Annotated in this window: 52 protein-coding genes, 1 tRNA gene and 2 pseudogenes (2 of these 55 cut by a window edge); 16 read left to right on the top strand and 39 right to left on the bottom strand. The window is 58.6% G+C overall.

The window, feature by feature from the left end:
• The 4 genes from Q1A32_RS12225 to Q1A32_RS12210 all read right to left on the bottom strand — a co-directional run.
• On the bottom strand, window positions 1–251 hold the beginning of the coding sequence (locus Q1A32_RS12225; RefSeq protein WP_299653504.1) for an ABC transporter permease. It extends 874 nt beyond the left edge of the window; 251 of the gene's 1,125 nt are visible here — the first part of the coding sequence; it begins with the start codon at window positions 249–251; its stop codon lies beyond the left edge, outside the window.
• Window positions 252–2,945, bottom strand: a complete 2,694-nt coding sequence (gene rbbA / locus Q1A32_RS12220) for a ribosome-associated ATPase/putative transporter RbbA (protein ID WP_299653501.1) — start codon at window positions 2,943–2,945, stop codon at window positions 252–254. It abuts the gene before it with no gap.
• A complete protein-coding gene (locus Q1A32_RS12215; RefSeq protein WP_299653498.1) occupies window positions 2,942–3,931 on the bottom strand; it encodes an HlyD family secretion protein in 990 nt (329 codons plus the stop codon). The genes rbbA and Q1A32_RS12215 overlap by 4 nt, the downstream gene beginning before the upstream one ends.
• 202 nt (window positions 3,932–4,133) lie before the next feature.
• Window positions 4,134–5,186 carry a Tat pathway signal protein gene (locus tag Q1A32_RS12210; protein WP_299653495.1) on the bottom strand — a complete coding sequence of 351 codons (1,053 nt, stop codon included), beginning with the start codon at window positions 5,184–5,186 and terminating at the stop codon, window positions 4,134–4,136.
• 1,374 nt (window positions 5,187–6,560) lie between these two features.
• On the opposite strand from Q1A32_RS12210, the gene Q1A32_RS12205 reads away from it, so the two are divergent.
• The gene (locus tag Q1A32_RS12205) at window positions 6,561–7,520 is read left to right on the top strand and encodes an alpha/beta fold hydrolase (protein WP_299653493.1); all 960 of its coding nucleotides are present in this window, start codon (window positions 6,561–6,563) and stop codon (window positions 7,518–7,520) included.
• Window positions 7,521–7,544: 24 nt separating this feature from the next.
• On the opposite strand, the gene Q1A32_RS12200 is transcribed toward Q1A32_RS12205, so the two are convergent.
• From Q1A32_RS12200 to Q1A32_RS12155, 10 genes and pseudogenes are all read right to left on the bottom strand, one after another.
• The gene (locus Q1A32_RS12200; protein WP_299653491.1) at window positions 7,545–8,102 is read right to left on the bottom strand and encodes a hypothetical protein; all 558 of its coding nucleotides are present in this window, start codon (window positions 8,100–8,102) and stop codon (window positions 7,545–7,547) included.
• A gap of 69 nt (window positions 8,103–8,171) precedes the next feature.
• Window positions 8,172–8,819, bottom strand: a complete 648-nt coding sequence (locus tag Q1A32_RS12195) for a HupE/UreJ family protein (RefSeq protein WP_299653489.1) — start codon at window positions 8,817–8,819, stop codon at window positions 8,172–8,174.
• A gap of 12 nt (window positions 8,820–8,831) precedes the next feature.
• Window positions 8,832–9,329 carry a DUF6644 family protein gene (locus tag Q1A32_RS12190; RefSeq protein ID WP_299653487.1) on the bottom strand — a complete coding sequence of 166 codons (498 nt, stop codon included), beginning with the start codon at window positions 9,327–9,329 and terminating at the stop codon, window positions 8,832–8,834.
• 11 nt (window positions 9,330–9,340) lie between these two features.
• Complete coding sequence (locus tag Q1A32_RS12185; RefSeq protein WP_299653485.1) at window positions 9,341–9,799, bottom strand: hypothetical protein; 459 nt, start codon at window positions 9,797–9,799, stop codon at window positions 9,341–9,343.
• A gap of 72 nt (window positions 9,800–9,871) precedes the next feature.
• Window positions 9,872–10,876: pseudogene (locus tag Q1A32_RS12180) on the bottom strand (DUF6152 family protein); the annotation flags it as partial.
• Window positions 10,877–10,903: 27 nt separating this feature from the next.
• A complete protein-coding gene (locus Q1A32_RS12175; protein ID WP_299653483.1) occupies window positions 10,904–11,362 on the bottom strand; it encodes a hypothetical protein in 459 nt (152 codons plus the stop codon).
• A gap of 82 nt (window positions 11,363–11,444) precedes the next feature.
• Window positions 11,445–11,654, bottom strand: coding sequence for a hypothetical protein (locus Q1A32_RS12170; protein WP_299653481.1), 210 nt, complete (start codon window positions 11,652–11,654; stop codon window positions 11,445–11,447).
• Between the two features lie 235 nt (window positions 11,655–11,889).
• Window positions 11,890–12,315 (bottom strand): hypothetical protein, encoded by a 426-nt coding sequence (locus Q1A32_RS12165; protein ID WP_299653479.1) that lies wholly within the window; start codon window positions 12,313–12,315, stop codon window positions 11,890–11,892.
• Between the two features lie 595 nt (window positions 12,316–12,910).
• Window positions 12,911–13,258: a hypothetical protein gene (locus Q1A32_RS12160; protein ID WP_299653477.1), complete on the bottom strand. Its 348-nt coding sequence runs from the start codon at window positions 13,256–13,258 to the stop codon at window positions 12,911–12,913.
• Window positions 13,259–13,303: 45 nt separating this feature from the next.
• Window positions 13,304–13,432, bottom strand: a complete 129-nt coding sequence (locus Q1A32_RS12155) for a hypothetical protein (RefSeq protein ID WP_299653475.1) — start codon at window positions 13,430–13,432, stop codon at window positions 13,304–13,306.
• A gap of 426 nt (window positions 13,433–13,858) precedes the next feature.
• Between Q1A32_RS12155 and Q1A32_RS12150 the strand changes: the two genes are divergently transcribed.
• The gene (locus Q1A32_RS12150) at window positions 13,859–14,620 is read left to right on the top strand and encodes a YHYH protein (protein WP_299653473.1); all 762 of its coding nucleotides are present in this window, start codon (window positions 13,859–13,861) and stop codon (window positions 14,618–14,620) included.
• Window positions 14,621–14,838: 218 nt separating this feature from the next.
• Here the strand turns inward: Q1A32_RS12150 and Q1A32_RS12145 are convergent.
• The 5 genes and pseudogenes from Q1A32_RS12145 to Q1A32_RS12125 form a co-directional block, all read right to left on the bottom strand.
• Window positions 14,839–15,105: pseudogene (locus Q1A32_RS12145) on the bottom strand (DDE-type integrase/transposase/recombinase); the annotation flags it as partial.
• Window positions 15,106–15,203: 98 nt separating this feature from the next.
• Entirely contained in the window at window positions 15,204–16,379 is a 1,176-nt protein-coding gene (locus Q1A32_RS12140) for a saccharopine dehydrogenase family protein (protein WP_299653471.1), read from the bottom strand.
• A complete protein-coding gene (locus Q1A32_RS12135) occupies window positions 16,379–16,780 on the bottom strand; it encodes a thiol-disulfide oxidoreductase DCC family protein (RefSeq protein WP_299653469.1) in 402 nt (133 codons plus the stop codon). The genes Q1A32_RS12140 and Q1A32_RS12135 overlap by 1 nt, the downstream gene beginning before the upstream one ends.
• Window positions 16,781–16,785: 5 nt before the next feature.
• Window positions 16,786–17,433, bottom strand: coding sequence for a DUF4166 domain-containing protein (locus Q1A32_RS12130; RefSeq protein WP_299653467.1), 648 nt, complete (start codon window positions 17,431–17,433; stop codon window positions 16,786–16,788).
• A 48-nt stretch (window positions 17,434–17,481) separates the two neighbouring features.
• Window positions 17,482–18,042 (bottom strand): GbsR/MarR family transcriptional regulator, encoded by a 561-nt coding sequence (locus tag Q1A32_RS12125; protein WP_299653465.1) that lies wholly within the window; start codon window positions 18,040–18,042, stop codon window positions 17,482–17,484.
• Between the two features lie 411 nt (window positions 18,043–18,453).
• Between Q1A32_RS12125 and Q1A32_RS12120 the strand changes: the two genes are divergently transcribed.
• Window positions 18,454–21,126 carry a hypothetical protein gene (locus Q1A32_RS12120; RefSeq protein WP_299653463.1) on the top strand — a complete coding sequence of 891 codons (2,673 nt, stop codon included), beginning with the start codon at window positions 18,454–18,456 and terminating at the stop codon, window positions 21,124–21,126.
• The gene (locus tag Q1A32_RS12115; RefSeq protein ID WP_299653461.1) at window positions 21,123–21,704 is read left to right on the top strand and encodes a hypothetical protein; all 582 of its coding nucleotides are present in this window, start codon (window positions 21,123–21,125) and stop codon (window positions 21,702–21,704) included. Before Q1A32_RS12120 ends, Q1A32_RS12115 begins: the two co-directional genes overlap by 4 nt.
• Window positions 21,705–21,859: 155 nt before the next feature.
• On the opposite strand, the gene Q1A32_RS12110 is transcribed toward Q1A32_RS12115, so the two are convergent.
• Together Q1A32_RS12110 and Q1A32_RS12105 are read right to left on the bottom strand one after the other, a co-directional pair.
• Window positions 21,860–22,501: a hypothetical protein gene (locus Q1A32_RS12110; RefSeq protein WP_299653446.1), complete on the bottom strand. Its 642-nt coding sequence runs from the start codon at window positions 22,499–22,501 to the stop codon at window positions 21,860–21,862.
• A gap of 286 nt (window positions 22,502–22,787) precedes the next feature.
• Window positions 22,788–23,495, bottom strand: a complete 708-nt coding sequence (locus Q1A32_RS12105) for a hypothetical protein (protein ID WP_299653443.1) — start codon at window positions 23,493–23,495, stop codon at window positions 22,788–22,790.
• A gap of 411 nt (window positions 23,496–23,906) precedes the next feature.
• Between Q1A32_RS12105 and Q1A32_RS12100 the strand changes: the two genes are divergently transcribed.
• Window positions 23,907–25,136 (top strand): DUF1963 domain-containing protein, encoded by a 1,230-nt coding sequence (locus tag Q1A32_RS12100; RefSeq protein ID WP_299653440.1) that lies wholly within the window; start codon window positions 23,907–23,909, stop codon window positions 25,134–25,136.
• A gap of 520 nt (window positions 25,137–25,656) precedes the next feature.
• Here the strand turns inward: Q1A32_RS12100 and Q1A32_RS12095 are convergent.
• The 4 genes from Q1A32_RS12095 to Q1A32_RS12080 form a co-directional block, all read right to left on the bottom strand.
• Window positions 25,657–26,481, bottom strand: coding sequence for an arginyltransferase (locus Q1A32_RS12095; protein WP_299653436.1), 825 nt, complete (start codon window positions 26,479–26,481; stop codon window positions 25,657–25,659).
• A 68-nt stretch (window positions 26,482–26,549) separates the two neighbouring features.
• Window positions 26,550–26,984 (bottom strand): RDD family protein, encoded by a 435-nt coding sequence (locus Q1A32_RS12090; RefSeq protein WP_299614367.1) that lies wholly within the window; start codon window positions 26,982–26,984, stop codon window positions 26,550–26,552.
• Between the two features lie 54 nt (window positions 26,985–27,038).
• Window positions 27,039–27,446 (bottom strand): DUF2852 domain-containing protein, encoded by a 408-nt coding sequence (locus Q1A32_RS12085; RefSeq protein ID WP_299614368.1) that lies wholly within the window; start codon window positions 27,444–27,446, stop codon window positions 27,039–27,041.
• 141 nt (window positions 27,447–27,587) lie between these two features.
• A complete protein-coding gene (locus Q1A32_RS12080; RefSeq protein WP_299614369.1) occupies window positions 27,588–28,055 on the bottom strand; it encodes a YbaK/EbsC family protein in 468 nt (155 codons plus the stop codon).
• A 77-nt stretch (window positions 28,056–28,132) separates the two neighbouring features.
• On the opposite strand from Q1A32_RS12080, the gene Q1A32_RS12075 reads away from it, so the two are divergent.
• From Q1A32_RS12075 to Q1A32_RS12055, 5 genes are all read left to right on the top strand, one after another.
• Window positions 28,133–30,886, top strand: a complete 2,754-nt coding sequence (locus Q1A32_RS12075; protein WP_299653433.1) for a glutamine-synthetase adenylyltransferase — start codon at window positions 28,133–28,135, stop codon at window positions 30,884–30,886.
• Window positions 30,886–31,161 (top strand): hypothetical protein, encoded by a 276-nt coding sequence (locus Q1A32_RS12070; protein ID WP_299614371.1) that lies wholly within the window; start codon window positions 30,886–30,888, stop codon window positions 31,159–31,161. The genes Q1A32_RS12075 and Q1A32_RS12070 overlap by 1 nt, the downstream gene beginning before the upstream one ends.
• Before the next feature lie 128 nt (window positions 31,162–31,289).
• Window positions 31,290–31,961: a DUF6778 family protein gene (locus tag Q1A32_RS12065; RefSeq protein WP_299614372.1), complete on the top strand. Its 672-nt coding sequence runs from the start codon at window positions 31,290–31,292 to the stop codon at window positions 31,959–31,961.
• Between the two features lie 39 nt (window positions 31,962–32,000).
• Entirely contained in the window at window positions 32,001–33,209 is a 1,209-nt protein-coding gene (locus Q1A32_RS12060; RefSeq protein ID WP_299653430.1) for an RSP_2647 family RNA methyltransferase, read from the top strand.
• Window positions 33,206–33,757: an RSP_2648 family PIN domain-containing protein gene (locus tag Q1A32_RS12055; RefSeq protein ID WP_299653427.1), complete on the top strand. Its 552-nt coding sequence runs from the start codon at window positions 33,206–33,208 to the stop codon at window positions 33,755–33,757. Before Q1A32_RS12060 ends, Q1A32_RS12055 begins: the two co-directional genes overlap by 4 nt.
• An 11-nt stretch (window positions 33,758–33,768) precedes the next feature.
• Here Q1A32_RS12055 and Q1A32_RS12050 read toward each other — a convergent pair whose 3' ends face one another.
• The 7 genes from Q1A32_RS12050 to Q1A32_RS12020 all read right to left on the bottom strand — a co-directional run bounded on the left by Q1A32_RS12050 (window position 33,769) and on the right by Q1A32_RS12020 (window position 39,952).
• A complete protein-coding gene (locus tag Q1A32_RS12050; RefSeq protein ID WP_299614375.1) occupies window positions 33,769–34,464 on the bottom strand; it encodes a M48 family metalloprotease in 696 nt (231 codons plus the stop codon).
• Window positions 34,465–34,505: 41 nt separating this feature from the next.
• The gene (locus tag Q1A32_RS12045) at window positions 34,506–35,669 is read right to left on the bottom strand and encodes a cytochrome P450 (RefSeq protein WP_299653424.1); all 1,164 of its coding nucleotides are present in this window, start codon (window positions 35,667–35,669) and stop codon (window positions 34,506–34,508) included.
• Window positions 35,670–35,707: 38 nt separating this feature from the next.
• Window positions 35,708–36,895, bottom strand: coding sequence for a VWA domain-containing protein (locus Q1A32_RS12040; RefSeq protein ID WP_299653422.1), 1,188 nt, complete (start codon window positions 36,893–36,895; stop codon window positions 35,708–35,710).
• A 1-nt stretch (window position 36,896) separates the two neighbouring features.
• Window positions 36,897–37,067: an apolipoprotein acyltransferase gene (locus tag Q1A32_RS12035; protein WP_299614379.1), complete on the bottom strand. Its 171-nt coding sequence runs from the start codon at window positions 37,065–37,067 to the stop codon at window positions 36,897–36,899.
• 34 nt (window positions 37,068–37,101) lie between these two features.
• Window positions 37,102–38,460 carry a DUF2927 domain-containing protein gene (locus Q1A32_RS12030; RefSeq protein WP_299655575.1) on the bottom strand — a complete coding sequence of 453 codons (1,359 nt, stop codon included), beginning with the start codon at window positions 38,458–38,460 and terminating at the stop codon, window positions 37,102–37,104.
• Between the two features lie 5 nt (window positions 38,461–38,465).
• The gene (locus Q1A32_RS12025) at window positions 38,466–38,921 is read right to left on the bottom strand and encodes a GNAT family N-acetyltransferase (protein WP_299653420.1); all 456 of its coding nucleotides are present in this window, start codon (window positions 38,919–38,921) and stop codon (window positions 38,466–38,468) included.
• 191 nt (window positions 38,922–39,112) lie between these two features.
• Entirely contained in the window at window positions 39,113–39,952 is an 840-nt protein-coding gene (locus tag Q1A32_RS12020; protein ID WP_299653418.1) for a MoxR family ATPase, read from the bottom strand.
• 182 nt (window positions 39,953–40,134) lie between these two features.
• Here Q1A32_RS12020 and dksA point away from each other — a divergent pair, with 182 nt between their 5' ends.
• Window positions 40,135–40,557, top strand: coding sequence for an RNA polymerase-binding protein DksA (gene dksA / locus Q1A32_RS12015; protein WP_299614383.1), 423 nt, complete (start codon window positions 40,135–40,137; stop codon window positions 40,555–40,557).
• Window positions 40,558–40,900: 343 nt separating this feature from the next.
• On the opposite strand, the gene Q1A32_RS12010 is transcribed toward dksA, so the two are convergent.
• Window positions 40,901–41,317 carry a VOC family protein gene (locus tag Q1A32_RS12010; RefSeq protein WP_299653416.1) on the bottom strand — a complete coding sequence of 139 codons (417 nt, stop codon included), beginning with the start codon at window positions 41,315–41,317 and terminating at the stop codon, window positions 40,901–40,903.
• 323 nt (window positions 41,318–41,640) lie between these two features.
• Between Q1A32_RS12010 and Q1A32_RS12005 the strand changes: the two genes are divergently transcribed.
• Window positions 41,641–42,516 (top strand): sulfotransferase domain-containing protein, encoded by an 876-nt coding sequence (locus Q1A32_RS12005; RefSeq protein WP_299653414.1) that lies wholly within the window; start codon window positions 41,641–41,643, stop codon window positions 42,514–42,516.
• 12 nt (window positions 42,517–42,528) lie between these two features.
• Here Q1A32_RS12005 and Q1A32_RS12000 read toward each other — a convergent pair whose 3' ends face one another.
• Both Q1A32_RS12000 and rocF read right to left on the bottom strand, forming a co-directional pair.
• Window positions 42,529–43,572, bottom strand: a complete 1,044-nt coding sequence (locus tag Q1A32_RS12000; protein ID WP_299653412.1) for an ornithine cyclodeaminase — start codon at window positions 43,570–43,572, stop codon at window positions 42,529–42,531.
• An 11-nt stretch (window positions 43,573–43,583) separates the two neighbouring features.
• Entirely contained in the window at window positions 43,584–44,504 is a 921-nt protein-coding gene (rocF, locus tag Q1A32_RS11995) for an arginase (RefSeq protein WP_299653409.1), read from the bottom strand.
• Between the two features lie 106 nt (window positions 44,505–44,610).
• Between rocF and Q1A32_RS11990 the strand changes: the two genes are divergently transcribed.
• Entirely contained in the window at window positions 44,611–45,036 is a 426-nt protein-coding gene (locus Q1A32_RS11990) for an Lrp/AsnC family transcriptional regulator (RefSeq protein WP_299653407.1), read from the top strand.
• On the opposite strand, the gene Q1A32_RS11985 is transcribed toward Q1A32_RS11990, so the two are convergent.
• On the bottom strand, window positions 45,017–45,490 hold the full coding sequence (locus Q1A32_RS11985; RefSeq protein ID WP_299653405.1) for a disulfide bond formation protein B: 474 nt from the start codon (window positions 45,488–45,490) through the stop codon (window positions 45,017–45,019). The two genes, Q1A32_RS11990 and Q1A32_RS11985, sit on opposite strands and share 20 nt — an antisense overlap.
• Window positions 45,487–46,098, bottom strand: coding sequence for an exopolysaccharide biosynthesis protein (locus Q1A32_RS11980; protein ID WP_299653403.1), 612 nt, complete (start codon window positions 46,096–46,098; stop codon window positions 45,487–45,489). The genes Q1A32_RS11985 and Q1A32_RS11980 overlap by 4 nt, the downstream gene beginning before the upstream one ends.
• Before the next feature lie 148 nt (window positions 46,099–46,246).
• Here Q1A32_RS11980 and Q1A32_RS11975 point away from each other — a divergent pair.
• From Q1A32_RS11975 to Q1A32_RS11965, 3 genes are all read left to right on the top strand, one after another.
• Window positions 46,247–46,332 (top strand) — tRNA-Leu (locus Q1A32_RS11975).
• 871 nt (window positions 46,333–47,203) lie between these two features.
• Entirely contained in the window at window positions 47,204–53,074 is a 5,871-nt protein-coding gene (locus Q1A32_RS11970) for a cadherin-like domain-containing protein (RefSeq protein WP_299653401.1), read from the top strand.
• A gap of 310 nt (window positions 53,075–53,384) precedes the next feature.
• Window positions 53,385–55,256, top strand: coding sequence for a Hint domain-containing protein (locus Q1A32_RS11965; protein WP_299653357.1), 1,872 nt, complete (start codon window positions 53,385–53,387; stop codon window positions 55,254–55,256).
• Here Q1A32_RS11965 and Q1A32_RS11960 read toward each other — a convergent pair.
• Both Q1A32_RS11960 and Q1A32_RS11955 read right to left on the bottom strand, forming a co-directional pair.
• The gene (locus Q1A32_RS11960; protein ID WP_299653354.1) at window positions 55,249–55,845 is read right to left on the bottom strand and encodes a nucleotidyltransferase family protein; all 597 of its coding nucleotides are present in this window, start codon (window positions 55,843–55,845) and stop codon (window positions 55,249–55,251) included. The genes Q1A32_RS11965 and Q1A32_RS11960 overlap by 8 nt on opposite strands.
• Window positions 55,846–55,949: 104 nt before the next feature.
• On the bottom strand, window positions 55,950–57,098 hold the end of the coding sequence (locus Q1A32_RS11955; RefSeq protein WP_299653351.1) for an FAD-dependent oxidoreductase. The gene runs 1,254 nt beyond the window's last position; only the last 1,149 of its 2,403 coding nucleotides appear in the window; the start codon falls outside the window, past its right edge — the gene reads right to left on this strand; its stop codon occupies window positions 55,950–55,952.

Genomic DNA, 57,098 nt, shown 5'->3' with positions numbered 1-57,098 from the left:
CCCGGTTCAATGTGAACAACGTCCTGAAATTCGGGTGGAAAGAAGGCTGCCGCCAATGATCGGGACAGGTGCGAATGGTCTTCGTCTGCAAAGGCGATGGATGCGTTGTTCACAGAGTTTGCGACGCCTGTCGCCTCCATCACGGGGGCGAGGGTGAAAGACCAGACCAACAGTGCCATCATGACCCAGTCGCGGCGCAGGCTCATCACCTCTTTCAGACCGAGCCAGAAGATCGAATAGAGCCGTTGCATCTATGTCTCCTGTCCACGCAACAGAAGAGTGGCAGCCGCGGTCAGCACGGGCCCGAAACAAGCCAATGCCAGAATGTCCGGACCAAGCGCCTCCCAGCTCAAACCCTTGGTGAACGTGCCCACATTCAAATGCAGAAAGTAGGATGACGGCCAGAGCGACCCAATGGTCTGCGCCCCACCTTCGAGGGTTGAAACGGGCTGTAGCAAGCCCGAGAATTGAATGGTCGGCACAACCGACGCTATGGCTGTGGCAAAGGTTGCCGAAACCTGGCTCGACGTCATGGTTGCAATCAGCAAGCCGTAGGACGTGGTCGCCCAGACATAAAGCAACGCGCCGATAGCCAACGGTACGGGATTGCCTTTGAGTGGGACGCCAAAGATCACAACCGTCATAACCGCAAGCAGCAGAAAGTTCGCAAATGCAATGGCGATGTATGGGATCTGTTTGCCGATCAGGAACTCCAGTCGCGTCGTCGGTGTCACATAGAAATTGGTGACTGAGCCCAGCTCTTTCTCGCGCGCGACGCTGACGGCCATAAGAACGGCGGGCAACATGATCAGAAGGATGGCGGGCATGGCCGGGGCCATGGCTGCGATGCTTTCAAAGCTTTGGTTGTATCGAAAGCGTGGCTCAATGCGTGCGATCTCGGGTTGCTCAATGCCATTTTCGCGCGCCAGTGAATTCAGAAAGGTCTGGTGCAATCCAGCGACATATCCTTCGACCGTCTCGCCCTTGAACGGGATGGCGCCGTCCACGATGGCGAGAACCTCGGTCCGCTCGCCGGTCCGCAGCTTGCGCCCGAAATCGGGGGGCAATTCGACAACAAGTGATGCGTCACCATGGGTCAGCCGGGCTGCCCCTTCGCTGGCGCTGTTCAACCGTGTGGTGGGCTGGAAATACCTGGACCCTTCGATTTCCGAGACATAGGCGCGGCTCTCCGGCCCCTGTGAAAGATCCAGAACGGCAAATTCCAGTTCTTCGATGTCCAGCGTGATCCCATAACAGAAAACGAGCATCAGCAGCGCTGACCCCAGGAAAGCGAAGGCCAGGCGCACGCGGTCGCGCAAAACCTCGACCGTCTCGCGCCTTGCGTATGCCAGCGCGCGGCCGACGCCGCCCATCCCTGTACGCTTTGCGCTGACTGGCACATCAGGGGCGGTCACAGGTGTAGGCGGGTCGGCGCGCTCCAGAATGGCGATGAACGCCTCTTCGAGCGATCCGGCGTCTTCCTGGGCCATCAACGCATCTGGCGTGTTCTCGGCCAGAACGCGGCCTGCGTGCATGAAAGATACGCGGTCGCAGCGTTCCGCCTCGCCCATGAAGTGGGTGGAAACTAAAATCGTAACGCCATCACCACGAGACAGCTCAACGAGCAAATCCCAGAAGGCATCTCGAGCCTCGGGGTCCACGCCTGATGTGGGTTCATCCAGGATCAGAACCCGTGGTTGATGAATGACAGCGACGGCCAGAGACAGCCGCTGCTTGATACCCAATGGCAGTGTCGCGGCAAGGGTGTGGCGGTGCGCGTCGAGTCCAAAACGCTCGATAAAGGCTTCGATCCGCGTATCCTTGTCCGGGATGGCAAAGATTCTTGCGTGGAGTTGAAGGTTTTGCAGCACCGTCAACTCGCCATAGAGCGAAAAAGCCTGACTCATATACCCGATTTCGCGCCGCAATTTCCGGTTGCGCGACTCGACAGGGCGGCCCAGCAAGCTTGCCTCCCCTTCGCTGATGGGCAGCAGCCCGGTCAGCATTTTCATAGTGGTCGATTTCCCGCAGCCGTTCGAGCCGAGAAAGCCAAAAATCTCCCCGCGATGGATCGAGAAGTCGACGCTGTCGACGGCTACGAAATCACCAAAGCGTCGCGTTAACCCTCGCGCCGTGATGATGGGTTCCGTGTCGAAGCTATGAGCAGGCGCCGGGTTTGGGCTGACCTGCGGTGCTTCCTTTTCCCGCAAGCGGCGATACGCAGTTTCGAGGTCGTCAGACTTCCCTTTCAGCTCCGCTGGGGTCCCGTGGTACAGGATCTGTCCAGCGTCCATCGCGACAATTCGGTCGAATTGTTCAGCCTCATCCATATAGGCGGTCGACACAAGCACAGTAAGACCCGGTGTCCCACTGCGAATGGCGTCAATCAGCGCCCAGAATTGACGGCGGGACACGGGGTCAACTCCAGTTGTCGGTTCGTCCAGCACCAAGAGCACCGGATCGTGGATCAGGGCGCAGCAGAGGCCGAGTTTCTGTTTCATTCCGCCCGACAGCTTTCCCATCAACCGATCGGTAAAGGGGGCCAGACCGGTAGCAGACAACAAAGATGCGATGCGCGCATCGCGTTCTTCCTTGCCTTGACCGAACAGGCGCGAAAAGAACTCGAGGTTTTCGCGCACGGATAATTCGGCGTACAGGTTCCGGCCCAAGCCCTGGGGCATAAACGCGATTTGGGTACAGATCCGGCGCCGGTGCGCTGCATTGTCTATTGGCCCGCCCAGTACCTCGATGCTGCCCGACTGCAGTTTTTTGGCGCCGGTTATCAGGCTCAGAAGTGTCGATTTGCCGACTCCATCTGGTCCGATAAAGCCGACAAGCTGTCCGTTTGGAATATCCAGCGAACGCGCGTCCAACGCAGTGTGTTTGCGGTATTGATGGCTGACATCTTTCAGCCGGATCGCTGGCGCATCGGGCGCGATGCTCATTCGAACAACTCGGCGGGAATGCGCCGTTCCAGGGCTTCGGGCCAGGCGCTGTCAGGATCGACACGAATAACGGCCTCGCCACGTATGCCCGTTTTCACATGTTCAATCCGCCCCACCACAAGCTCTTTGGGAATGCGGACACGGACGCGAAACACAAGTTGCTCGCGTTCGCTCAGTGTCTCGACCTGCTTGGGCGTGAACTGGGCTTCGGGCGACACGAAACTGACAAGGGCAGGTATGGCGAAATCCGGCAACGCGTCCAGAACGATCCGCGCCTCGGCCCCAATGGGCAAAAGGCCCGCTTCTCGCGCTGGAAGAAACACCTCCATGTAGACATTCTCCAAGCTTAGCAGTGTCAGGATCGGACCGCCCGCGCCGACGACCTCGCCCGGCTCGGCCAAGCGGTAAAGCACGCGGCCTTGCATTGGCGCGAAAAGCGTACTGTCCTCAATCTGTGCCACGATCCTGCGCATTTCTGCCTCGGCTGCGGCGATTTGGCTGTCGGTTGTGGCAACCCGCGCCTTGGCTGCGCCCAAAACCGCTTCTGCGACATGGCTGGTGGTTTCCCGCTCTTCAAAAGCAGCTTCGGAGATGTTCTGGCCTGCCAACAAAGCGGTGGCCCGCTCCAACTCGTGGGCAGCACGGCGCTGTTCGGCCAGGCGCTGCAGAACCAGCGCCTGGGCCTCGGCTTTGGTCTGGCGAGCAAGTGCAACCTCTGCCTTGGCGCGGTCCAACGCAGCCGACAGTTCGTCCGTATCCATTTCCACCAGTAGAGCACCGGCTTCAACGAGGCTGCCTTCGGTCGCCACGACGCTCTTAACGCGCCCGGCGATCATCGGTGCGATCTCGACCTGTTCCGCCTCCATCCTGCCATTGCCCTTTACAAAACCAGCGGGCAGCGTTTCGCGCGGGTTGTTGATTGACAAAAAGACAGCAGCGCTTGCGACACCGATGGCCACAAGAATTGCGATGATCGTGTTCTTCATGCTTAGCGCCAAGTTGCGGTTATTTCCGGGAAACCGTGTCGCAATTTTCAACTGCCTGCATTGAGCTTGATCAAGTTGGCGACGTAGTTTCGCCCTGGTCAGACTACAGGAAAAGGGGCAGGCAATAGCGCATCACGCCAATGGCACGTCGGCCCGCTTGATGAAACCACCGCAATTGCGGTTTAATCATGCGGGCTTGTCTTCAGACGATAACCGTTTCGACCGGGCGGCGAAGTGACATCGGCAGAGACGGGGCCCGGCCAAATCGCACAACCAGATCGGGCCGCGCATCCGGCATCCCCAACCAACGTGCAAATTCTGTGCGTATCGCAGAAACCTCGATCGGTTGATTGATGTGCGCAGTTCTAATTCCAAGCGCAGTTCCCTGTAGCGCAAAACGCTCAAAGCTCCTGCCGACATTAATCCAATGCTGTGGATCGGCACGATCCCCGATGAACACCGCGATACCCGCGGAAGACCGGATATGATCGCGATACTTCCGATTCTCGGCGTCTTGAGTGAAAAATGCCTTGAACAAAAGCGGGCCGATCCACTCGGGCACAACCGGGTTGCCCGAGCAGGGTGCAAACAGACCGTCCCCGGTCGAAACAGCCCGGGCTGGGCTGTAGCGCAGCCATTCCCGCAGTTCCGAAACAAACGCGGGATCCTGCATTTGTGCTGTGTTGCCTGCAACAACGAACTCTGAAATGGCATCGCATTGCGCGGGTTCGGTGAAGATCAGAACCGAGACACCGTCTTGTTGCGCGGCTGACTCCAGAAGCCTGATATCGTCTGGAACGACGGGCAGGCCGTCATAGGCAGACCGTGTCGACTGTCGATGCGGTATGGTTTCGTAGAGCGGATCATCACGACGTGGTCCATTGCCAATAGCGATCGCGATTCCGGGTTCCGCACCGCTTTCGACTGAAACGTCGCCAGGCCGACCGTGCACGCCTGTCGCGATGACGAGGTTCTCGGTGGCGCAGCCTAGGCTGACGAAAAGGTGGTGATCGTCGGGGTCGACGACGGCGGTGCGGCGTGACAAATCGGGCAGGATCGTGATTACAGCCTCATCTACATGAAACTTCCATGGTTGGGTGTTGTGGCCGTTCGCAGCAAGCGTCGACATTCTGATCAGATCCAGAAGCGTCGGGTCAGCCGATAGAACCCGGCGTTGACGTTCCAATGTGTCGCGATAGCCATCCAACCGGGGCCAGAAGCCATAGGCGAGCGCACCCGCTGCGGCCATGGTCATTCCAGATGCTATAAAAGTTCGACGCGACAACATGTTTGACCAATCTCCTGTCCAGCATCGTCTCCATACTAGGCAGGACGCCGCGCCCCAAGATTGACCATCGTCAATTCAGAGACGCGGATTGTGATCTTGCTACCACCGTTCGCACGGCCCCGGAATGGTGCCGGCCCAAGCGATGGTGCTAATTTTCTGCCAGTCCAATTCCATGGCGCGAAATGTACGAGGTGTTGTCGAGACTCTGTCAAACAACCGGTGAAGTCAGTTGGATTGAGCATCCATTGCGAAAGGTCGATCCTCTAGCTGGCTTCGCGCTGAGCTATCTGTGCTGTGACAGTGATATCGGACCAGATCGGGAGATGGTCTGCGCGATCCGGGCAAGGTCACATTGCGCAACGCCTGCGTCGCGCAACTCGCTCCGCTGGGACAGTGCAAAACCATCCAACGCCGCGACGGGGCGACGGGCGTGTCAAGAGCGACCGGGACTGACCGTTTTGAAACGGTCGGCAATCTGCTCGAAACCCTTGGTGTCAGACCGTAAATTGAATTCGCCCGCAATTGCGCAGGCATCGTCGGTCGATGTCGCTTGGCGGATTGCGTGCAATTGGGCGCGCCGGTTTTTGCGTGGCGATTACCGCTGGGGCCATTTCGGAGATAACCACCAAACACTGAAGGTTTGATCATCGGTTTGGCACTCGCCCTCACGGATCATCCCGAGCCAGTGGATGTCAAGGGCGCCGGCAGCGCGTGCATTACCTCCACAGCAAAAGCCGAAGCTGGTTCCGAGACACGGAAGTCGCTTCTGACACTAGCCGCGCAAGAGAAATGTCTCGCGATAGGGCACCTTCGATTTCGGTGGCCAAACGACTTCATTGTCCCGAAACTTGTTAGCCGGCTGGGAATGTTCCGCTGTATGGGGTAAGAATGGCCGGTCTGTCCGCTGCATGACAGCGTCATGTACTATGCAACTGCGGGAAATTTTGTGCTGCGAGCGCACGCAGCACAATAATCGAATTCACGGTCTGGGCTCTCTACCGCCGTTGGACCAGACGCAGCATCTTAATAGCGGGTGCTGATGCTCGTAATGAGCACTGCCATACCTGCCATTCATTGGCTCACGGTCTGCTGCATCGCGGCTTCACCGAACCGGTCCTTCGCCGCGCGCGTAAAACCTGGAAATGACCGAACTCATAGTCTGCGGGGCGCAGCTGCCCCTCGCACTCTTTGCGTCGATGTCCGGTTTTCAAGCTGGTTGATGTCATCCCGTGATGTCCAGGTCTGAGAAACATCAAGTCGGGCGAGTGGGTAAACTGTATTTTCAGAAAAATTTGGTCTCTCCTTGGAGCTGATATGCTGTCCATATCAAGACGAGATTTGATGGCTGGACTTGCCGCCACGTCCGCCGCGGCGCTGTTTGGCAGCGGTTATGCAGTTGCATCCTATCGGGAGACGACTGCAGCTGCGCATGCGCGCGTTGCTCAGAGAAGCAGGATGTTGGAAACACGTTTTGGTGCTCTCGAATACGCCATCCAAGGTCGTGGAGAGCCGTTTTTGATGGTCCATGGAACTGGAGGCGGTTTCGATCAAGGTCTGCGCTTTGCCGGTGGATTAATATCAAACGGCTTTGAGGTCATCGCACCGTCACGCTTTGGATATCTCCGCAGCAGCTTCCCACCTGACCCATCGCCCCAAAACCAAGCGGATGCCTTTGTGGATCTGTTAGATGCATTGAGCATTGACCGAATTCCGATTGCCGGTGGCTCAGCTGGTGCGTTGTCGGCTGCTTACTTCGCTCTTCGTCACCCCGAGCGTTGTTCGCACTTGGTACTTATCGTTCCCGCTATGAATCTGACCAATCGTGACCCTGTCGAATTCACCCGAATGGAACACTTCCTTGTCCAGAAACTCCTTACGTCAGACAGCTGGTTTTGGGCAGCTTTGAAGCTGGCGCCAAACCAACTGTTCGGCACACTGTTGGCGACTGATCCAAACCTGTTGGAGACCGTGTCTGCTTCCGAGCGTGAAAGGGCGAACCTCGTATTGAATGAACTGATGCCAATCAGTCTGCGCGCACAGGGGTTGGCCAATGATGGAAAGTATGCGGGACAGCCAACGGACATCGACTTTTCAAAAGTGGAAACGTTATCACTGATCATTTCTGCCGACGATGATCGTTTTGGAACAGCACATACGGCACGCGTCATTTCCCAAAGGATGCCTGCAGGGCAACTGCTGATGTTTCCTAATGGTGGCCATCTCTGGCTTGGACACGACAAAGAATTGTTGGATCAGATAACGGACTTTGTCGGACGCAATAGAGGTGATCGTGCTAACTAGTGTTTACGCACCGGGAGCATTCATTCAAGACATTCGCTGCGTCGCAAAAATGACGTCACGTTGGGCCAATTTTGGCCCAATGCATCGGCAAAAATCATGCCGAAAGATCCGTCGGATAGGGCCCTCTTCAATGTTTATAATGTAGGACCCATGGTATCCAGAGAACGGCGCGGTGAATGATCCGTGCTGCCCGGTGGCTTCGCCAGGTGCATAGGCCAATCCAAAATCGTTTGGGTAGTCAGCGGCATCTTCTGTCGATGGGTGACCGTGAAAGTCGTAATAGACCCTATCATCGAAGGCATTCAAAACCTCCCAAGAATAAACGAACGTTGTATCTGCGGGCACGATGAATTTGTGTTCGGTCTCGATGACTTCACTGTAGAACGGCGCGTCTTCTTGGTGGATCAAGTTCCGAACGGATTGATTGATGAGGTCCGCGTTTGGGTGATGCGCGCCGACGTTGAATTCAAGGACACCTTCAAACGGGGCCGCTTCGTTAATGTCTTGCGCCAGGGCTGTAAGTCCGAGTTTTCCGCCCAAACCTGTCGGGTCGATTCCGTATTCCGCAGATAGAATGGCCATCACCAACACTGCGCCACCGGCTAGTGTGGATGCTATTATTATTGTCATAAGCGTCGTTGAATATCTCCGTTATGTAGCGAAGTTTCCGACCGACTGCATGCCAAACAGCACCAGTCCAGCTGCGAGGAGGGCGACATTTGCACCCGTCGCGATGCGTATGAAATCAAGCCGCTGTCGTAGCCACATGAGGCCAACAACCAACACGATCAGCGCAATCACCTGTTCGATCTCAACACCGACATTGAACACCAGCATGTTGATGATCAAACCGTCGGGCAACAGCGTCAGGTCTTGCAACTTGCTCGACAGGCCCAGCTCATGGACAAGGCCGAACCTGAAAAAGGCTGACTTGGGATTGATCAGGCGGAAGGTCTCAGGGTTTTCCAGCGCCTTGTAGCGAACTGACAGGCCGGTGACTGCGTCGATCAGGGAGGTGTTGATGTATAACCCTGACAACACCCCGAACAGCAAAGTGATGGAATGACCGATCGGAAACAGGCTGACAAAGGTGACACTGTCGCGCAGCCGCCTCTGGAAAAAGATCACCCCCGCCAGGACAAGGAGGTGGTCGTATCCAGTGACCATATGCTTTGCGCCCAGATACAGGAACGGGCCGATGTTGATGCCTGAAGCGCTCGCCAGAAACCCTTGGTCTTGGGTCGCAACACCGTGTGCAGATGTCGCCGTGGCCAGGGACGCGGCTAGCCCGAAACTCAAAAAAGCACGGATTTACAGGTCTTTGACATAGGGAATGAACCGCCCCAGAATGATGACGCAAGACCAAAACATCAGGGACAACCACGCCACGATGTGCGCGCCGCTGGTAAGATCAGCAGAGGCAACCCCCGCATCCATTTGCGGTTTGATGCGCCGCACAAAATAGGCAGTGTTCAGGCCAGCCAAAACGATCAGGCCCATCTTGGCCCAGAACGCATAGTTCACGAGGTATCGGTCTGAATCTCCGACAATGAACAAAAGCCCCGTGATCAGATTGACCGCAAATCCCATAAGCGCAAAGCGCACGAACAGGTCGACCTCATTGATAGGCACGGACCGCGCCAAGCCAACGATGCGCAGATCCACAACGAGAAGCGAACCGAACAGGAGGCACAGCCCCATGAAATGCGACATTTCCAACAGAGGAAAAACAAACCGGGTATCCATCATAAATCCGCTGAACGCCGTCGCGTTCAGGGTGTCGGTGACCCAAGTGAGCAACGTATCCATCACGTGCCTCCTTACGCCAAATAGCCGATCAGGCGGCCTGAAATGATAGCTGCGATCCAAGTGGCCATCGCCATCCCAGCCAGTCTGCGGAGAGCCAGCGAAACCTCGTCCGAACGTGCAATGCATATCCGCACGAGCCGCCACGTAAGCATCAAGCCGACCACAACCAGCACAAGTTTGGTTCGAAAGGCCCAGTTAAAAAATAACTCGGATGCCCCATCCAAAAACAAGGCTGTCCCCGACAGCAGGTTCGGAACAAATCCACCGACTGCCACGCGCCAATAGGGGGACAGTGCAGTCACCGGTATGTTGGGCGCAAACCCCAACACGCGGATCGTCAGCATAAAGGCAATACCAACCATCGTGGCCATACCGACGGCATGCAGGGACAGCACGATGGGATAGCCCCACATTGTGCTGGAAACCGTCGTCCCAATCAAAGAGTCTTCGAGCCAGAAGAGCGTTTCCATCCAGAGAGCTTTCTGCTGTTTCAGTCCCGCATCGCGTCTGCGGAACGCGTGTTTTGAGTAAGGAAACCTTCGCTATTCCGTCCGCTCGTTCGTGAGGTCATCACAGACGTAGGGATCATAGGGGGCTGCAGTGAGCGTTACTTCGTCTGCGCCCTCGAATGGTGCTGCGAGGTATACAGGGTCGATGAACGCGTATTCACGCGTCAGCACAGTGCCATCGTCGCTCAGGATGAACTGTTCGGTTACGGTCAGCTCCTCACTGTTTTTGACAGCTTGCGGTCCACCGCGACCTTTAGGCCGCTGTAGGTGATCAGCCACTTCTTCGTCGTCAATAGCAAGGTGCGCCCGACCGCCAACAGGGGCCATGATCCAGCCTTCATCAAAGCCAGTCGTCGTCACATCCAAGGTGTCGCCGTCCCATTCGCCCACAGAATATCCTGCGCGGTTGGGCACGAGATCTTCGGGCATATGGCTGCGATCAAGATGGATGGTGCGAACCAAATCCATAAAGCCGTATGTCATGATGATTTCGGTGTCTGACTGCGCGATAGCATTCACCATCCCGTTAAACACCCAATCCAAGGCGATGTTGGTTATCTGGCAATTGAACCGCGGGTTATCGGCCGGGCTTGCAACGGCAACCGCAGCCAAACCTGCGTCGGTCAGCGTTACAGTTGACCGCCCGCCGCGCCGTTCCCGCGGATTGGCCACCGCCCAGTTGCCATCAATGTTTGGGGTTCCATCTTCGCGCTCGATCTGACGCTCCGCCGCAATGATGGAACCATCATCGCCAAACGTGCTGTGGCGGTCTGCCGTCACACCGTTTTCAAAAATGATCTGGTTCATTTGGCAGGTTGTTGGGTCGTCGCGATCGGGGAATCCGTTTATGGTGATTTCGCTTCCGATCTCAAACATCTCTTCGGTCCAGCCGCTGCGCTTCATATTCGATCCGGACTCCATCGCGCAGCGCATATTTGTCACTTCACCTGCGTCGTCGATGACATCGAAATAGACATAGGCATGCGGGTTCACGAGCCGTATGCGCGTGATCTTTCCCGTCACATCGTATGAGTATCTCCTGTCTTGTGCGTTGAAACAACTGCGTTAATCGAAGAGCGCGCGGTTCCGGTACAGATACCAGATGCCCCAGGCCGCAATTATCCAGGCCGCTCCCGGTATCAGGATGCCGCTCATGGTCATCGGTGCATGGGTTATCCCCGTGCGTGCATAGAAGAACTGCGAAGCCCACCAAATGGAGGGCCAGTAGAGGGTGATGCCAAACACGACCCAGCTGGCCACGGCTCCGTAAAAACGCATGCCGATCAATCCGATGGCCGCAACGACCAATAGCGGCAACATGAGGATGGTATCCACCAGCCCGATCGCCCGATTGACCTCCACAATCACGGGGTCAACAAGCGCGCGGGGTTCCTGCAACCCCCATTCCGCAACCATGTCGAAATAGAAGACGGCCAGCGTCTGGCCAAAGAACCAGATGACGGTGCTGAAGATATGAAAGGCGATGAGTGCGACCACGCCAATCGGACGTCCTGATTTGGTCATATTGTCCTCTCTTTCCGTTTGTGGTTCAGAAGGTGATCCTGCTGACGCGGAGCGTTGTATATGCCAGCGCGAGCACGCCCCATCAGACAAAGAACCCCCAGAAATAGGTGTAGTAGCGCAGCGCGCCGAGCGCGGGGTCGACGTGCTCCTTCTCCGCAAACCGCAGGAAAATGTTGATGCAGAGCGTGCAGGCACCTGCCGCCCCGAAAAGCACGAAACCCCACGGCTGACCAAAAAACGTGCCGATGCCGCCGAGCACAAAGAGCGGGAGAAAAAACAGGAAATTGTCCACACGGCTCCCACACTAAAGCGGCGATGAGTCTCGTCCCGCCAGTCTTTCCCTTCACCGATCATCAGGTCCTTTGGCGACTGGCTGCCCGGGGCCCGCACAAAAACGACGAAGATGTAGGTCAGAATGCCATGGGTGAGCAGGCCGAAAGCGATAAGCGCCCATGTGATGATCGTCGGGTCCATTGGGTCCTGCCTTTCCGTTCGTGATAAAAAAAGGCCAGCTCAGCCGGAACGTCCTACTTGGTCGCAACCCAGCTAAAATCCATTATTCCGGCGCAATTGCTAAGGGGATGCGGATGAGGCATTTCCAGCTTGTGAGACCGATAAAGGATCGCATTGGCAGCCGATTGATTTTCGTCAACGCCAGAGACGACCAGCAATGATCTGCCGTTTTTCGTGTCGCAGCAGTTGTTCAATTCAGGCTGCGAACAGCCCTCGCCAAGATGTCCGGTTTGCCACGAGCACGCATGGTATGAGCAGGGAGATGAACAGGAACGATCCTCGCGGGTCCACGCCTCGTCCATCACAACGACATCGCCCGCGCTAAAACTCCGTCCCGCCATGGCACCATCAGTGGCCGCGACGTATTGTTTGAGCGTAACATTCTCTTGAAGCTGTACGTTTGCAAAGGGGGTCGCCTTGCAAAGCACTCCATCAATCATGACGTCCTGAGGCGGGAAAATGCCTTGAGCTGGCCACTGGGATAGAAAACCGTCCGGGTGCCTTTCGCGCCGCCTGTGCCTGAGCAGATGTATCCTTGGCAGGCCGCGTCAGTGGCGAATGACACGATCAGTCTTTCAGGCCGTGGCCTGACCCATGAACTTGCCGCAACTATTTCAGTTCCCATCGCGTATGGCTCGGCAAGCAAGCATGTCTCCAATGACCAGTCGGACCCGAAATGCGCCCAAGCGTCTCCCTTGCAAACGAACCCTCCAACGCTGCTGTCGAACTTCAGAATACCGACATGCTGGCCTGATTGCTCATTCAGGTGGTACGTGGTGAATGTATAACCTCCCCGCTCGACGTCGCCGTCCGCTGCGAGGCAACTGGCAAGCAGGCTTGCCACAACGACTAGCTTTGCCAGAGCGATCATGCGCTTATGTCGATCTCCAATTTGGGTCCACATTGCGGTCAGATGTCGGAGTGTTGCGGCTTGACTAAAAGCCAAAACTGGCAACCTGACTGCGTCTACACTTCAACTTGATTTGGCTGCATGTGCGGCCACTTAGGTCTCGCGGCCCAGGTAGATATGCCTGATCAGCCTGCCTGCGGCTTGAGCGTGCCGTGGGTCGGAAAAAACTCAAGTTCATCAACGAAATCTGGCGTTTCCTCAGGCACCATCTCGATCACAGCGTTCCCTATCTCACTGAGCGCTGTGAGCGTAATCGTCCATGTTACATGGGTCCTGTCGTTCCCCTGATCCACGACGTCGATCCGAGTATGGTCAAGAAGGTCGCCTCCATCGTGAACCATGGTGGCCTCAAGCAGCGTGTTCGGCTCAACCCTTGACAAGATCCAAAGCCCCGCAGCCAGAGCATTCGATGAAGGGGTGCGAGAGACGGCCAACGGTTCGCCGTACCCTGTGTCAGTATAGATGAGATCCACTGTCCAACCGTTGATCCAGTCCGCCTCTCGGGTCGGACAGAGCTGCTAGAACAATATGTCGGGCGGCGCGCTGTATTCCTTTTGAAACACCAGCACCTTGCGCTGGAATGGCTTTCCCTTGGCCAGAAAACCGGCGGCGATTTTCTCTGATCTGATTGTGTCGCAGGATGGCATTTAACACCTCCTTCGGGTCAGAAAAGAAAACTATAAAGTGATGGGTGGGGCCTAACGCTGCGATAGCCGGCCTGCGTTGATTTTCACCAATTGCTTGGTCGAGCAAATTCACTGCCTGCGGTCGTAATGATGGCGGCAAACAGCTGCAATGCAGACCTCGGGAATAGCCGCCTGAAGGGCAGCGCAGTCCTGCAGAGGGGCCGATGGTTGATGGTGCAGCTAGGGTCCAGAGAGAGCCCAAAGTGCCAGAAATCTACGGGGCCGCGATTGTCGGTTTCTGCAGGATTGTACGATGACATCCCAACTCATTTTTAGGTAGCCCATGATCAGCAGGCCGTGACACCGGCCGAGGACGTTCAAAACATTGGAACGACGGAAATGACGTCTCCATCCGTTTAGCAATCATCCGTAGACTTGGAGGTTATCATGAAGACCCTAAGCACGACCTTGGCTTTGATCCTTTTTGCCGCCCCGGCGGTTCAAGCAAATGTAACGATGATCGTTGACGGCGATCAGCGCTGTATCACATCCGATGGCTTGCCCGAACACGACACTGGCCCTTGGAGGGAAGGTGCCGTCGTGGTGCCGCAGGAACATCAGTTTTGCATGGATGCGACACCCGAACTGACCGACACCATCACCGATAGGGTCCGTATCTCGGGTATTGCTGTCACTGGTATCCCACTGCGTCCGGGCACTGCGGAATACTATGATCCGACCTCTGAACGCGGATATTCGCGCGATCCATCCTCGGGATGGAATGTGGAAGGCATCGGCGGGCTGATCATGGATGCTCAGAACGCGCATGTGGACGGTGACGGGATGTATCATTATCACGGCATTCCGTCGGCAGTGACGGACGCGCTAGACGGTACGCTGTTTGGCTATGCTGCGGACGGGTTCGAAATCCACTATGTGGGGGATGCGGCACAGTCTTCTTGGCAATTGAGACTTGGGGAACGCGAATCCGGTCCCGGCGGCGCATATGATGGTACCTATGTTCAGGACTACGAATTTGTTGCAGGGTCCGGTACTCTGGACGAATGCAACGGGGCAATGCTGGATGGGCAGTATGTCTATTTCGCAACCGAAACTTATCCATTTTTCCCGCGCTGTTTCAAAGGAACGGTATCGAGTGACTTCCTAGGCGGGCGCGGCGACCGGCCTCCACGCGGCAACGACGGCTGACGTCTCGCGGCAGCCCTTCAACTTTGTGAACTGAAGGACAGCACAGTTCGTGGTTCGGCCCTTGCGGAAGCGACAATGCTGCACCCTGCATCAAAGCTGTCCACCGTCAGGGGTTTTAAAGACCAATGGCAGCCTAACCTAAGCGAGACTTTGGCTCATCTGGTTGGTTTGATTATGCGGCGGGCTTAAGGACGATAACGCGTGCCACGAGAGGGCTTCATGCCCTTGTCGCTCAACCATTCCGCCAGATCGCCCGAAACAGAGCTGGACCCATTGTCGCTGAGCAGGCGTGGTTTGTGAACGGCCTGCAGCTGATCACAGCCGGATACTTGCAGTGCGAGACCCAAGGCGTCGGTCACGTCTTCCGTCCGCAGGTTGGTGCGGAGCGTTCAGGCGACGATGTAACGGCTGTCATAGTCGAGGACTGTACTGAGATAGAACCAGCCCCATCCGAGAACCGTGATAATGGTGAAGTCTGTTTGCCAATCCACCCGATCAACCGGGACAGAGGGCCTGTGCCGCATCTGACATTGGCGTAAACGGACCAAAGGATCGGCCCCGATGTCCCATGGAATTGCTGCAATTATTGTGGCAGCTCCTTCATTCCATGCGGGCGAAGGGCGTTGTCAAAGACGCTTTGTTTTGTTTGGACGGCGGATGTTGCGGTCTTGATATCATAGCCCTGCATTTCGTCCTGAATGTCTGGCAACGACAGCACCGCGTGCGCAAAGTCAGCGCCCGGTTTTGCAGGCCCTGACAGGAGTTTGCGGATCGCAGCCGCAGCCGGAAGGATCGGGATGTTTGGCCCATGATCCTGACGGGCGACCAGAGCCCACTTCGTCAGTGTCATTACCCCGCCTGCGTCCAGACCGCAGATGTCCACCAACATGCCGCCAGAGGATGATGTTGGGATGCGGGTGATGCGGCGCGCTTTCAAAAGCAGCGGGATCAATGCGTCGAGTGCGCCGATGATCCCGCGTTTGCGCAGCGCCGCGAGCGCTTCGATCCCGCGTTGTTCAATGCCGGACTCCAGCCCAGCGGAGAACGACACGCGCGACTGCACGTTCAGACGCGGGCCAAGGTATTCCGCATCGAAGGTTTCGACCACCGCCACCCGGCGGCGCCCGAGGCCCGGCACATCAATCCTTTTGGTATTTTGCCAGCCCGTGGTTTTCGACAATTTGCCATTGGTCCATAGCGGCACATCCTTGCCGGCGTAGCTCAGAATGGCCTCGATGACGGACCGGCCAACCTCGCTTTTGCCGCCGGGTGTGATGGCGATATCGATGGTATCGACCCGCTGCCACCCGTCGGTGAGATGCTTGGCCACGCATGTCGACAGGGCCGGGGTGGAGCTTGCGCCGGTGAGAGCGCTGACCCCGTTTCGCCGTGCCGTTGCATCCAGCGCTTTGGCAAATCCTGCAAGGTAGTCGCGCGCATCGGCAAGGTCGATGAAATGCGCGCCAGCCTCCAGCACGGCCTGCGCGGTCGCGTAGCCCGCCCCTTGAAACGGGCCGGAGCAATCCACAACGATGCGCGGTTGGATGTGATCAAGCTGCTCTTGCAGATTGACCCGAGTGTCCAGCTTGACCGGGCGCAATTCGGCCTGTGGGTGGGGCAATGACCTGATGAACGCCGCAGCCTTTGCAACGCTTCTTGACGACACATAAAGGACAAGGTCGGGCTGTCTGGACAGGTGGCGCACCAACCGTTTCCCAAACACGCCGGTGCCGCCGATGATCAGGATGCTCTGTGCCATCACAAGACGAACCTGTGGCGCTGTTCGGCAGAGGGGATGATGCACGCATCCGTCTTGCCAAAGAGGGCGTAGCGATTGCGTGCAATCATCCGGTACGCCGCATCGCGCAGGGGGCGTGGGATAAAGCGGCAGAGCCGTGCGATCCACCCGAGCCGCTTCAAATGCTGTGCCAATGCAATCACGGCATCCGAGGCTTCGAGCGCGGTACCCTCTTCGATGAACAGGAAGGTGGTTGGGTCGTCAGGGTCGATGTCGTGCTGGCGGGCCAACGCACGGCCTTCGCCCGATTGGATGGCGACAAACCGTATGGTCGCGTCCTTTTCGTGACGCAGCGTGTATTGAACGCCACGGCTGCACAGCAGGCATTGGCTGTCAAAAAGCCAGATCGCGGTGTTTTGCATGGCCGTCATTCCTTTGCGTCCTGGAACTCGGCGTCCTGGCTCAGGACGTTGCCAAACACGGCATGGCGCAGCCGCATCGAGAACCGAAACCGGCCAGCGCCCAAGTCGTGATGGCCAATGACAAGGTCTCCGGGCGCAATTGGCTTCGGGATTTTGATGCGTTTGCCAAAGACCGACAGGAAATAGTGATCGCTCTTGAACAGGAGTGCGCCGTTCTCTTCTACAACACGCAAGGCCATGCCGATCCCGTAACCGATGTATTCTTCGATCCCGGTGACACCTGCGAACCGTTTGGAACTGTGGATCATCTGAGGAAAACCGGAGGCGCGACCATATTGGCGGATCCAGAACTGGCCGCGGCCTGCAATGTCTTCGGTGACGATCACGACGGCGGGTTTTCCGACACAGCTGCGGTCATAGGGCAGCGGGGCACCAATCAATCGGGTCGCTTGGGCCAAAACCCAACCGGACCAGTTCATGTGCATGTGGGTCACGACGCCCTGATACGCGACGCTGGCACCACCCCGCACACGCTTGCCAAAACGGCGCCGGACGGCCGCGGGCAACTTCATCCAGCTTGCGTGCCCGAGAAGATCACTGAAACGGTGATCCTCCAGCGGCAGTTCGGGATGGGGCACAGGGCAGACTTGCATGATCGTAACTTTCGGGAAGAACTGGGAACAAAGGGCGAGGTGCGCCCGCTACTCAGATTTCTTCCCGGTGATGGAGAGCAGGGAAATCACCTTGTTGCCCATCTTCATCAGCATCTTCAGCTTGGATTTCGGAACACCCAGCATCTGGTCGTACCAAGTGTCCACGACATTCAGGAAATCCTGCATGTCTTTCATACGGGCGAGGGCGACCGGATCCGGGTTGTCTTCGGTTTCGGCTGCGGCAACGCAATCGGACAGCACCCGCATTGCGGGGTCAATTTCACGTTCCTTGCGGCCCTGTGCGACGCGCGTCGCTATCTCCCAGACATCGCATTCTGCCTCGAAATGCTCGCGCCGGTCGCCGGGAATTGGCACGCGACGGATAAGTTTCCAACTGACGAGCTCCTTGAGTGAGTTCGACACGTTTGACCTGGCAATGCCCAGCCGTTCGGAGATTTGTTCGGCGTTCAAAGGCGTTGCGCTGAGGTACAGGAGGGCCTGTATCTGCGCCACTGATCGGTTCACGCCCCATTGGCTGCCCATATCACCCCAGTACAGGATGAATTGGGTCTGAGCGGGAGATTCGGTGTATGCTTTAATTTCTGTCATGACAGAAATATCTGACATTGCGGTCAGAAAGTCAACAGACACGCATCCAGCCTGTGATTGATTGCATTGACGATGGCTGGTGCGTCTTCAAGTTCATGACCAAGATGCTATGACGTATTGTCGCTCTTGGTGTGGCTACGTAGAAGCTGGACGGCTCGCAGGTGGCTGCGGCACATCCTATCCCTCGCGCTTCACACCAAATGACAACACGTAGACCACGCTATCTGATCAATTGAGCGATCTGGCCCGGTTTGGGTTGCGCAGTAATGTTTTGTCGGGCGAGGGGGGAACGTCAATGCGTGTCACGAGAGAGGGCAGGCGGGCATCATTGGTGCGATGATGGCTTTCATGCTATCCTTTACCCATTGCTGAAGTTTTTCTTTTGCCCGTGGCTTGCCAAGGCGATTTGAGATGCGCGTATTTTGGAGCTTTTTCCTGGCCATTTGCCTGCTGGTCTACCCGGCGGGGCATGCGACGGCGCAGTCCACACGCGATGGACCCCGTGGTGCCGAACCAATTCCAGGGTATTCAGGCCTTTATGTCGCCGATGCCTCCAGGTTCATGGCAGGTGCTTTTGTGGTGGTCATGCTGACACGGCCCACGGATGTTCAGGATTTTCTAGGAAAAGTCAAAACCTGCTCGTCGACCCGAGAGGTTGTTGCGCGGCTAAGACGCGAAGACCTTAATACGGCGCTTATTCGGTTTCCCGAAGCCTCCACCGCGTTAAGAACTGGCGTGTGTGATGTGTTTATTGGCGGCGACTTCGATTTCGCTCAACTCAGCAGGCGGTTGGACGCGGGCAGCACGACGTCTGACACCGACAGGCCAAATCCGGATGACGATGTCGGGCGCAACGACAACGACGATGATGTCCAACGCGTCGATAGAACGCCCCCGACGATCGCGCCTCAGGCGCAGGTGGTGGAAGGCCAGGGCCGCACCGCTGCGGTCAGAGCACGGATTTTCGATGCCGAAAGCGGTATCCAATCGGTCTTTCTCGTCTACCCGGATAACAGCCGCGTGCGCATGACCGCGTCTCAGGGGGCGGCCACTTATTCTGCAACAGTCAATCTGCCGCGCGATTTCAACGACCAGACCGCCACGATTTTGGCGACGAATTCTGCGGGGCTGACGGCGCGCGCGACTGTCACGGTGAGGTTATTGCCTTGGTGCGGCCCGCGTGTGGCCGTGAGCAATACGCTGGTCAGGGAGGTGCAGGAAAACCTTGCCTGTGTCGGCCAATCGCCGGGAGGAAGCGACGGTGCACTGGGACCCAATACGTGTACGGCCATTGGCGGATATCTTGGTGGTCGAATGGACATCTTCAACGCGGGTCGTATCCGATGGGCCGACCTGCGAGACGAATTGAGCCGCGCATGCCTGGCCGTTCAGCCTGTGAGACTGGATGTTCCGGCCGTGATCGAAATTGATGCGCCCCGCACAAACGTTCGCATTGGTTTGCTGCAGGCCGGGCCCACGAGATCGATCCGCATCACAGGGCCGAGTATCAATGACCAGATACGGCAATGGCGTGGGCAGCCGCTTTCGTTCGATTTGCAGATGCCGCAGCCGGGCGAAACGGCGAGCTACCGGGTGCAGGCCCTTGGGCCAGAAGGAAATGCGCGCGACACTGCGGCTTTCCGCCTGATCCGTCCGCCTGTGCAGATCAATGTGAGCCCTTCGGGCGTGGTGCGCGTTGATACGGACCGCGCCGAATTCAGAGTAACCATCCCGAGCGGAGCTTCCGCCGTTTCGCAAATCGAAGCCCGCATGCGCGGTGCGGAGGCGGTTGGTCAGTTTTTTGACGGCGGTTCGGAAATTCTGACACTCCCATCGCCTGAGCAGGGCGAGGCAGAGAGGGTGATGTTCGTAGCGCTCGATCGAAGCGGTCGCACGCTCGCAGAGCAAACTGTGACTCTGACCCGCTCGGAGCCGCCCGTTCCGCCGCGCCTGACAGTAGAAAGTGCGGCGGGGCAAATGGTCGACGCGTCGAGTGTGCAACTGAAAATCGTGCTGGAACGCGCCGGGGCGGTTTCGGAGCTGATCCTTCGGCGAGCGCCGGACATGGTCGAGTTGGCGCGCCGTCCTGTTGGAAACGGGCTTTGGGACAGCTCCCAAGAAATGCCACCGCCCGGCGAGGCGTATGTATTCCACGTGCAGGCTGTCGACCGCAGCGGCAAGATACTTGCAGAAGACGCTGTGCGCGTTGAACGCCCTGCTGTCCGTCTGGAAGTGCGGCCAACCGGACTGTTTGAGGCGGACACAGACGTCATGACCGCAGAGGCGAATGTTACGACCGGGGCGGACTGGATAGAGACCATAATAGCGCGCGCCGCCGGTGGCGGATCGGATCAGCCTATGCGGGCCCAGAGCGCCGTGCGACAGGGCAGGGCGGAGCTTCGGATCAATATGCCGGAGCCGGGCGCAACACAGCCTTTGGAAATCATGGCGATGGGCCGCGATGGCAGGGCCTATGCGTCCGCCCGGATCGTGCTGGCCCGCCCGGCCGTCACGAGACCTGTCCGACTGCTCGTCACTTCGCCGGACGGGTTCGAGGTTGAGGCAAGTGCCACGCGGCTCTCGGTCGAGGTTCTCAACCCGGCGGACACCGCGCTGATCGTTGTGACAGACACAGGCACCAACCAAGTGCTGGCGCGTGGTCGCTTTAATGGAGCCGCCTGGCTTGGTGAGATCAACATGCCTGAACCCGGCCAGCGCCGTGAGCTCATGATCGAGGCGCAGGACGCTTCTGGCCGAACGCTTTCAAATTCGCAGGTGATGCTGTTTCGACCGGCCACGGCGGGGCTTGGCGTTCCGCCTTGGGTTTGGATGGGTGGGCTTGTTCTGGGGGTGATCGGCCTCGGGCTCATGGTTGCACGTCAGCGCGGCTCCCGGCGCATCGGCACAACGGGCCCGGAGATATACGCGCCACAACCACGTCTGCGTGTCGTCGCTGAACCCGACCGGGACCCGTGCATCACGCTGGAACCGGCGGCGCCCCCAAGCCTCGCGGTGCGCATTGAAGCGGATGACATGCCAGCGGTCGAGATAGAGTATGAAGAGGACAAGGAGCTAGATCCATGACCGTCACAGCCGTCGAAGAGGGTAAAGTTTTGTCCGATGAGTTGCCCGAAATTCGTATGAAGGAACTGGCTGACGCCGTGGGCGACACGTTGTTGAAGGGTGAAGGGGGGCTGAAGCTCAAAGCCATTGACCCCGACGGGTCAACGTTGAAAACCGCCGTCAAAAAGGCGGTCGACGACGCGCTCTCGATCTCTCCGGTGAAAGCATTGCTCAAGGCGTGGAAAGGGTTGGAGCAAGTTGGCACACTTATCGGAGACAAAGGTCCCGAGGACGACAAACCCCGACAGGTATCGATTGCCAGCCACAGTCTTAAGGCCAAATTCACCCCTCATATCGTCATCGAACTGGAAAAAGCCATGGAGCTTCGCAAATTGCCGATCCCCGTGAATTTCACCTTGAAAGTCGAAGGTTTGATCTTGACCGTCACCAACCGCCAGATCACCGCGATTGCCGCAGGTCGGGCCAAGCCCACGGTGGACGTGAAAGTCGAAGGCACCACGATTTTCAAAGAGTCTTTGCCGACCATCAACCTGCCGTTGGAGGTCAAACCGGAGATGGAAGAACCGCAGGCCGCGTAGCCTCAGCCTGTTTTTCCAGTGTGGACGTGTCACCGCACAAGGTCGCAGGTCAATTACAGCATTTCACACATTGTTTGCCGCCGGGTTTCAAATCGACATGCGCGCGCTGAAAAGCTCTGGCCGATGGTCGCCGCGATAACGGGCACATGTCGGGATTAACCGAACAAATCATCACCAATACTCGCGCAAAGCGAGCTTACGTTCAGCGCGCCATCCATTTCCAACCCGTGCAACTCCAAGTCGACAACTTCGTCCCGCAACCGGTCGGTAAAAAGCTTGTCGCGCGCCAAAAGGTTGGCGAGCGCCCGCACTGGATTGCTTGTCTGACGTGGGATGTCCCAAGTTGTCTGACGGGCGTCGAAAGCAAAGCGACGAAAGGCAGGTGTTGGCAAGAGCCATGTCGCGTGCCGCTTGTCCAAAAGCAATGGAGCAACCAATCGAGGCAAAAGGCGAAACCCCTCAGCAATGACCAAACGGTCCTTCGGCAGCGCCAACAGATCTTCAATGATGAGGTGGAAACCCTCACCCTCAAACCAGTGAAACGTTTCAAACATCTCTTGGGGTGTCCGGAGGACCCACCGTTCGTCCATTTCCAATCGTACAAAACGGGCGAGTTGTGGGCACTGGTGATCAGGGCAGCGATCAGCATGGTCGCGCATGACGGCGTCGGTGTCATAGATCACGGCGTCATGCGCGTCAGCCAACCTGCGCGCAATGGTCGACTTGGCCGCTCCGCTTCCACCGCCGATCCAACGAACATGCGACAAAGCCGTGGGAAGATCGTTTGATGGTGACATCTCTGACCGGGTAGCACAGACGCAGGTCGTTTCGGAATGTCCCTCTCGAATGTCTTCGCTGAAAGCGGACACTCGCGCGAGCGCAGCTTCGTCCCGCAGTCTTCCCGATCGCGCTCAGCGCTGCGAACGGCGCCAATCCCTGAATCGGGCTGTCGCTGCGGCGAATGCTACAGAAGAGCCCATAGTTGCAGAGGTTCCGCAGTGCAGCCAATGGCTGCTTAACCATTCTTCCTCAAGTTGGTCGTCCCTTGTTATTCAAGCGGTCAGACGGGCAAGAGCAACCTGGTTAGCCCTTCTGGACTGGGCGACCCTCGTTTTGAAGCAATTTCTTGAGAAATTCAGCCGCCCAGTTTTCTAGGTGGGTGTAGGTATTGCTTCTCGGATTAAGCGACCTGGCTTTTTTAATATCGTCTAGTGCGGCGTAAACCATAGCTTCATCTGCGTTGCGCTTCGCGAGGCTAAGAAGAATAGTTGCTCGCCTTTCAAAGTAATAAGAGCGCGGTCGTTCAGTTGTCAGCTCTATGGCTTTATCGACATCGGCCAGTGCACGTTCTGGAGCGTTGCGATCTCTCAGGTTCAAAACTGCGCGGTTTCCAAAGGCCGATGGTATGTCAGCCCCAGCGTCAATTACGAAGGTGAAGTCATAGTAAGCTTGTGTGCGGTGCGCGTTGATTGTGCCGTTTTCGTACAAATGGAGACCGCGAAAATATCTGGCTTGGGTTTTGTTTTCTGCAATCCGGACATGCTCGTTGCACGCAGCAATCTGTTGCTGATTGGAGAGTTTTATTCCCGATGGGTGCTCAACACCCTCAATACAGCCACGCACCGCGACGATTTCGGGTGTCACTTCATCCGGCGGCAGCAAAGCGGATCGATTGTCAGCTCCAGATGAGGATGGCGTTTGCGATAAAAGTATGATCCCGATGGCTGTCACCAGCACCACAGCCGCTGAGACGCGCAGAGTAGTCTTCGTCATTTCACTGCTCTCGTCCATAAAGTAGCCCCGTGCAGCTACAGAGACAAAATACCGCTGATTATGGCTAAAATGAGGAACCTCGGTCCAGTTTCACATGCAGAATTTCATAGGTTGGCAATGTCGCGATTTGAACACGCAGGCTGGCAAACAATTATGACATAGCGGACACTGGCGCAGCTGCAGCGAATTCACACTTCGTCCCGCACAGTCGCCAAGGGCGCTGCTGATCCAACGTCCGCTTCGGGCTGCTCCGGTCGACCGGTCAAACCGCGGGATGTCAGCTTTGAGCCCAAAGTTACTGATGCTGCGCTGCGAAGAAACGGCAGCTTTTGTGTTGCATGTAGTAACACCGGTCAGATGAACTTGGAGCACAGATCAATTTCACAGTGGCGCCTCAAAAAGATCACCTTCCACCTCCATCTGTAAAACATGCAACGCATTATTTACCTTCTGTCTTTCGTCAGCCCCTTCTTGCTCTTCGCGTCCGTCTTGATGATGGCAATCGGTGTCAAGGGCGATCCGATTAATCTGGCGCTCGCCGGCTACGGGCTGCTTGTCATGCTGGTATCAGCGGTGACCTTTCCACGCGCTGGTCACCCGTTGTTCGAGGCATTTGCGAACGCCAAGACAAGACTGGAAGACCGGGAGACCGCAAAAGCAATGACCCCTCAACCCGACATCAAAGCCAAAAGGCATGGGGAGAGAGCCAAAACGCTTGATAAGGAAACCAAAGAGATTGACGAGGAAACCGGCCTCGACATGCTGCGAAATCTGGTCGACGTGAATGTGGCCGCTCTCAATTTTGAAGCAAAGCCGCAGGCCTATCACCAGGGATGGAGCCGTCTCGATCTTGTGGTCGGACATGTTGATGCGCCCACCAGCTGGATCGGCGGAGTGCCGGAATTGCCCGATGACATCGCTTGGCCGGTCACGGATGGGAAGGCCGCGATGTTTCTGGCACAGATCGCTATCACTGACTTGCCGAAAAACATATTTGGCGGATTGGGCCCGAAAAGCGGATGGTTGCTGTTTTTCCTAGCGCCCGGTGACTGGGGGGGAATTCAGGTCATTCACATCGAACAACGGGGTGCGCCACGTGATTATCCCAATGGGGCGGTCATCGAGAAATACTTGCCTTACGGCATGAGCGATTTCATGCAGGCCCAGGGTCTTCCAAATGACGCCTACCGCCCGCCGAAGTTTGCTCTGACCGTGACCCCGACCCACGCAAATCCACCAAGCATTTTCCAGCGCCTCAAAGAGCGGGACGAGGTCTGGGACACGTATCGTGCATTGGATATCTCAGATCCCGAATTCGAGCGCTTTGCCGTCGGTCAAAGCCCAACGCATTTTCAGGTTCAAAAGCTGGCCCTGGACGCTTTTTTGACGAACCCTGGTGCACTTGCCCCAAGCATCCGCGAGGTGCTGGAACGCGTCTGGACGTTCGAAGCCTCTGTGGAGGCCGCGACAATGGGCAGCCCCGTCAATGACGAATTCGTCTATGACGTCGCGGAGGAGCCAGTTGCTCTTTTGCGGTTGCCAAGCTCGAATTTGCTGAGCTGGGCGTTTGGCGATGCATCCGTGCTCGGGGTATTCATCGCGCCAGACGACTTGACCGCGCGTCGGTGGGACAAGGCCTGGTTCAGCATAGCCGACTAGCGGATCCCTTGCATCTGGTAGCAATGTGCAAGATGCATGCCGCTCATGACGCGGGTCGCCATAAAGCTGTAAGCGAACTTTGCATTGAGTTGTCCGAAGGACAGCTCTGTCCGCAAAGCCTTCCTTGAGCCTGTCCCATCCATGACCTTCGGGTGGTGTCTCATCCTCTCTTTGGCAGCGCTTTACAGCAGCCCGGCACAGTCTACAGAATTTCCGTTCGGCACCGCACCCAGAACCACCAGCCCGCTGGGAGGGTCCCAGTGTTGGACCGGCGTCTACGGCTAGTTTCCGGTTTGGTCAGTGAGTTGAAGACGGGCCAGCTTTTGCTCACGTAGGGCAACCGCCAAAGGTTCGCTGCAACACGCAAGGATTACTGTGTTCGCGCAAGACCTCAGAGTGCCGCCATATTATGCCACGGAGGATGCGGATGGGTCTCCAAACCTTACCAAAGGGTTAAACACCCGCTGTAACCCTTTGATCTTATTATCGGTGGGTGCTGTCCCAGCGTGGGACGCGGGTTTCAGGACCGATGCGTGGGACGGGTATCGGGCAGCGAAATATTGGCCACCTGTTCCGCAATTGGATCGGTAGACAAAGGGTGCGTATCGGGGCTGAAACTCTCGGGATCCTGCATCTTCTGCCAGCGCCCGCCCAAGTACACCTCAAGCCCGGAAAACTTGGATTTGTAGCCCATTTTCTGGCTGCCCGGCACCCAATATCCCAGATAGACGTACGGCAGATTTGCCTCCTGAGCGATCTTGATATGATCCAGGATCATATAGGTGCCCAAAGACTGCCGCTGCATGTGCGGCGCATAGAAACTGTAGACCATGCTCAAGCCGTCGCTGAGAACATCCGTCAGGCTCACACCGGTCAGCTCACCGCCGGGCTGATCAATATACTCGATCACCCGACTGCGGATCGGCGTCTCCTCGATCATGGCCGCGAACTCGAACACGTCCATATCGGCCATGCCGCCATCGGCGTGCCGGCTGTCCAGATAATCCCGAAACAGCGCGTACTGATCCTCAGTCGCCCAGGGCGACGTCGCCCTGCGCTCCAGGGTCTCATTCCGCTTCATGGTGCGTTTCTGACTTTTGGACGGCTCGAACGCAGACACATCAATCCGTGCCGACAGGCAGGCCGAACAATCCGCACAGGATGGCCGGTACAGCACGTTTTGCGAGCGGCGAAAGCCCTGCTGGCTCAGACTGTCATTCAGCTTTTCCGCGTTCTCGCCTTGTAGGGCGGTGAACAACTTCCGCTCCATCCGCCCGTCAAGATACGGGCAGGGCTGTGGTGCAGTCACATAAAACTGCGGAGCAAGGGGAAGCGTGTGGCGCATGATGATCCAGAAGGAATTTGCGCAAATGATACCAGCGCTTTTCCCGCTGGCAAGTGCGTATCGAAGTCTCAGGCGCGGGCGCGCTTATTCAGGGCCGCCGTGCCGATCACCATGTCGGTCAAACCCTGTCCCCGGTTCGAGGTGGCCATCAGCACAATCGAGATCAGCTGCAATGGTGCGACGGCCCAGCTGATCGTGTAACCAAGCGTGTGCAGAAAGGCTTGTCCCAGGTCGAGCCGCGCACCCGACGCGTCACGAATTTCAATCGCCATCAGGCGCATGCCCCAGGTGGCCGAGCCTGTCGCCAGCGTGATCGTGCGGTACATGAAGCTGACAACCGCATAGAGACCCAAAAAGAAAAACAGCGCCAGAAAGGCCGTGAATGGCACGATGATCAGGCTGAACAAGGCGATGATGATCGTGTCGACAATCCAGGCCATGAACCGTTTGCCCGCAACATCGCGGTAAAACTGTGGCTGCGTGATGGGATCGGCGTGGTTCATTTCAGGCTCCGGAAAGGGAAAGGTCAGGCCCCGGACAGACCGGGGCCGGATAGGTCAGTCTTCGGACTTCGCGGCATTGGCACGTTCGTCCATGAACTGGTCGAACTCGGACTTGTCCTTTGCCTCGCGCAGACGCTCAAGAAACGCCTCGAAGTTGTGCTGCTCTTCTTCCAACCGACGCAGGGTGTCAGCCTTGTAGGCATCAAAGGCAGAGTTGCCGGTTGAGCGCATTGTTGTCATGGCACCGCCCATGCGGCGCGTCGTGCAGGATTTCGAGAACATTCGTTTGCTCCAGATCATGTACGCCAGAAGGGCAAGACCAACCGGCCAGAAGAAGATGAAACCGAGGACCATGGCCGCGATCCAGGCACCCTTGCCACGTTGGTCAAGCCAGCGTTCGGTCTTTGAAAACCAGTTGCCCGAGCTGTGTTGGGCGGGGGCAGTGGTGGACATGGACGTCATTTTCGTACCTTTCGCAAGATGCGGGGTCGGCGCCCCGGGCTATTTGTGGAACTGTATGTGAAGCCGTTTCACATTATATAGATTGGGGTCACAGGCCTGTGATGCAAGGTTTAATGTAAATCTTTTTCACATAAAATGACTTTATGACGTAAAATCAGCGTCTTGCGCGCCCGAAAATGTCCGAAGGTCCTTGGGTGCAGCACGAAAAACATGGTGCGGCGTACCGGCTGCAGCCCATATGACGTCAAAATCCATGAGACGCGGGTCGATATAGGCGTTGATCGGATTGAGGTGTCCGACCGGAGATACGCCGCCAATCGCAAAGCCTGTTTGCGCCCGGATCAATGCGGCATCGGCCTTGCCCAGAGGCTCACCTGCCACCTGAGTTGCCTTGTCTGCATCCACCTGATTGCCACCGGCTGTGATGAACAGGACGGCCAGGCCGCTCTCTTGCCCGCGAAAGATAATGGACTTCGCGATCTGATCTATTTCACACCCAATCGCATTGGCTGCATCCGCCGCAGTACGGGCAAGCGGCGTTTCCCTGATCTCTGTATCAATCCCAGCGGCATCAAGGGCCGCGCGCACACGTTTCAAACTCTTGCTCATGAGGCGGACCTTGTCCTGTGACTTAACCCTGTGCAAGGGCCATTGACGCTGGCGCACCAGCCTTTGATGCTAGCGCCATGCGCGTTGCTGATCATATCGTTCGACTGCCCAGACCCTTTGATCCTGAACGAGGGGAGGCGGCGGCCCAGACTGTATCTGATCTGGCGGGCGAGGTGCGCGCATTGGTCGTTGGCGCTGCGGGATGCAGTCCATATCTCGCTGGCCTCATTGAAAAAGAGGCGGAGTGGTTGCCGGGCGCGCTCGAAGACATGGAGGTCGCGCTGGCTGATGTGCTTGCTCTGCCAAAGGCCGGGATGTCCGACGTAAGGCCAGCATTGCGCCAAGCGAAGCGGCGGGTGGCCCTGCTGGCCGGGTTGGCCGATCTGGCAGGGGCGTGGGCACTGGAGGACGTCACACACGCGCTGACACAGCTTGCGGACATGGCCTGTGAAGTCGCTTTGTCCACGGCGGTGGATGAGCAAGTCCGGCGCGGGCGGTTGCCAAACAAAGACGTCGGTTTGTTCGTCCTCGCGATGGGCAAAATGGGCGCGTTCGAACTGAATTACTCGTCCGACATCGACTTGATTTGCCTGTTCGACGAAACCCGTTTTGATCCCGGCGACTATGTCACCATCCGGAAAGGGTGCGTGCGCGCCGTGCAGGACATGAGCAGGATCCTCAGTGATCTGACCGAGGATGGGTATGTGTTTCGAACCGACCTGCGTTTGCGCCCAGATCCGTCTGTCACACCGGTGGTTTTGTCCGTTGGCGCGGCCGAGCGGTATTACGAGAGCCTTGGGCGTACATGGGAACGCGCCGCCTATATAAAGGCCCGGCCATGCGCAGGCGATATTGCGGCGGGCGAGGCGTTTCTCAAGGAAATGCGGCCGTTCGTCTGGCGCAGGCATCTGGACTTTGCAGCAGTGCAGGATGCGCATGACATGCGTCTTGCCATTCGGGCCCACAAAGGGACGGGTGGTCCGATCACCTTGCCGGGCCATGACATGAAGCTGGGCCGCGGCGGCATTCGAGAGATCGAGTTCTTTACCCAGACCCGTCAGTTGATCGCCGGTGGTCGAGACACGGACTTGCGCGTGCGCGACACGGTCTCGGGCCTCAATATGTTGGCGTCCAAGGGCTGGGTGCCGGCGGCGACGGCCGAAACGCTGACGGACCATTACCGATTTGCCCGAACGGTCGAACACAGGGTTCAGATGTACCGCGACGCGCAAACCCACAAACTGCCCGGCAGTGACGAGGGGTTTGAACGGCTGGCTGCGATGATGGATACGGATCGTCCGTCACTTGAAGCGGATTTGAAGGAACGGCTGTCTGAGGTTCACGCCGAGACCGAAGGGTTTTTTGCACCTGACGCAAAGGCTGCCGAACCGCGCGCTGCATTGGACGATGCGATGCAGGCCCGGTGGCGGAGTTATCCGGCATTGCGCAGCGAGCGGGGCGCTGCGCTGTTTGACCGAATTGAGCCAATGCTTGTGTCGCGCCTGTCTTTGGCGACAAAGCCACAAGAGGCGCTGTCTGCCTTTGACGGCTTTCTTGCTGGCCTTCCGGCGGGGGTGCAGTTGTTTTCGTTGTTCGAGGCGAACCCGCAACTCGTGGACCTGCTGGTGGATATCGTTGGGACGTCTCCTGCGTTGGCCCACTATCTGTCACGCAATGCCAGCGTGCTGGATGCCGTGATCGGCGGAAGTTTCTTTGACGAGTGGCCAGGGTGCAGTGCGTTGACCAAACTGGCCAAGGCCCGTCTGGACACCGAACCGGATTACGAGGCGAAGCTGGATGCCATCCGATCCTGGGCAAAGGAATGGCATTTTCGCATCGGTGTTCATCACCTGCGCCAACTGACCACCGCAACCGAAGCGGGCAGGCAGTACAGTGATCTTGCCCGCGCTGGCGTGGCGGCCCTATGGCCCGCAGTGCAGGAACACTTTGCAAAGCGTCACGGACCGCCACCCGGACGTGGTGGCGTCATTTTGGGAATGGGCAGCCTTGGGGCAGGGCATCTGACGCCGCAATCTGATCTTGATCTGATCGTGATTTATGATCCCAGTGATGCCGACTGCTCGGACGGGGCGCGCCCGCTGACCGTTGGGGCCTACTACGCGCGCTTGACCCAAGCGATGATCACCGCCGTCACGGCGCAAACAGCACAGGGGCGTCTGTACGAAGCTGACATGCGTCTGAGACCTTCGGGCAATCAGGGGCCTGTGGCAACGGGGTGGTCTTCGTTTCAACGGTATCAGAAGGAAGATGCATGGTTGTGGGAACACCTGGCCCTTGTGCGGGCAACCGTTGTTGCGGGCCCTGACGCGCTGGCACGGGATGTAGAGGAATTTCGGCAGGCCATCATCCAACAGCCACGAAACGCGGGTGCGGTCCTGAGGGAATTGGCGGACATGCGGACGCGGATCGCTGCGGCCAAGCAACCCGCCTCGATCTGGGATCCCAAGATCGGGGCGGGCCGCCTGCAGGATATCGAGCTTCTGGCCCAGGCCGGTGCGGTCTTGACCGGAGAAATACGGGCCGGGGTGCGGCATGGACTGGATGCATGTGTCGCGGCGGGCATCTTGAACGACGTGGATGCACAACATCTTGCAGACACGCATGCGCTACTTTGGGCCGTGCAGATCGCGTCGCGATTGCTCAGCACCAGTGCCGTGGATCTGGACACCCTCGGGAGCGGCGGTCAGGACGTGCTGTTGCGCGCGGTTGGTCGAAACACGCGGGCCGAGGCCGAAGCCCATCTGGCCGAGACAATTGACAGGGCCGCACGGCTGATAGATGCGGCGACAAAAGGCGGTGAACAGGGCTGATGCGCAAAGGCGACGAACAAGACCCCAAAGGCTTGATCTTTGAGGCGTATCGCATTGACGGGATCACCCCCGCCGAATGCCGGACGATTTTTCTGGATTGGGCGCTCAGCGTGCCTGGCACCCGGGTGCCAGCGGACCAGATTGCCGCCTTGCTGTCCCGCTATGAACGGGATCACCCCGATCATCCGATGACGCAAACGCTGCGCGAGGGGCGCGAAACCATTGCGCAACCGCGCAGGCGCGGTGGCTGGCGCAGTCGACGTCGCGACGCGTGAGATTGTTGTTCTCTGCATAACAATCCTTCATTTGCACCAAATTTGTCTAACTTTTGCCCAAGTTCGCCTTCAGATTGATCTTCGAACACAACAAAAGCGCGGAGTGTCTGCGCTGATCGGAGACCGAGATGAAACGTTTGAAGCTTGTAGCGCTGTTGGTGATGGGGGGCTTGGTGTCCGCCTGTGCAAACACGAATATCGCGTCGCGCAACGTTCCCTTTGAAGCACCTGCCTTGCCGAGCGCCGCAGCGCCGGCAATCGAGACGACGGGTCTGGTTGTGCCATTGACCGATGTGCGCGTCGAAAGCGTGACGGTGCGTGTTCCGCGCAGCCTGTCGGTGTCCGAAGCCAACCGCTATCTTCCCTCAAGCGATATCGTGTGGCGCGAGGACCCCATCGGTGACCGTCATGCACAGGTCGCAACGATTTTTGACAGCGCGATGCGTCTGGGCACTGACCCGCTTGAAGGTGCCGTGCCGGTGGCCCTTGATGTCAAGGTTCTGCGCTTTCACGCATTGACCGAAAAAGCGCGTTACACCGTCGGTGGTGTGCACAATATCAACTTCGAATTGTCGCTGCGCAATCCTGAAACGGGTGTGCTGTTGACCGAACCCCGCGTCGTGCGTGCCGATCTTGCCGCCTTTGGTGGTCAGCAGGCCCTGCAAGCCGAAGCGCGTGGCCAGACCCAGAAGGTGCGCATCACCAACCACTTGGCCGAAGTCATTCGTCAGGAACTGACGACCGTGGAAGGGTTCCAGAACCCGCAACTGGGCTTCATCCAGGCCATGAACCAAATCTGACCTTTCCCACACCGGTTGATGGGATTAGAGGAGGGCGCTATGACAGCGCCCTCTTTTCCGTCCGATCGCCCAAAACTTCGCATGCGTCCCAAGATGGACCCGCGCCGCATACGCCACGGGTTTCCGTGGGTGTACGCCAACGAACTTGTGCTTGATCGGCGGACCAAGGCCTTGGCTCCTGGAACACTTGCTGTTCTCGAAGATGACAATCGCGCGCCCTTGGGCCTTGTTGCGGTGAACACGGCATCGAAAATTGCGGGCCGGATGGTAGACCGGGACCCCGCGGCCAATATTGATCAAGCGTGGTTCGAGGCGCGTATCGCCCGCGCGTTGGCGCTGCGCGAAACGCTGTTCAATGCCCCATTTTACAGACTGATCCATGCGGAAGCCGACGGATTTCCGGGTGTCATCATTGACCGTTTTGGCGACACGGCAGTGATCCAACCGAACGCCGCATGGGCGGATGCGCGTCTGGGTGATTTGACCGCCGCCCTCCAGAATGTTGTCGGTATCAAGACCTTGATCAAGAACGCCAGTGGTCGCACGCGCGCGCTGGAAGGGTTGGATGATCAAGGCGCGGTCTTTGTGGGAGAAATGCCGCAAGATCCTATTCCTGTGCCAATGAATGGTGCCATCTACATGGCGGATGTCGCGGGCGGGCAGAAGACCGGCTTGTTCTTCGATCAACGTCCCAACCATGTCTTTGCACAATCTGTCGCGACGGGTGCGCGGGTCCTGGACGTGTTTTCGCATGTGGGTGGTTTTGGATTGGCGGCCCTTGCCGGAGGCGCTGCATCCACGCTGTGTGTCGATGGATCGGCAACGGCGCTTGGACTGGCGCAAGACGGGGCGGATGCGATGGGTGCGTCCGATCGGTTCGCAACCCGGCAAGGCGACGCGTTTGACGTATTGGCGGAACTGCAGGCGGAAGGTGCCCAATTTGATATGGTGATCTGTGATCCGCCTGCCTTCGCCCCGGCGAAACCGGCGCTTGATGCAGGGCTACGTGCATATGAACGCATTGCGCGGTTGGCCGCACCATTGGTCGTTGACGGCGGCATCCTTGGGCTATGCAGCTGCTCGCACGCGGCGGATCTTGCCAAGTTTCGCGCGGCGTCGGTGCGCGGCATGGGGCGGGCAGGGCGGTCGCCGGTGCTTTTGCACACGGGGTTTGCCGGACCGGATCATCCGCAGCTGCCTCAACTGGCGGAAAGCGGGTACCTCAAGGCGTTGTTCTTCCGCGTATGAAGGTCCTGATCGACGCAAATGTCCTCTATCCGACCGTGATGCGCGAGGTTGTGCTGGGCGTGGCCGCAGCAGGGCTGTTCGAACCCCAATGGTCGCCTCGTATCCTCGAAGAATGGGCGCGCGCCGCGGCACGTCTGGGGGCAGAAGGGGAAGCGCAGGCCCGCGGCGAAATCGTGATGCTCGGCACGCGTTGGCCACGTGCGAGCGTGCAGCATCCGCCAGAACTGGAACACCGTCTATGGTTGCCGGACCCTGCGGACGTGCATGTTTTGGCCGCTGCCATTGCCGGGTCCTCTGATGTTGTTCTCACGTCAAATGCCAAGGACTTTCCACGCAACATACTTGCCGAAGAGGGACTGTCGCGCGCGGATCCAGACGGGTTTCTGTTGGGTTGCTTTGAGGCGCAACCGGACGCGGTCAACAACGCCGCTCAAGGCGTGCTGGCAGAAGCACGGCGCCTGTCGGGGCAGGATTGGAACATGCGCGGATTGATGAAAAAGGCGCGTCTTCCACGGTTGGGGAAAGCGCTGGAGCGGGCCGCCATCTAGGGCCTTGCACCTTATTTGACGGGCAGGGTTTTCCACTTCGTGTCGAGCGCTTCAAGCGCCTTGATCCGTTCGTGCGTTTTGGGATGGCTCATCAGCCATGCGGGAACGGCACCCGAATTGGACTTGGTCAACGCTTCGAGTTTCTGGAACAGGGAAATCTGTGGCCCGATCCCGATCCCGGCCTTGGTCAAAAGTGCTGCGGCATAAGCGTCTGCTTCATATTCATCGCTGCGCGACAGGCGCGCGGCCAGCAGCGTTGTCAATCCGTTGGCGATCAGGACACCGATGCCGGGAATGAAGCGGGACAAGACCATGGCGAGGGCCGTGCGCAGGGCGTTCTGGCCGGAAAAGTCGATCATCCGACGGCGGCTGTGACCCAATGCGACGTGGCCCAATTCGTGCGCAATCACGCTTGCCATCTCGGACGCAGATACGGCGCCCTGCCGGAACTTGTTGTAGAACCCGCGTGTGATGAAAATCCGTCCGTCGGGCGCTGCGAGCCCGTTGACCGGATCGATCTCGTAGATGTGGACTTTGATCCGGTCCAGATCCAGCGCAGCCGCCATCTGGTCGCACATCTGGCGCAGCATCGGGTCGGCCAGTTCTGTTGATTTTTCATCCAGCTCGCGCGCTGTGCGCCACACGGAAAAGCGGTACATCGCCAGCCCATAGAGCAGGGCGAGGAGGATGGGCATAAACTTGATCATGCCAGTGATATGGGGCCGATTTCAGGCATCGGCAAGCGCGATCATGGATCCCAGCAGACAGGAACCGTCAGCGGGCCGCGAAAGGCCCATCCGGCGAAGGGTGCATCCCCTGTCAATTGCAGGTCCGGTAACTGGTCAAACAGCATGGGCAGCGCATGACCTGCGATAAGGCTGCGTGACGCCGCTGCCCCTGCGCAAAAATGGGGTCCTGCGCCAAAGGGGATGGCGGGGCCGGTGTCGCGCGTCAGGTCAAACCTGTCGGGGTTTGTGAAATGCGCGGCGTCGCGGCAGGCCGAGCCGAACATGAAGAAGATCAATTCGTTTTCTTCGAAGGTGACGCCACAGGCGTCGTCTGTGCGCGCGACCCGGCGTGGGGACATCCCGATCGGGGCCACGAGCCGCACATATTCATCAAAGGCGTTTTGCCATGTTGCTGTGCCGTTGCGGATCAGTTGGTGCTGATCGGAGTGGGTCAGCAGCGCCCAGACGGTGCCTGCAATCGCATCGCGCGGTTCGTTCTGGCCGCCGCCGATGATGACGCGGACGTTGCCTGCGATTTCGTCCAGAGTCAGGCCACCTTGATCAAGCACGGATATGATTGAAAGATCGGGTTTGGCGCGCAGCTCAGGTAGCTTGTCCTTGATGAGTTCCAAAACCCGGTCCGCGTATCCATAGCCAAGCGCGTCTACGTCCGGGTCCCGCTGATAGTTGGCGGCGGCGTCCAACATGGCTTGGCTTGCGGCGTCCATTTCTGCCGCGTCCATGTTGGTCAGACCGGTCATCAGCCGCAATGCATCAGCGGAGACTGGCATGGCGAACTCGGTCACCAGATCACAGCTTCCTTGTGGCTTCAGGCGGTCGATATGTTCTTGCACGATGCTTTGGAATTGCGGGGCCAGCACATCGCGCACAGTGCGTGGGCTGAGAGCGGGAAATAGCGCCTTGCGCTCGCGCATATGGGCATCGCCGTCCTTGCGCATCAGGTTCTCGCCCATGATTTTGGTCAGTAATCCGTTCGGTTGGTGGCTTGAGAACAGATCAACGCGTTTTTCTTCACGGAACACATCGTCTCGGCGGGTAAACAAGGTGGCGCCAAGTTCAGGCACAAAGCACACGGGCGTGTCGGCCCGCATCGCCGCCAGCGTCGGGTACGGATCGGCGTGGAATGCGGCAGGGTCGATGTGAACGGTGGGGGCTGTAGACATGTACCAATGCTACGCGATGGTTTTGTAACCAAAAAGGGTCAGCGCGTCAGGGCGCGCATGCCTCGGCTCAATCCTTCGAGGGTCATGGGGACCATGGCATCTGCGCCAAAGATCTCCTGAATCATGCTGATGGAATGGGTGTAGGGCCAATATTTCTCGGGCACCGGGTTGATCCAGAGGTTTGATGACCACTGATCGCGGGCGCGTTGCAGCCAGACCTGACCCGCTTCCTGGTTCCAATGCTCATTGGCCCCACCGGGGTACGCGATTTCGTAGGGCGACATGCTGGCGTCGCCCACGAAGATACACTTGTAGTCAGGTCCATAGGTGCGCAGAATTTCATGCGTGGGCGTTTGGGCATCCCAACGGCGGCGGTTGTCGCGCCACACACCTTCATAGAGGCAATTGTGAAAGTAGAAATGTTCGAGATGCTTGAACTCGGACTTCGCGGCCGAAAACAGCTCCTCCACAATCTTCACATGCGGGTCCATTGATCCGCCGATGTCGAGAAACAGTAGCACCTTGACCGCATTGCGCCGTTCTGGCCGCGTTTTCACATCGAGGTAGCCGTGTTCCGCCGTGGCACGGATGGTGCCGTTCAGGTCCAGTTCTTCTGCTGCGCCATCGCGGGCCCAGCGGCGCAGGCGTTTCAGGGCCACTTTGATGTTGCGCGTGCCCAGCTCAACCGTGTCGTCGAGGTTCTTGAACTCGCGCTTGTCCCAGACCTTGACCGCGCGCTGGTGGCGGCTTTCTTTCTGGCCGATGCGGACACCTTCGGGGTTGTAGCCATAGGCCCCAAAAGGAGATGTGCCAGCGGTGCCAACCCACTTGTTGCCGCCCTGATGGCGACCTTTCTGTTCTTCAAGCCGTTTCTTGAGCGTTTCCATCAGCTTGTCGAAGCCTCCCAGGGCTTCGATCTCTTTGCGCTCGTCCTCGGACAAGTGCTTTTCGGCCAGCTTTTCCAGCCAATCCTGCGGGATGTCCACAGCCTCCAGCACCTGATCAATGCTGATCTGTTCCAGCCCTTCGAAGGCGGCAGCAAAGGCGCGGTCGAACTTGTCGATGTTACGCTCGTCCTTCACCATCGCGACACGGGCGAGATAGTAGAACGCCTCGACATCATAGGTGGCCAGCCCCGCCTTCATGCCTTCGAGAAAGACAAGGAATTCGCGCAAGCTGACGGGCACGCCGTTCTTCCGCAGGCTTTCGAAGAAGGGCAGGAACATGTCAGCCCCGCATGGCGCGGTCGATGAGGACGGTGGCGATCATGCCCACGATAACAAAGGCCAGTGCGTAGCCTGCCGCGTATTGCAGGATGTCGAGCCGGTTGCCGTTCCGCTTTCGTGCCGTGTATCCGCCGATCAGTGCGCCAAGGATGGCTGCCACGATAACGATCATTTGCCTTGCCTCTCAATACGTTGGGGCGGCAAGTTCACCCTTTGAGGGGGCTCAGCGACGAAATCTCGCGCAGCTTGGCCCGTACCGCCCAATCAGAGCCAAATCCGTAGCGCGCCCACCCAAGGCTGTCCAGTCTGACCATGCGTGCCTCGGCTGTGCGGCCTTGAAGATCAAGCGCTTCGGCGCGCAGCAGCAGCAGGGTCGACAGCAGGGCTGCGTTTTCGTTGCGGGCGGCGCGGTCGATATGCGGGGCGAGGGTGATCAGGGCAGTGTCGCCGTCACCACGGCTGATGGCATAGGCGGCCAATTGTGTGGCGACGTAGGCGCGGTGCAGGTCAGCCCCGGGTGTGGCGGCATAGAACTGGTCCGCCGCGCGGAAGTGCGATTGCGCCGATTGCGGATCGCTCGCCAACAAAAGCCGACCGTTGGCGTAGTGAGCAAATGCACGGCGGTGATCGCGCCAGCCCATGGCCTGGGCGATGTCGAGGGCGCGTTCTGCCGCTTCCCGGCGTTGCGATGCGTTGGCGCCGGGGCCAAGCGCAGTCTGAACGGCCTGGCTCCACGCGCGTGGTGTGCGGGTTGCGAATTTGGCGGGCAGGTTTTCACCGGTGGGATTGATGCGGGCAAAGATTTGCGGAAGGCGCTGTGCCACCTCGCCACGGCTCATACCTGAGCGCAGCTCGGGCGCGTAGTAGGCCCGCAGCATCAGCATATCAAAGCCGGTCAGAACAGTGTGCACATTGTCGTCGTTGAACACGCTGTCGGGCAGGCGGTAGAGGTCGTTGAGCGGGCCGATGGCTTGGGCCAGTTCCTCATGCAGGCAGTCGCGCACCTCTTGTGGGCTGGCATCATTGGGCAGGAAAATGGCCAGCTGCTTGCGGGTGCGCAGGTTGCTCCAGCTGGTGCGGGGCGTGCGGCGATTGGATTTGTATTCCGAAATGGTGGTGATGTTGGGCACCACGAAACACGCGGCGTGGGGCAGCGCCTTACGGATCTCTTTGCGCGACACTGCTTCGATCGTGATGTTCGCGTTGCTGCTGGGCGCCGCCTCGTAAATGTCGATCTGTGCCTCGGTCCTCAGACGGTGCATGAGGCGGCGCAGGTCGGTGCCAAGGGATGCGGGGGGCTTACCGGTCACGCGGACGGAAATGGGCCCTTCAAAGCGTGTGAATACGGGCAGCTCACGGCCTGATTCCAGTTGGAAACTCAGTTCGATAAAGTCGAGCGACAGGTCGTTGTTGGACCTGATCGGTTGTTCGGGACGGGGCGCGCCAAAGGTCTTCATAGGTGGCAGATCGCTGTCTTGTTGCAGCGCGCGGGTGGGCGTGTCGCCGGGTGTGACGGGCACACAGGCGTTAAGCGCAAGAACGAGGGGCAGGACAAAGCGGCGCATCTGGGTCATCCCCGGTCGTACTTGATGAAGGGGGTCAGACGGCCGATCCGGTCGTAGAGTTTGCGGGCTTCGGTGTTGAAATGCTGGGTTGTCCAGTAGACGGACGGGGCGCCAGCGGCATCTGCGGCGGCATAGACCCCTTCGATCAGGGCGCGGCCAATGCCGCGGCCCCGCACGGTTGGATCGGCATAGAGGTCCTGCAGGTAGCAGACATTTTCGACGCTCCAGCCATGGCGGTGAAACAGGTAATGCGTCAGGCCAACCAGCCTGCCATCCAGCTCTGCCACGAGACAATTGTAGTCTTGCGGGTCGTCACCAAGCAGGCGCGCGAAATATGTATCGAAGATGTCTTGCGGACGTGCGGTTTCATAAAAGGCGAGATAAGCCGCCCAAAGCGTGTCCCACGCCGGACGATCCGACGCCTGCAAAGGGCGCACAATAAGTGCGTCTGAACCGGTCATATATACTGCCTGCCTGCCTTTTAGCATTTTGGATGCGGGCGTTTTCGCCTCTCATCACAGTCAACGTATGGAGCATTTCCGGCAAAATAAAGGGTTTTTATCCACAGGCTGAGCGCAGGCAGGCGACTTGGTGGATTTGTGGCCGAAAAGACTCGCCTTTTCGGCCCTTGGTCACGAGACGGACGCGTATGTCAGCGTTGACCCCGCGCCATAAATGCAAGGCGTTCGAACAGGTGCACATCCTGTTCGTTCTTGAGCAATGCCCCGTGCAGTTTTGGCAAAGCGCTGGCCCCGTCGGATTTGAGGTCTTCGGCGCTCATATCCTCGGCCAGAAGCAGCTTGAGCCAGTCCAGCACTTCGGAGGTCGAGGGTTTCTTTTTCAGCCCCTGTTGATCGCGGATTTCGAAGAACTGGGTGAGGGCGGTTGTGAGCAGGCTTTCTTTGATGCCGGGGTGATGGACAGCCACGATCTGCTTCATCGTCTCGACGTCCGGAAAGCGGATGTAGTGGAAGAAACAACGGCGCAGGAAAGCGTCGGGCAGTTCTTTTTCGTTGTTGGAGGTGATGATCACAACGGGCCGCTGGCGGGCCTGAATGGTCTTGCCGGTCTCGTAGACGAAGAACTCCATCTTATCGAGCTCTTGCAAGAGGTCATTGGGGAATTCAATGTCGGCCTTGTCGATTTCGTCGATCAGCAGAACGACTTTTTCGTCCGCCTCGAACGCCTCCCACAGCTTGCCCTTCTTGATGTAGTTGGACACTTCGTGGACCTTGTCCTCGCCCAGTTGGCTGTCGCGCAGACGGCTGACCGCGTCATATTCATAAAGGCCCTGCTGCGCCCGCGTGGTGGATTTGATGTTCCATTCAATGAGCCGCAGACCAAGGCCCCGCGCCACCTGTTTGGCCAGTTCAGTCTTGCCTGTGCCGGGCTCGCCCTTGACCAGCAGGGGGCGTTCTAATGTGACGGCGGCGTTGACCGCGATTGTCAGGTCGTCGGTGGCGACATAGGCGTCTGTGCCTTGGAATTTCATGTAAGATCACCTTGTTGGCGGAACGTGTTCATCACGATGCTTTTAGCCAATCTGGTGCGGGAATGGGTAGTGACAATCCGCGATGCCTCGGATAGACGCTGCGGCAGGGAGCTGATTGGGGCATCACTTAGGAAACCTTGGGAGATTCCATGGGGAACGTCAGTCGCATCGAGGGGAAGCAAATGAAACAGGAAGTGTTCCTGCCGGACGATTATCGTCCCGCAGAAGACGAGCCGTTCATGAATGAACGGCAGGTTGAGTATTTTCGCCGTAAATTGCTGAATTGGAAATCCGAGCTGATGGCGGGCAGCAAGGACACCATCGAAGGGCTGCAGGACGGGACGCGTAACATCCCCGATGTGGCGGATCGTGCGTCCGAAGAAACCGACCGCGCGCTTGAGTTGCGCACCCGGGACCGGCAACGCAAACTGGTGTCCAAGATCGACAGCGCGCTGCGCCGGATCGACGAGGGCGAATACGGATATTGCAATGTGACAGGCGAGCCAATTTCGCTCAAGCGACTGGATGCACGTCCTATTGCGACCATGAGCCTTGAGGCGCAAGAGCGTCACGAGCGCCGCGAAAAGGTGCATCGCGACGACTGATCGGACGACCGACCGATCACTATGCGTATTGTATGGGTTTGGGGCAGTCGTTGCCCCAGACTACATATTTGGCCCGAAAACTGTGCGTTTTCGTTCTGTGCGCGCCTTAGCCCACTGTCGACAAACGGTTGCAAGTTAACCTTTTTTCGGTGCCCTTGCCGGTTTAGGCAACGAATACTCCAGAAAATGGGTCTTGGCTGACCGTTTGCACTGCCGTTGACCGTTGTTCCGGCGGCCCGGCTCAAGGTGTGCTGAACCCTGATCGGCCCCAGGACAAAAGTCAGCTTTGACCCCATCCTTCCGGCCTTTTGCAAACCGGCGTGCGTGACACACGCGACCCCCTCTATCCGTCGCGTCCGGGCTCGTCTGGATTGCTGGAATACAGTGCGATCTTGTTGCCTTGCGGATCGCGCAAATAGCCAACATAAAAATTTGCTCCATAGGACGCGCGAAAGCCCGGTTGGCCTTCGTCAGAACCACCAGCGGCAAGCGCTGCGGCGTGAAGATCACGCACCTGGCTTTGGCTGCGCGCCTCGAACGCAACCATGTTGCCGTTCCCGGCCACAGCCGGACGTCCATTGAACGGCTTCTTGACGTAGAAATCAGGCAACATCGGGGATTGGCCCGGCTCCACTGGCAGCGAGTAGCTCAGATCCCCATGATATTCTTCCAGCCCGTATCCAAGGGCTGGCAGGAACGCTGAGTAGAACCGCTCCGCCCGCGCCATGTCGTCCGCACCAACCGTGACATAGGCAATCATTCTGTGTGTTTCCCTTTTTGGACGTTTCGGTTTGCGTCTACCATGCTTCGACGCGCCAAGACACAGTTCGGACCATGAGGCGCTGCATGTTCAATCTCTTGCGCATAGTGCAATTTGAGGCCCGTTTCCGTTATACATCCGCGGGCACCAACATGTTGACGCCGACCGTACACTGACCCGCGCCTGCCCATTTCGGCTCAACGCAAAACCTCTGCAGTCAGGCCGGTTTCCCTCCAGCTTTCGACAAGGTGCGCTCTTTTTATGTTGTGTTCTGCGCGCGCTCCACTTTTCCTGACCCTGATCTAATGCAGGAGATGCCAGCCATGACGCACCGAAAGCTCTACCTTGGTCCGCTGACCGACAACAGGCGTTGGGATATGGTCACCATCCGGCCCGACGATGTGTTTGTCGTGACGCCGCCCAAATGCGGCACGACATGGATGCAGACCATCGTAGCTCTTCTGCTGTCAGGCGATCCGGAGGTGGAGCCGGAATTGTCCGTAAAGATGCCGTGGGTCGATATTCGCATCCGCGAGATGTCGGATGTGGCGGCGCGGCTTGAGGCCATGACCCACCGCCGCAGTATGAAAAGTCACACGCCGATGGACGGTCTGCCCTTGCATGATCAGGCGCAGTATATCTGCGTGTTCCGTCATCCGCTTGATGCGCATCTTTCGATGCGCAAACACATGCGCAACATTCCCATGCCGTGGTTCGACCACTGGTATCCCGAGGACGATGTGGAGGGTGTCACATTCCGCCGTTTTCTGGACGGCGGGGCAGAGGGGTTTGATGGCGATGCCATGCCGCTTGCGCACATCCTGCAGCACTACAAGGCGGCCAAGGCGCTGTCAGACCGCCCGAACGTGTCGCTGTTTCACTATGCGGACATGAAGCGGGATCTGGCGGGCGTGTTCGCGAGCCTGTCACATCAGTTGGGCACGCCGCATCCGCAGGATGTCATGGAGCGTCTGGTGGAGGCCGCAACCTTTGATCACATGAAGCAGAATGCGGACCGCTATGCGCCGTCGGGCGGCAAAGGGTTCTTCAAATCCGACACGGCCTTTTTTCAAAGTGGCACCAATGGGCAGTGGCAGGGTGTGCTGAGCGATGCAGAGGTCGCGGCCTATGACGCCATGATGGATGCGCATCTGACGCCAGAGGACCGGGCGTGGTTGGAGAACGGTGCCGCCGGATGACGGCCTGAATTGCTACACTATGGCCCGGTGCAGCATGCCGAACAGATCGCGCGGGTCGTCGGGGTCGGCCAGCAAGTCCAGCGGGTGGAAATAAGGGGTGCCATCGATCCGGTCGCGGACGTAGCGAAGGGCTGAGAAATCCTCGATCGCGAAGCCGACGCTGTCGAAGATCGTGATCTGTTTGGCTGAGGTGCGGCCCGGAGCCTTGCCTGCCAGCACCTGCCAGATTTCTGTGACCGGATGGTCGTCGGGCAGTTGCTGGATATCGCCCTCTACCCGCGTCTGGGGCGGGTATTCGACGAAGATGTCGCCGCGTTGCAGGATGGCAGGCGCGATTTCGGTCTTGCCGGGGCAGTCGCCGCCGATGGCGTTGATGTGCACACCTTCACCGACCATGTTGTCCGTCAGAATGGTGGCATAGGCCTTGTCCGCTGTGCAGGTGGTGAGGATTTGGGCGCCTTCAATCGCCTCTTCCGCCGTTGTGCAGGCCGTGACTTGCAGGCCGGTACCGTTGAGGTTTGCAGCGCATTTGGCGGTGGCGGCTGGATCGGTGTCGTAGAGCCGGACATGCGTGACCCCGGCGATGGCCTGCATGGCGACGGACTGAAATTCGGACTGCGCGCCATTGCCGATCATCGCCATGGTGGTGGCCCCTTTGGGCGCGAGTGCGCGGGCGACCATGGCCGAGGTGGCGGCGGTGCGCAAGGCGGTGAGCATTGTCATTTCCGTCAGCAGGACCGGATAGCCGGTGTTCACGTCTGCCAGCAGGCCGAAGGCGGTGACCGTTTGCAGGCCGTCGGCGGTGTTCTTGGGGTGGCCGTTGACGTATTTGAAGCCGTAGGTTTCGCCGTCTGATGTGGGCATGAGTTCAATCACGCCTTCAGCGGAATGGGAGGCGACGCGGGGGGTCTTGTCGAACAGCTCCCACCGTTTGAAGTCGTCCTCGATGTAGTCGGCCAGCCCGCGCAGCATGTTCTGGACCCCGATATGGTGGATCAGCTGCATCATGTGATCGACAGAGACGAAGGGCACGAGGGCCTTGTCGGAAGGTTGCATGTTCTGTCCTTTCAATAGGCGCGGGTGGGGCGGTCGAAGACGCGGCGGCCGAAGGCGGAGGCCACGAGGTCCACCATCAGTTGTGCTGTGCGGCCGCGTTCGTCGAGGAAGGGGTTGAGTTCCACGATGTCGAGTGAGGTCATGAGGCCGCTGTCGCAGATCATCTCCATCACCAGATGCGCTTCGCGGATGGTGGCGCCGCCGGGAACGGTGGTGCCGACGGCGGGGGCGACGGACGGGTCGAGGAAATCGACGTCGAGTGAAACGTGGAGGAGGCCGCTTGCCTTTGTCACTCGGTCGAGGAAGGCGGCAAGTGGTTTGGCGATGCCGTGTTCGTCGATGTGGCGCATATCGACATAGATGACGTCTGTTTGTTCGATGGCGGCGCGTTCTTCGGCGTCAACGGAGCGGAGGCCCAGCATGGCGATTTGGTCGTGCGATACGGGGTTCGGAATGTCCGGGAAGCCATCGAACCCGTCGCGGCCCGTGACATAGCCGACGGGGGTGCCGTGCAGGTTGCCCGACGCCGTGGTGGCGGGCGTGTGGTAGTCGGTATGCGCGTCGAGCCAGAGGACGAAGAGGGGGCGGTTTGCCTTGGCGGCAGCGTTGGCGGCACCTCGCACCGTGCCGAGGGCGAGGGCGTGGTCGCCGCCCATGAAGATGGGGACGGTGTTTGTATCTGTGGCTTCGGCCACGTCGGACAGCGCTTGGGTCCAGGCGATGGTTTCCTGTGGCGCGTGCAGGTGGGTGTCTTGCGTTTCGGTGAAAGTGGCGGGGGTCACGTTGCCTTTGTCCGTGACGTGGTGCCCGAGGTCTGTGAGTGCGTCCGCCAGACCTGCGGTGCGCAGGGCGTCGGGGCCCATAAGGCAGCCTTGGCGGCGTTTGCCGCAGTCCATCGGCGCGCCGATCAGGTGAATGGTTTGGGGTGTCATAGGAGGACCTCGGTTTTGCTTGGGCCTGACATCTGATCAAAACGTGACGTGGACAAGCGGACAGATTGTACGTATCGGAGCTTCATTGATCAAAACGGATGCTGATATGGACGATATAGACAACAGATTGATCGCGGCGCTGCGCCATGATGCGCGGGCATCGCTGTCCGACCTGTCGACCCGGCTGGGATTGTCCCGCACGACTGTGCGCACCCGGATCGAAAAGTTGCAGGCGCGGGGTGATATCGTGGGCTTTACCGTCGTGCTGAAGGCGGACACGGCGCGCGACCCGGTGCGGGGGCTGATGATGATCGGGATCGAGAGGCGCGGGACCGAGCGCATCATTCGCCAACTGGGTGGCATGATCGAGGTGCGCGAGATCCATTCGACCAATGGCCGATGGGATGTGATTGTGGAGATCGGGACTGAGACCTTGGAGCAGTTCGACGATGTGCTGTTCCGCATCCGTCGCTTGGACGGGGTGGTGGCGAGTGAAACGTCGCTGCTGCTGTCTACGCGGAAGTCGGCTTAGTCCGCAGGGCGGCGATCCAGATGGCGGCCAGCGCAAGCGAAATCACCATGTTCCAGCCGGCCATGCTGAGACCCGCGAGTTGCCACGCGATCTCGTCACAGCGGATCAGCGGCGCTGCCATGATCTGATCGAACAGGGCATCCGGGTCGATGCTGTCGACGGCCCCGGCAGAGCAGCTTGTGGGGCCTTGCCACCAGCCTTGTTCGACGCCGACATGGTAGCCGCCGATCGCTGCTGTGGTAAGGGCGGCCAATGCGCCGAGGGCGATGAGGGCCGGAAGTGGCACGAACAGGGCGAGTGCCCCAAGCGCGATGGCGACGGCGTGTGGGTAGCGTTGCCAGATACACATTTTGCATGGTGCGTAGCCCAGGGCCTGAAAGACGAATGCGCCCCCCAACAGCAAGGCGGACCCGAGGGCAGCAAGGGCGATGAGGCGTTGGCGTGTCAGGGTCATAGGCCGATCCAAGTCTTGATCAGGCTGGCGAGCGTCGCGCCTGCAATGATAAGGGTGCCGATCCAGGCTGTGCCGAGAATTGTTCCGATAAGTACAAGCACGCCATCGCGCTGCAAGAGGCCCATGGCGACGATGACAACGGCAAAACCGGGCACCGTGTTGGTGCCGGGCAAAGGCACAAGGATCGAGGCGCTGAACAGCACAAGGCCAAGGCCCACTAGCCTGTCCATCGGGGCGTGGGTCAGGGCGGATAAACGCGGACGGCTGAACGCTTCGATGCGTTTCAACCAAGGAGCGGACCTGCGCGACAGATTGCCAAGTCCGTCGGTTGAGACGGTCCGTGCGCTGAGCTTGCTGGGCAACCATGGCACGCGGCGTCCCAGTAGTATCTGTCCCGACACAAACATAAGAGGCAAAGCGACGATCTGCGGAAGACCATAGAGGAAAGGAATACAGCAGGGCAGCGCCAGAATGAGCAGGAACAACCCAAAAGCGCGTTCGTGCAGCTGCGCGAGAATCCAGTTCAGAGATACTGCTTCGCCATCTGAGTCCGATACCAATTGCGCGAGCCGATCCGAGATCGCCATGTCCTGCGGTATCGACGCCACGATGTTTAAAACTCCTGTGCTGCGGGCATCGCGTATCAAATCATCACTGGGTGTGCCAGTGCCCGGAATGAGCGACGTAAAAAATGTCGCTCATAGCGGTCCAGCGCCGCTTGCCCATGACGATACCCCGGTGTAGAGAAGCGGCGAGGCCCAAGTGGCGGAATGGTAGACGCAGGGGATTCAAAATCCCCCGCCTTTGCGGGCGTGCCGGTTCGAGTCCGGCCTTGGGTACCAGCCTCGACTTTCCAGAAAGATGCACGAAAACCTTGTAAAAGTGCGTGACGCTGGATGGCGTCATTCGGCGCGGTGAAGGTCGGTCGATTCGTGGAGACATCTCGGTTTGTCCGCGCTCCGGCCCCTGTTTTATATTTCTTTCAAGATTGACCCCAGTTCGTGAACGTATGTTGCCTTGGAAAAGACGCATTCCCGTCAAATATGACGCAGGGTTAATTGGTGCCGACCTCGAAACCAGACGTTGTGCGGCGCAGTAGGCGAGAAACCGCCTAAACCTTTGAGATAAAGCAATTTAGGTGACTTGCCGCGCATACTGCAACGAATAGCGCAGGCAGAAATTCAATCAGTGGTAGTGAGATTGTTCACGACAACCCCGCCAAACAGGGCGAACATGCGTTGAAACTGACATTTTTCAGACATTTTTCCCTTTTTTTGCATCAAACCTGTCCGTAAGAACATTCTTGCCCAACTGGGGGGCGATGTCTGTAGGTCATGGGGGCGACCGCACAAGACGCACTGACAAAGTGCGGGTGATGTGTGTGTTCGCTGTGTTGCCAAGCAACCGCTGATGCGCGTGTGTGTCGGATCAATTCCGATGTGTGCGTCAGCGCGGTCCGATATTCTCCCTCTTTTTGTTCAGGCGTGCATGTGGGTCGCCCAGTACCGCTGCATCGCTTCGTCATGGGTGAAGAGTGAGTAGTGAATGTTGGAGACGTAACCGATGTGCCGAGTGCTGCACGAACTGGCCCCCGAGACACCCGATAGAAAACGCGTTGTCCAAGGACGGTCCACGCCCGCATCCAGCGCTCACTCAGTAATTTGCCCGATCGCGTTGCGTGCTGCGCGCAACCCCGTCTAGGAGACCAGCCCCATGACAAAGTTTATTGATTTCAATGCCCTCGCCGCCGGAACTGTAGTGGATAACGCGTTTTCTGCCGATGGGGTGACGATCTCTGCCACGGGCGGGGCTGACCAGGCGATGATTTTTGACACTGCCAATCCGACGGGTGGTGACGGGGACCTTGCAAGTACCAATTTGAACAACGCGCTGATCATCTCCGAGGATGGTGACAGCAGTGATCCGGACGACAACGGGTCTGGCGGCACGCTGACCTTCGCTTTTGATGAACCGGCTTTTATCAACCGCCTCACGTTTTTGGATATCGAGGAAGGCGCCGAAGTTCGTTTTTTCGACATAAACGGTCACGAGATCAAAACGGTAAGAGTGCATGACACCGACAACAACGGACAGTCCATCGTGGATTTCGACGTTGATGGTGTGGCCCGGATGGAAGTTGAACTGAATGGATCGGGCGCGATCGACAATCTGGTTTTTGACACAAGCGGATTGGACGGTGTTGTCGAGGGTGACAATGACGCCAACCTGATTGACGCAGCGTATGACGAGGATCCAGAGGGCGACAGCATTGACGCCAATGACCAGGTTCTGCCGGGCGAGGGCCGCGACGATGATATCGTAGATGCGTTTGGTGGTGACGATACTGTCAAATCGGGTGATGCCGATGACGAGATTTTTGGTGGATCCGGCAATGACAGCGTGTTGGCGGGCGATGGCGACGACATTATCTATGGCGACAGCAACTATGCAGGTCCCAGCGCAGGTGTGTTCGAGCGGGAAGTGTTCGAGTGGGAAAAGTCGCCCTTTGGGGATGACAACGATTTGGGCAGCTTTACCCAGACCACCGGCAATGTGGATGTTTCGTTTAGCGTTCTGAACCAATCCGCCGCGGCAGCAACCATCCAATCGGATGTTGATCAGAACATCCAGAACATCGACGGCGACGGTGATCGCATCGACGACAACAGTTCGCTTGATAGCTTGCTGAATGGAAACGGAAATTCGGCAGACTATCGCCTCGATTTTTCCGCTCCGGTCGAGGATGTGTCCTTCCGTATCAATGATATTGACGGCGATGGCGTCGTCCGTGTGACCGCCTTTGACGCCGCAGGTGCGCAGATTGTTGTGAATCTTGAAGGTGGTAGCCGTCTGACACTTCTCGACACCGATGGTGTGGCCGGCAACGACACTGCCGACAGCAACGGCGGTTATCTGGACGACACATCGGAAGAATACTCGCTGCTGGTCAGCATTCCCGGCCCGGTGGCGCGCATTGTCATCGAGCATGAGCAGGATGGCGGCAACAATTCGGGCATCAACATCACTGATGTCTATTTCGATGCCCCCATCATTGATGATGGCGAAGATGGCAATGACACTCTGCAGGGCGGTGTCGGCGACGACACGATCTTTGGCGAAGGCGGCGACGACACGCTCAAGGGCGAGGACGGGAACGATTCGCTTGTGGGTGGTGACGGCAATGATCGTCTGGAAGGCGGCAAGGACAATGACCTGTTGGATGGCGGCGCCGGTCGCGATGTTCTGATTGGCGGTTCGGGCAATGACACGGCTTTGGGCGGTGACGGCAATGACGAGATTTGGGTCGGCTCCGGACATGATTCCGTTGATGGCGGCAACGATGACGACTGGATCCATGGTCAGGCTGGCGATGATACCCTGAACGGTGATGCTGGCGCTGACATGGTTTTTGGCGAAGGCGGTGACGATGTCATTTCGGGTGGTGCCGGGTCAGACCTGCTGAGCGGCGGCGATGACGCCGACACCATTTTTGGCGGTGCAGGCGACACTGTCGATGGTGGGGCTGGCGGATTTGATGCCAATCCCGCCCTGAACACTGACCTTGATGTTCTGGACCTGACCGGACAGGGGCCCTTTTTCCTTGATGATGTCACACCGGACAGCAATGGCAACGGTATCAACGGGACAGTTGTCTTTGTGGATGGCGATGGTAATCCGAACGGTTTGACCCTGTCCTTTACCGAGATTGAAGAGGTCATCGGTGACGAGATCAACCGCGGCCCCGATGCAGTTGACGACACCGCACAGGTGGACGAGGACGGCAGTGTCGTAATCGACGTGTTGGGCAATGACACTGATCCCGATAGCGATCCGCTGCGCGTGACCGATGCGACGTCGCCCGATGGGGACGTAACCGTCAACGCCGATGGCACGATCACATTTGAGCCGACTGAGAATTTCAACGGTCCGACCACCATCACCTACACCATCACTGACGATAATGGCGGCGAAGACACCGCAACCGTCGATGTTACAGTGAACCCCGTCAATGACGCGCCGGATGCCGTCAATGATGCAGTTACCACGGACGAAGACACGCCCATAACCATAGATGCGCTCGACAACGACACCGACGTGGATGGCGACGACCTGACCATCACCGGGGCCTCTGTTCCCGCCGAACAGGGCACGGTCGAGATTGTGGGCAATGAGCTGCTGTTCACACCTGCCGAGAACTTCAATGGTGACGCGACCATCTCGTATTCCATCTCGGACGGAAATGGGGGCACCGACACGGCGGACATTGTCGTCACTGTCACTCCGGTCAATGACGATCCCGTGGCTGTTGATGATCTGGCCGACACGATGGAAGACGAGGCCGTTGTCATCGACCTGATCGACAACGACACCGACGTGGATGGCGACCCGCTGACCATCGGCACCGTGAGCGTGCCGCCGGAACAAGGCGAAGTTATAAACAATGGCGACGGCACCGTCACCTTTACCCCTGCGCCGAACTTCAACGGCACGGCGACCATCGATTACACCGTGATTGACGGGCAGGGCGGCGAGGATGATGGCCAGGCCATTGTCAATGTGGGTGCGGTCAATGATGGGCCTGACGCGGTCGATGATACGGCCACCACGGACGAAGACACGCCTGTTACCATCGACGTGCTGGACAACGACGCCGACCCAGATAGCGACCCGCTGACCATCACCGGCGCGTCCGTGCCTGCCGATCAGGGCACGGTCGAGGTCGTGGGCAACGAGTTGCTGTTCACGCCTGCCGAGAACTTCAACGGCGACGCAACCATCACCTACTCCATCACCGACGGAAATGGTGGCACCGACACGGCTGAAGTGGCCGTGACCGTGACCCCTGTGAACGACGATCCGGTGGCTGTGGACGATATCGAAACCACGGACGAGGACGTGGCCGTTGTCGTGGACCTGCTGGGCAATGACACCGATGTCGATGGCGACGACCTGAGCATCGGGTCGCTGTCTGTGGACCTCGCCGAAGGGTCGGTTGTGGACAATGGCGACGGCACCGTCACCTTTACACCCGCGCCAAACTTCAACGGCCCGGCCACAATCACCTACACTGTGATCGACGGGAACGGCGGCGAGGACACCGGAGAAGCGGTTGTGTCCGTGGGTGCGGTCAATGACGGCCCTGTCGCCAATGACGACGCAGCCACCACCGACGAAGACACGCCCATCACTGTGGACGTGCTTGACAACGACACAGACGATGACGGCGACGCGCTGACCATCACATCGGCCACTGTGCCTGCCGAACAGGGCACCGTTGAGATTGTGGGCAACGAACTGCTGTTCACCCCGGCCGAGAATTTCAACGGCGAAGCTACGGTCACCTACACCATCACTGATGGCAACGGTGGCAATGACACCGCTGATCTGGTGATCACGGTGAACCCCGTAAACGACGCCCCTGACGCGGTCGATGATGCAGAGACCACTCCGTTCAACACGCCAGTGACCATCCCTGTCCTCGACAATGACACAGATGTGGACGGCGACGCCCTACGCGTGATCGAGGCAACCTCGCCTGACGGTGACGTGGTTATCAACGGTGACGGCACGCTGACCTTTACGCCCAATGACGGGTTCGAGGGCGAGGCAACCATCGACTACACCGTCACGGACGACAATGGTGGCGAAGACAGCGTTGTTGTGACCGTGACCGTGGAAGAGAACCCGCTGGACGGCATCGTTGAAGGCACTGACGAAGGCGAGTTGATCGATGAAGACTATGACGGCGATCCCGAAGGGGACGTGGTTGATGGTGGCGACAACATCTTCTCGGATGATCCCGAAGACGGAGATGATGACATCATCGAAGCGGGTGGCGGTGACGACACCGTTATCGCAGGTGACGGCGACGACAGCGTGGACGGTGGTGACGGCAATGACCTGATCGATACCGGAAACGGCGACCTGGCACCTGATCTGGGCTTCCCGAATGACGATGGCACGCCTGTGCCGGGCTTCCCGTTCGGGTTCCCCGCAGATGATGATCCCAATGACGACCTCGACTTCGTTGATGGCGGCGCAGGTAACGACACGATCAGCACGGGCGACGATGCCGACACCATTGTGGGCGGCACCGGCGACGACGTGATTGATGGCGGCATCGACGATGACGAAATCAGCGGCGATGACGGCACCGACCGGATTGTGGGTGGCGAGGGCAATGATCTAATCGAAGGCGGGACCGGTGACGATACCATCTTTGCCGGCAATGACCCCGATCTGGGTCTGGACCAGCTGAACATCGAAGATGACGGGTCCAACCCGATCTTCCCGGCGGACCCGCGTCCCGACAACGGTATGGACACAGTGTTCGGCGGCGACGGCAACGACCTGATCTTCGGTGCGGACGACGATGACGAGTTGTTCGGTGAAGAAGGCAACGACACCATCTTTGGTGAAATCGACGACGATCTGATCGACGGTGGTGTCGGTGAAGACAGCCTGTTGGGCGGGCAGGGCAATGACACCATCGAAGGCGGTGAGGGCAATGATTTCATCGACGGTGGTGGTCAGGCCGACACGCTGAACGGCGGCGAAGGCAACGACACCATCTTTGGTGACAACGGTGCAGACGTAATCGACGGCGGTGCCGGCAACGATGTGATCGACGGTGGCACTGGCGACGACACGCTGAACGGTGGCGCTGGCAATGACGACATAACAGGATCAACCGGCGACGACGTGATTGACGGCGGCGCTGGCAATGACACGATTGACGGCGGCAATGGTGGGGCGGACATCATGTCCGGCGGCGACGACCGCGACACGTTCATCAATGTCGATGCGGGCGAAACCGTGGATGGCAACGAAGGCGGCGACGACTTCGATACGCTGGATCTGCGTGGATCTGCGCCGAACAATGGCTCGCTTCAGGTGGTCGAGGATTTCCCCGGTGCCGAAAGCGGTGTGGTCAATTACTTCGATCAGAACGGCGATCCCGCGGGACAGCTGACGTACACCAACATCGAGAACATCATTCCGTGCTTTACCCCCGGCACCTTGATTGCGACCCCGATGGGCGAGCGCCGTGTCGAGGATCTGAAAACAGGCGATCGGGTCATCACCCGCGACAACGGTATTCAGGAAATCCGCTGGGTGGGGCATCGCGCCATGTCGGGCGAAGAACTGGCCCGCGCAGAACACCTGCGTCCGGTTCTGATCCAGAAAGGTGCGTTGGGGAACGGTCTGCCAGAGCGTGACATGCTTGTGTCACCCCAGCACCGTGTCCTGATGGCCAGCGACAAAACGGCTCTGTACTTTGACGAAAGCGAAGTGCTGGTGGCGGCCAAACACCTGACGGCTATGGATGGCATCGACGTGGTGGAGGTGTCGGGCACCACGTATATCCATGTGATGTTCGAGCATCACGAGGTGATCCTGTCCGATGGCGCTTGGACGGAAAGCTTCCAACCAGGTGACATGACCCTCGGGGCTATGGCTGACGCGCAACGCGCAGAGATACTGGAGCTGTTCCCCGAATTGGAGACAACTGAAGGTGTCAATGCCTACGCGGCGGCCCGTCGGAGCCTGAAGAAGCACGAAGCGCGGTTGCTCACGCAGTAACCGCGACGCGCAGAACGCGCGAATTATGCAGCACCTCGCGATTGATTCGCGGGGGCGCAGGAGACGGGGCAGGGGGCTGCATCCCGTTTTTTGTGTTTAATGCAGGATAGGGTGCACAATTGTTTCCATTACGGTACCGTATGGTGCTGCAATGCGGCATCTTTGTGCAATAAATGTGACGAGGTTTACCTTCTTCGGAATTTTCCCCCTGAATAATACTCCACTTTGAATTAAACCCGGCCTGAGTTGTTAGATCTGTGGGGGCAGATCGAAGCTTCGAAGAAATACAAGTACGTGAAGGGCAGCTGCCATGGCCGATATCGACGGAACGTCAAACAACGATACCGTGCAGGGAACGAACGAAGACGACACAATTCAGGCCTTTAACGGGCAGGATTTGGTATCCGGCGAGGGCGGCGACGACAGCATTCTGGGTGGCGGCGGCAACGACACTCTGTTTGGCGACGTCGGCGAAGGTACGGCCCCCGGCAACGACGCCACCCCGTTGGTGATTTCCCGTAGCAACCGCGTGACATCCAACGACAACAACAACGATGCTGGTGACATTGCTGTCTACCGAAACGTTGCTCAACTGGAAGACGGCACGCAGGTCTCTGCCCGCATCGTGCTTGTGTCAAAGTCCGACCCGAACCTGACTGTGGATTTGTCCGGTCCAACCGGCGCCGAAATTCTGATGAATGGCAGTGGAACGGGCGACACCGCCAGTTTCCGGATGGAGTTCTTCATCCCGGACAGCCCGAACGCGACGACGGGCACGCCGGTGTCGTTAAATTCGACCGCGACCGTTAACGACCTGGACCGCAATCGCGTCGGTGATCAGGAATCCGTCACCATTGACGCCAACAGCTTTACCGCTTTTGCCACCAGCAGCGACACGTCACTGAATGTGACCCAGAGCGGCGGCACAGTGACGGCGGCGGGCTCCGAGCAGAATAATCCGAGCGATCAGGACGCGTGGTTCTCCGCCTCGTTCGAGAACCGTGAATTCATCGAGTTCACGCTTGAGGCTCGGACAACCAATTCCGGCTTCTCCTTCTCTGGTGACCTGATTGACGATGTCGTCGTCACGCCCATTGATGCGGGTGATGACACGATTGATGGCGGTGCCGGGCAAGACGTGATTTTCGGCCAGGGTGGTGATGACAGCCTGGCTGGCGGTCGCGGCGACGACACCGTTGACGGTGGCGAAGGCGATGACGTGCTGGACGGTGGCCAGGGCCAGGATGAGCTGACGGGCGGCGCAGGCGACGACACGCTGACCGGTGGCACGGGCGACGACACATTGTTGGGCGGCGCGGGCGAAGATCTGATTACCCTTGGCCCGGATAACGATCAGGCCGAAGGGGGCACCGGGTCTGACCGGTTCATTTTTGACGGGCTTGGAAACCACAATATCGTTGGCGGCGAAGACGCTGATGGGTCCGACATCGATGTGCTGGATCTGTCGGGGGTACGCGCCAACGTCTTGCCGGACGGTCCGGGATCGGAGTCCGGGACAGTCGAGTTGCTGGATGACAACGGAAACGTGGCCCGCCGCGTGACCTATTCCGAGATTGAGCAGATCATCATCTGCTTCACTCCCGGAACGCGCATTGCGACGCCGAAGGGTGAGATCGCAGTCGAACGGCTACGTGCCGGGGACAAAGTGTTCACCCGTGACAACGGTGCACAGACCTTGCGCTGGGTTGGCCGCCGTGACCTGACACCCGATGAGATGCGCGGGCATGACACTTTCCAGCCTGTGTTGATCCGTCAGGGTGCGTTGGGCAAGGGCTTGCCAGAGCGGGACATGCTTGTATCGCCGCAACACCGGATGCTGGTGAATTCTGACTTGGCCGAGGTGATGTTCGAAGAACGCGAAGTGCTGATTGCGGCCAAGCACCTGACCGGCCTAGATGGCGTGGATCAGGTGGAAACGGGCGCTGTAAGCTACCTGCACCTGATGTTCGATCAGCACGAGGTGGTTTTGGCCGATGGGGCTTGGTCCGAGAGCTTCCAGCCGGGAGACCATTCGCTGCGCGGTATTGGTGCGGACCAGCGGGCCGAGGTTCTGACCCTTTTCCCGGAGCTGGAAACGCTTGCGGGGTTGGACAGCTATGGCTCTGCCCGGGTGTCGTTGAAGCGGCACGAAGCACAGATCCTGGTGGATCGTCTCAGGTGATCTGACGGGCCGCGCGCCATGCGGCCCAATCTTCCGGTGTATCAAGATCGAGCCTTGCCCGGTTGCCTTGCAGCGGGACAAGATGCACGCGGGTGCCTGCGCTTTGGACCACGCCGCGCCCTCCATCATCGCCGGACAGCTTTGAAATTGCTGGGAAAAGGCTGTGGTGAAACACGATCGGGTGCCCACCTTGACCGTCCGCAGTCGCCCCGCGCCAGATGAGCGCGTCGGGGGCGTCCTGCACTGCGTTTTGGACGGCGCGCAGGTCGTCTGCGCTGATGTCGGGCAAGTCTGCGAGCAGGAGCATGGCGTACGGTTCGGTGCGGAGTGTGTCGAAAATGGTGCGCAGGCTGGCCCCCATGCCTTCGTCAGCATCAGGAACGATTACGCAGCGCGCACCAGATTTGGCTGCAATGGCGTGTCTTGGGTGTGGGGCAGGTGGCAGGGCCACGCGCACGTCGTGGCTAATGGATTGTGCCATTGCGATTTGCCGGGCGAGCAGAGGTTCGCCGTCCACGCGTTCCAGCAGCTTGTCGCGGCCGCGCATGCGGGACGACGATCCGGCGGCGAGGATGAGGATGGGCATCATATCGGGACCGTATGCGCGTGTCGGCGGTGCTGCAACACTCGGAGGGGAGCTTTGCCCGGCAGGCTGCGCCTCCCCTTGAATTTATTGGAAGTGCGAAGAAAGGGCTAGCCGCGCATGCGGGTCCCGTCTGGATCGAACAGAGGGGTGGTCACAAGGGTGGCACTGCGCATTTGACCGAGGATTTCGATATGAACCTGCAGGCCGTTTGTTATGTGTTGGCTGGGCAGGAAGCCAAGGGCGACGGACGTGTCTGTATGGTGTGAGTAGCCGCCCGAGGTGCAGAAGCCGACGACCTTGTCGTTGAGCCAGATGGGTTCGTAGCCTTGAACGTCGGCATCGTCCGCGTCCACGGCGCAGAGACGTCTCCCAGTACCTGTTGCACGTTCGGCTTCGGCGGCGTTGCGACCGATGAAGTCGGTGTTTTTCGACCAGGCGATAAAACGGTCCATGCCGGTTTCCGCCGCAGTGTAGTCGGGGGAGTATTCGCTCAGCCATGAACCGAAGAACTTGTCGAGCCTGAGTGACATCATCGCCCGCATCCCGAAGGGCGTGATGCTGTGTGCTTGACCTGCCTCCCACAGCGTCCACCAAAGCTGGCGTTGGGCCATGGGGTCACAGTAGATTTCAAAGCCCAAATCGCCGGTGTAGCTGACCCGTTGCACGATGCAGTCAGTCGTGCCGACGGTGAGGTGGCGTACATCGAGAAAGCGCATATCGGAGATGTCGGTGCGCGTGCAGGCCCGCAATACGTCGCGGGCGCGTGGCCCTGCCAGTTGAAAGCCGTTGCGATTGTCGCTGATATTTTCAACTGTTACGCCGGTTTCTTCGTGTTGCTTGAAGTGGCGCATGTGGACGGCTTGCGCGCCGTAGCTGGCGGTGAGTTGGAAGTCCGCCTCACTCGGGCAGGACATGGTGAAGTCTCCGATGAGCCTCCCCTTGGCACTGAGCATTGGCGTGAGCGAGACGCGCCCTGGCTGTGGTACGCGACCCGCCATGATGTGGTCGAGCCACGCACGAGCGTTTGGGCCAGTGATGCGGTATTTGCCGAAATTGTGCACCTCATTGATACCGACGTTTGAGCGGACGGCGCGGACCTCGCGCGCGGTGGCGGCGAAGGCGTCTGAGCGGCGGAAGGATGGGGTTTCATAGGATGGCTCGCCGTCTTGGGCGTAGTAGTTTGCCACCTCCAGCCCGTATTGCTGACCCCAGACAGCGCCCATGTCGGTGAAAATGTCGTACATCGGTGTTGTGCG

Origin of the sequence: uncultured Tateyamaria sp. (assembly GCF_947503415.1) — a bacterium.
Classification (GTDB): Bacteria; Pseudomonadota; Alphaproteobacteria; order Rhodobacterales; family Rhodobacteraceae; genus Tateyamaria.
The sequence above is the reverse complement of the archived record's forward strand: the minus strand, read 5'-3'. Positions and strand labels throughout refer to the sequence as shown.

Bases quoted from the DNA above. Each gene is read 5' to 3' on its own strand.
- rbbA (WP_299653501.1), bottom strand. From the start codon at position 2,945: ATGAGCATCGCGCCCGATGCGCCAGCGATCCGGCTGAAAGATGTCAGC.
- Q1A32_RS12215 (WP_299653498.1), bottom strand. From the start codon at position 3,931: ATGAAGAACACGATCATCGCAATTCTTGTGGCCATCGGTGTCGCAAGC.
- Q1A32_RS12210 (WP_299653495.1), bottom strand. From the start codon at position 5,186: ATGACCATGGCCGCAGCGGGTGCGCTCGCCTATGGCTTCTGGCCCCGG.
- Q1A32_RS12205 (WP_299653493.1), top strand. From the start codon at position 6,561: ATGGCTGGACTTGCCGCCACGTCCGCCGCGGCGCTGTTTGGCAGCGGT.
- Q1A32_RS12200 (WP_299653491.1), bottom strand. From the start codon at position 8,102: ATGGCCATTCTATCTGCGGAATACGGAATCGACCCGACAGGTTTGGGC.
- Q1A32_RS12190 (WP_299653487.1), bottom strand. From the start codon at position 9,329: ATGGATACGTTGCTCACTTGGGTCACCGACACCCTGAACGCGACGGCG.
- Q1A32_RS12185 (WP_299653485.1), bottom strand. From the start codon at position 9,799: ATGGAAACGCTCTTCTGGCTCGAAGACTCTTTGATTGGGACGACGGTT.
- Q1A32_RS12175 (WP_299653483.1), bottom strand. From the start codon at position 11,362: ATGACCAAATCAGGACGTCCGATTGGCGTGGTCGCACTCATCGCCTTT.
- Q1A32_RS12165 (WP_299653479.1), bottom strand. From the start codon at position 12,315: ATGATTGATGGAGTGCTTTGCAAGGCGACCCCCTTTGCAAACGTACAG.
- Q1A32_RS12155 (WP_299653475.1), bottom strand. From the start codon at position 13,432: ATGCCATCCTGCGACACAATCAGATCAGAGAAAATCGCCGCCGGTTTT.
- Q1A32_RS12150 (WP_299653473.1), top strand. From the start codon at position 13,859: ATGAAGACCCTAAGCACGACCTTGGCTTTGATCCTTTTTGCCGCCCCG.
- Q1A32_RS12140 (WP_299653471.1), bottom strand. From the start codon at position 16,379: ATGGCACAGAGCATCCTGATCATCGGCGGCACCGGCGTGTTTGGGAAA.
- Q1A32_RS12135 (WP_299653469.1), bottom strand. From the start codon at position 16,780: ATGCAAAACACCGCGATCTGGCTTTTTGACAGCCAATGCCTGCTGTGC.
- Q1A32_RS12130 (WP_299653467.1), bottom strand. From the start codon at position 17,433: ATGCAAGTCTGCCCTGTGCCCCATCCCGAACTGCCGCTGGAGGATCAC.
- Q1A32_RS12125 (WP_299653465.1), bottom strand. From the start codon at position 18,042: ATGACAGAAATTAAAGCATACACCGAATCTCCCGCTCAGACCCAATTC.
- Q1A32_RS12120 (WP_299653463.1), top strand. From the start codon at position 18,454: ATGCGCGTATTTTGGAGCTTTTTCCTGGCCATTTGCCTGCTGGTCTAC.
- Q1A32_RS12115 (WP_299653461.1), top strand. From the start codon at position 21,123: ATGACCGTCACAGCCGTCGAAGAGGGTAAAGTTTTGTCCGATGAGTTG.
- Q1A32_RS12110 (WP_299653446.1), bottom strand. From the start codon at position 22,501: ATGTCACCATCAAACGATCTTCCCACGGCTTTGTCGCATGTTCGTTGG.
- Q1A32_RS12105 (WP_299653443.1), bottom strand. From the start codon at position 23,495: ATGGACGAGAGCAGTGAAATGACGAAGACTACTCTGCGCGTCTCAGCG.
- Q1A32_RS12100 (WP_299653440.1), top strand. From the start codon at position 23,907: ATGCAACGCATTATTTACCTTCTGTCTTTCGTCAGCCCCTTCTTGCTC.
- Q1A32_RS12095 (WP_299653436.1), bottom strand. From the start codon at position 26,481: ATGCGCCACACGCTTCCCCTTGCTCCGCAGTTTTATGTGACTGCACCA.
- Q1A32_RS12090 (WP_299614367.1), bottom strand. From the start codon at position 26,984: ATGAACCACGCCGATCCCATCACGCAGCCACAGTTTTACCGCGATGTT.
- Q1A32_RS12085 (WP_299614368.1), bottom strand. From the start codon at position 27,446: ATGACGTCCATGTCCACCACTGCCCCCGCCCAACACAGCTCGGGCAAC.
- Q1A32_RS12080 (WP_299614369.1), bottom strand. From the start codon at position 28,055: ATGAGCAAGAGTTTGAAACGTGTGCGCGCGGCCCTTGATGCCGCTGGG.
- Q1A32_RS12075 (WP_299653433.1), top strand. From the start codon at position 28,133: ATGCGCGTTGCTGATCATATCGTTCGACTGCCCAGACCCTTTGATCCT.
- Q1A32_RS12070 (WP_299614371.1), top strand. From the start codon at position 30,886: ATGCGCAAAGGCGACGAACAAGACCCCAAAGGCTTGATCTTTGAGGCG.
- Q1A32_RS12065 (WP_299614372.1), top strand. From the start codon at position 31,290: ATGAAACGTTTGAAGCTTGTAGCGCTGTTGGTGATGGGGGGCTTGGTG.
- Q1A32_RS12060 (WP_299653430.1), top strand. From the start codon at position 32,001: ATGACAGCGCCCTCTTTTCCGTCCGATCGCCCAAAACTTCGCATGCGT.
- Q1A32_RS12055 (WP_299653427.1), top strand. From the start codon at position 33,206: ATGAAGGTCCTGATCGACGCAAATGTCCTCTATCCGACCGTGATGCGC.
- Q1A32_RS12050 (WP_299614375.1), bottom strand. From the start codon at position 34,464: ATGATCAAGTTTATGCCCATCCTCCTCGCCCTGCTCTATGGGCTGGCG.
- Q1A32_RS12045 (WP_299653424.1), bottom strand. From the start codon at position 35,669: ATGTCTACAGCCCCCACCGTTCACATCGACCCTGCCGCATTCCACGCC.
- Q1A32_RS12040 (WP_299653422.1), bottom strand. From the start codon at position 36,895: ATGTTCCTGCCCTTCTTCGAAAGCCTGCGGAAGAACGGCGTGCCCGTC.
- Q1A32_RS12035 (WP_299614379.1), bottom strand. From the start codon at position 37,067: ATGATCGTTATCGTGGCAGCCATCCTTGGCGCACTGATCGGCGGATAC.
- Q1A32_RS12030 (WP_299655575.1), bottom strand. From the start codon at position 38,460: ATGCGCCGCTTTGTCCTGCCCCTCGTTCTTGCGCTTAACGCCTGTGTG.
- Q1A32_RS12025 (WP_299653420.1), bottom strand. From the start codon at position 38,921: ATGACCGGTTCAGACGCACTTATTGTGCGCCCTTTGCAGGCGTCGGAT.
- Q1A32_RS12020 (WP_299653418.1), bottom strand. From the start codon at position 39,952: ATGAAATTCCAAGGCACAGACGCCTATGTCGCCACCGACGACCTGACA.
- dksA (WP_299614383.1), top strand. From the start codon at position 40,135: ATGAAACAGGAAGTGTTCCTGCCGGACGATTATCGTCCCGCAGAAGAC.
- Q1A32_RS12010 (WP_299653416.1), bottom strand. From the start codon at position 41,317: ATGATTGCCTATGTCACGGTTGGTGCGGACGACATGGCGCGGGCGGAG.
- Q1A32_RS12005 (WP_299653414.1), top strand. From the start codon at position 41,641: ATGACGCACCGAAAGCTCTACCTTGGTCCGCTGACCGACAACAGGCGT.
- Q1A32_RS12000 (WP_299653412.1), bottom strand. From the start codon at position 43,572: ATGCAACCTTCCGACAAGGCCCTCGTGCCCTTCGTCTCTGTCGATCAC.
- rocF (WP_299653409.1), bottom strand. From the start codon at position 44,504: ATGACACCCCAAACCATTCACCTGATCGGCGCGCCGATGGACTGCGGC.
- Q1A32_RS11990 (WP_299653407.1), top strand. From the start codon at position 44,611: ATGGACGATATAGACAACAGATTGATCGCGGCGCTGCGCCATGATGCG.
- Q1A32_RS11985 (WP_299653405.1), bottom strand. From the start codon at position 45,490: ATGACCCTGACACGCCAACGCCTCATCGCCCTTGCTGCCCTCGGGTCC.
- Q1A32_RS11970 (WP_299653401.1), top strand. From the start codon at position 47,204: ATGACAAAGTTTATTGATTTCAATGCCCTCGCCGCCGGAACTGTAGTG.
- Q1A32_RS11965 (WP_299653357.1), top strand. From the start codon at position 53,385: ATGGCCGATATCGACGGAACGTCAAACAACGATACCGTGCAGGGAACG.
- Q1A32_RS11960 (WP_299653354.1), bottom strand. From the start codon at position 55,845: ATGATGCCCATCCTCATCCTCGCCGCCGGATCGTCGTCCCGCATGCGC.